Origin of the sequence: Pseudomonas sp. efr-133-TYG-103a (genome assembly GCF_030209235.1) — a bacterium.
GTDB lineage: Bacteria > Pseudomonadota > Gammaproteobacteria > Pseudomonadales > Pseudomonadaceae > Aquipseudomonas.
Genome location: NZ_JARVSK010000008.1, coordinates 1 through 57,671, shown reverse-complemented (window position 1 = coordinate 57,671; position 57,671 = coordinate 1). Strand labels below are relative to the sequence as shown.

Here is a 57,671-nt window from a genome sequence, read left to right as displayed (position 1 = left end):
TCCACGATATGGAAGCTGAACAATACGCGTCAGACGCTGAAATCCGGCGAATCACCTGACCTTTCCGGCCATGCGACACCAAACGCCAGGCACCCCGTCGACACGATTCGAGCGTCTGTCAGAGCATTCCTACGGCAAACGCTCAATTCATACGCCCGTTTGATTTGGGTGCGCCTACCTTCAGCCATATTCCAACAATTGTCAATTCGGCAGACAGCGGGCAAAACCGGCAAATCGCAGGTAAAAGACACCTGTGATCAGGCGCCATTCAGCGCAGTGATCAGCACAGGGACTCGGCACGCCTGACTAAAACAGTGGAAGTTACGGCTGAAGGTATAAACGTCAAAAATAATTGGATCCGCAGCAGACAAATGCACCAATAAGGTCTACATTCAGCGCACTGCGCATCAAGACGGGTCGTTTTCGGAAATGCCGTGAAACGAATTTGCACGTCTTTTGCGGCGTTGCACCGCAAAGCGTCACGAATTATCGGCCTGCCTGGCCAACCCCGGCCCGATGTTGCTATCGGGCTTTTTAATGCCCGCGATTTGCCGAGCTCCTGCGCGACCTCACGCCAGCGCCTTGAGCACCGCAGCGATTCTCTCCAGCACCTGGGTTTCGCCCTTCTCGGCCCAGTACAGCGCGATCAACTGCTTGCCCGCTTCGACCTTATAGACGTCCGCCGGCAACGTTTCGAATTGCGCCTGCAAACGCGCATCGGCGCAAGGCTCACGCCACTGATTGACCCATGTTCCGGGCGCCATCTGCCAGTACACCCAGACGTCCGGATCACGTCCCGCGCGCGGCCTATGGTATTGGGCGCACGGGCTCGGTGGCTCGGTCGGCAGCCAATGGGGCCATTCCTGCGGAATCAACTGCATCGCCAGCCCCATGCGCCGCGCCTCCATGCGCATGGCCATTCTTCCGCTCTGCGAACGCGACGGGCGCAGCCAAACCAGGGGGCTCAACACCACGGCAATGATTGACAGCACTATCCACACCGTCATATGTCTATGCCCCTGCCGCGATATGTGGCAAACAAAGCATAACGGCGTGCCAGGGGCGCGTGAAAAGAGCCATAATCAAAACCATCGCAAACCTCAGAAGGAACATCCCATGTCCTATGAACATATCCTGGTAGCCGTGGACCTCACTGAAGAGTGCGATCCGGTTATCAAAAAGGCCATCAAGCTGGCCGTGGGGACCAACGCCAAGCTGTCGCTGGTACACATTGTCGAACCCATGGCCATGGCCTTTGGCGGCGATGTACCCATGGACCTGTCGCAATTGCAGCAGCAGCAATTCGATCAGGCCAAGGAAAAGCTTGCAGCACTCAAGCTGAAGTACCCGGATGTACACACCGGCGACAGCCATCTGACCTATGGCCAGCCTCGTCAGGAAATCCACAACCTGGCCAAAGAGCATCACGTCGATCTGATCGTCGTGGGCAGCCATGGCCGTCACGGCTTGTCACTGCTGCTGGGCTCCACTGCCAATGACGTGCTGCACGGCGCGCCGTGCGATGTACTGGCCGTGCGTCTGGTCAAACGCGCCGAGTAATTCCTGACGCATCAAAAAGCCCGAACCCTTGATGGGGGTCCGGGCTTTTTTTGTTGCACGACGTTACTGAGTTATTCGTCCAGCTCGGCCCAGCGCTCGACCAGTGCGTCGAGTTCCTTGGTCAGCTGCTCCAGGGACGCCAGCACCTTGGCGGTTTCGGTAGCCGGACGCTGGTAAAAGCCAGGGTCGGCTATTTCTGCCTCGACAGCCGCGATCCGCTGCTCCTTGGCATCGATCTCGCCCGGAAGCGCTTCCAGCTCGCGCTGCAGCTTGTAGCTCAGCTTCTTCTTGGTGGCGGGCGCCGGTTCCTGTACGGGGGCAGGCGCTGCCACAGGCTCGACGATCGCCGAATTCAGTTCGGTCTTGCCGGACTTGCTCTCGGTCACGCCCAACAGCCGCGGCGAGCCACCTTGACGCAGCCAGTCCTGATAGCCACCCACGAATTCGCGCACCTTGCCCTCGCCTTCGAACACCAGCGTGCTGGTGACGACGTTGTCGAGGAATGCCCGGTCGTGGCTGACCATCAGCACGGTGCCCTTGAAAGTCAGCAAGACCTCTTCAAGCAACTCGAGGGTCTCGACGTCCAGGTCGTTGGTCGGTTCGTCCAGCACCAGCAGGTTGGCCGGTTTGCTGAACAGTTTGGCCAGCAGCAGACGCGCGCGCTCACCGCCAGAAAGCGCCTTGACCGGCGTGCGAGCACGCTGCGGGCTGAACAGGAAATCCCCCAGATAGCTGAGAACGTGGCGACTCTGCCCGTCGATGTCGATGAAATCGCGACCTTCGGCGACGTTGTCGATCACGGTTTTTTCCAGATCGAGCTGGTGACGCAACTGGTCGAAATAGGCAACGTCCAGACGCGTACCCACTTCAACCGTGCCGCTGGTGGGCTTGAGGTTATCGAGCATCAGCTTGAGCAAGGTGGTCTTGCCCGTGCCGTTGGCGCCGAGCAGACCGATGCGGTCTTCACGCTGCAGCACCATCGAAAAGTCCTTGATCAGCGTCGGGCCACCCGGGTGGGCGAAGCTGACGTTCTCCAGCACCATCACCTGCTTGCCGGATTTATCGGCGGTGTCGAGCTGAATGTTTGCCTTGCCGGTGCGCTCGCGACGTTCGCTGCGCTCGACGCGCAGCGCCTTGAGCGCACGCACGCGGCCTTCGTTACGGGTCCGCCGCGCCTTGATACCCTGGCGAATCCACACTTCTTCCTGCGCCAGACGCTTGTCGAACAGCGCGTTGGCGGTTTCTTCCGCCGCCAGCATCGCTTCCTTGTGCACCAGGAAGCTGGCGTAGTCGCCGTTCCAGTCGATCAGGCCGCCACGGTCCAGTTCCAGAATGCGCGTAGCGAGGTTTTGCAGGAAAGAACGGTCGTGGGTGATGAACAGCACGGCGCCCTGAAATTCCTTCAACGCTTCTTCGAGCCAGGCGATGGCGCCGATGTCCAGGTGGTTGGTCGGTTCGTCGAGCAGCAGCAGATCAGGCTCGGAGACCAGCGCCTGGGCCAGCAGCACGCGACGGCGCCAGCCACCGGAAAGCTCGGCCAGGGTCTTGTCGGCCGGCAACTGAAGCCGGCTCAGGGTGCTGTCGACCAGTTGCTGCAGGCGCCAGCCGTCACGGGCTTCAAGGTCCGACTGCACGTGCATCAGCTTGTCGAGGTCCTCCGCGGTGACGATGTTCTGGCTCAGGTGATGGTATTCGGCGAGCAGCGCGCCGACACCGTCGAGGCCTTCGGCGACCACGTCGAACACGGTACGGCCATCGGCCACCGGCAGCTCCTGCGGCAACTCGCCGATCTTCAGACCGGGGGCGCGCCAGACGCTGCCGTCGTCAGGCAACTGCACGCCTTTGACCAGCTTCAACATGCTGGATTTGCCTGTGCCGTTGCGGCCGATGATGCAGACCCGCTCACCACGGGCGATCTGCCAGGACACCTTGTCCAACAACGGCATGGCGCCGAACGCAAGGGACACATCGCTGAATTTGAGCAGGGTCATGAGCTTCTCCAAAAACCGGGCGCGCATTCTACCTGAGATACCCGGCCGATGGGGGCTATTCGATGACAGGCGTGTCGATGACAGACGTGATCCGGCTGGAAATGCGGGCGCTCCGTTCAGTCCGGGATAAGCGCCGTGCTGCTCACCCTCATGTGCCCGTCACGACCGGCCCAGCAACGTGCCGACGCGGGCAATCAACTCTTCCAGCGCGAAAGGCTTGGTCAGCACCGTCGTCGATCGGTCCAGCGGTTGCTGATCCGGCACCAGCGGCTGCGCGTAGCCGGTCATGAACAGCACCGGCAGACCCGGCCTGTTGCCCCGTCCTGCTTCAGCCATCTGTCTGCCATCCATCCCACCCGGCAGGCCGATGTCGGTGACGAGCAGATCGATGGGCGCATCCGATTGCAACAGTTGCAAGCCGGCCTGACTGTCGGCGGCTTCAACGACCACGTAGCCCAGATTGCCCAGCGCCTCGCTGACGAACATCCGCACCGTCGGCTCGTCATCCACCACCAGCACGGTCTCGCCCGACGCAACCGTCAGGGGCAGAGACTCAGCGTCGACCTCGGCGCCTGCCGCGACCTCGGCCGGGTGATACGGCAGTTGCAGGCAGACGGTCGTGCCACGGCCTTCGTCCGACTGAATGCTGACCTGCCCACCCGACTGGCGGACGAAGCCGTACACCATGGACAGCCCCAGCCCGGTTCCCGCCCCCACCGGTTTGGTGGTGAAGAACGGTTCGAACGCCTTGGCCAGCGTGTCAGGGCTCATGCCCGCGCCATTATCCGCGACCGAGATCGTCAGGTAGGTGCCCGGCGGCAGTTCCGGGTCGAGCCCAAGCCCCGCCTCCAATTCATGATTGCAGGTGCGGATGGAGATTTTGCCGCCTGCAGGCAGCGCATCGCGGGAATTGATGCACAAGTTGAGTAAGGAGTTTTCCACCTGCGCCGGGTCCACCAGGCATGTGCTCGATTGCGCCATGAGTTCGACATCCAGCTCAATGGTCGGCCCGACGGTACGCCGGATCAACTCCTCCATTTCCGCAATCAGGACATGCACATCGGTGTGCACCGGAAGCAGGGTCTGTCGACGGGAGAACGCCAGCAGCCGATGGGTCAGCGCCGCAGCACGCTGGGCGGCGCCGTACGCCACCGACACATAACGCTCGACATCTGCGCTGCGGCCCTGATGCAGGCGCAACTTGATCAAATCCAGGCTGCCGGTGATGCCCGCCAACAGGTTGTTGAAGTCGTGGGCGATGCCGCCGGTGAGCTGGCCGATGGCTTCCATTTTCTGTGACTGACGCAATGCGGCTTCTGCCGCTTCGCGCTCGGCCACGGCCTGGGCAATGCGTGCCTCCAGCGTGCGATTGAGATCACGCAGCGCCGTTTCGGCGGATTTTCGTGCGGTCACGTCGATCGACGACCCGATCAGACCGATGACCTCGCCTGCCGCGTCGAGCAACGGAGCCTTGGCCGACAGCCATATCGTGGCTGAGCCATCGGGCATGTCGACGCGCTCCTCGATCTGCTCGGCTTTGCCGCTGCGCATGATGCGTTGGTCTGTCTCCATGACCTGACGCGCCTGATCTTTATCTTCGAGGAATTCCAGGTCGGTCTTGCCGAGATAAAATTCAGGCGGTTTGCCGATCAGCTCGGTCGTGCCATGGTTGGCAACCAGCATGCGCCCCTCAAGATCCTTGGCGTAGACCACGCCCGGCACCGCGGCGGTAAAGGTGCGCAGCAACGCCGACATTCGGTCTCGCTCGGCTTCCGCGGCGCGACGCGACTCGATGTCCATCAGCACGCCCGGGAAGCGCACGGGTTGTCCCTGGGCGTTCAGTTCCGCCCGGCCATTGGCTTCGACCCAGCGATAACGGCCGTCTTCCTGGCGCACGCGATACTCACAACGGTACGCCCCGCCGCGCCCCATCGCTTCCTGGATGTCGGCCGCCACGCGCGTCACGTCGTCAGGGTGGATCGAGGAAAAGGCCTCGGCGATGGGAATGCCGGCCTTGCAGCTTTCGGCGGACAAGCCGAAGGACCGGGAAAATCGTTCGTCGGCGGTCACGCAATCACGGGTGATGTCCCACACCCAGGTGCCAATGATCGCACCGGCGTCCAGCGCAAGCTGCAGACGCTCCGAGGTGTCGGTCGGAAATTCGTGAGCCTGGGGCTGCAAGGAGGAAACCACCTGTTGGGCAGGTCGTTCATTGTTACCCTGATCCATTTACACCCTCAGCAACCGCTTGGCAGACAAACGCCGAGCATACCCGGCCACGAGGACGAGGCGAAGTGTCACCGAGCAACGGCGTCGCCCGGCATGGGTGACCATGTCACAACCGGTCATTGCCGAAGACTGGCGAGGCGGTACAGCAATCTGCCGGGCGCCGTGACGCCGAAACGTTTTCTGTGCCGCGGCTTGCCTCTTCAACTGCTTCATCACGGGCTGATACGATCCAGTCCCGGCTTATCTCGAGGCATCATCATGGACAAAAACCAGACTGAATTCGAAGGCTCCTGTCACTGCGGCGCCGTGCAGTTCCGGGTCACGCTCAGCGGTGGTCTGGCGACTGCGCGCCGTTGCGATTGCTCTTATTGCCGTATGCGAGGAGCGGTCGTCGTCACGGCGACTCAAGATGATTTTCGCCTCGTCGCGGGTGAGCACGCCCTCACGCTCTATCAATTCAATACCCACACCGCCAAGCACTATTTCTGCGGCACGTGCGGGATTTACACGCATCACCGGCGGCGCTCCAATCCCGATCAGCTCGGCGTCAATGCAGCGTGCCTGGCCGGAGTCAGCCCTTTCGACTTTGCCGAAGTTCCAGTGAACGATGGCGTCAATCACCCTTCAGACAGAAAAGGAACAGCGGGTAATCCGCTCTCTGGCGTGCTGCGATTTATTCCCTCCACGGATGCCTGAACGCGCTGATCACCCAGGCGCGGCGGGAGAAATGGCGGGTTCGCCGGGGCGCTGCCCCACTCAGACTGTCCGATCAATGGCAGAATTGCCTCCACTGACTGTCTACGGACTACGGAAATCCCCATGCTTCGCATCTTTGAACGATGGCTCGACCCTTTCCCGCCTGATGAGGTTCCGCCGCCCCCGGACGGGCTGGCACGGTTTCTCTGGGCCTGCACACGAGGGGCGCGGCGCTACATTCTCGCCCTTGCGCTGCTTAGCGCTGCAGTGTCGATCTACGAAGCGTGGCTGTTTTCCTTCCTCGGCCAGGTGGTCGATCTGCTCTCGGTCTGGAAGGCAGGCGGCGAAGCAGCCGGACAGGAAAGCCGCGTGTTGTGGGGCATCGGCATCGTGCTGATCACCAGCATCGGCCTGGTGGCGCTGCGCACGATGGTGCAGCACCAAGTGCTGGCTATCAATCTGCCCCTTCGTTTGCGCTGGGATTTTCATCGGCTGATGTTGCGACAAAGCCTGTCGTTCTTTTCCGATGAATTCTCCGGCCGGGTGACCACCAAAGTGATGCAGACCGCGCTGGCGGTGCGCGAGGTGCTGTTCACCATTATCGAAATCGCGCCGGGGATCGGCGTGTACTTCATCGCGATCATTGCGCTGGCGGGTGGCTTCGCGCTGAAGCTCATGCTGCCGTTCATTGCCTGGATCGTGCTGTTCGGATTAGCCATGGGGTACTTCGTGCCGCGCCTGGGAAAGGTCGGACAGGAGCAAGCCCACGCACGATCGTCGATGACCGGTCGCATCTCCGATGCTTACACCAACATCACCACGGTGAAACTGTTCTCCCACTCCAGACGGGAAGCGCATTTTGCGCGGGCCGCGATGGAGGATTTCAAACAGACCGGTTTTCGCCAGATGCGTCTGGTCAGCCAGTTCGAAATCGTCAATCAGGCGCTGGTGGTCGGGCTGATCATGGCGGCGGGCGGCTATGCACTGTGGTTGTGGCATCAGGACGAAGTGGGAACCGGTGCGGTGGCGGCGACCACGGCCATGGCGCTGCGTATCAATGGGATGTCGCACTGGATCATGTGGCAGATGACCTCGCTGTTCGAGAACATCGGCACCGTTCAGGACGGCATGGCAACGCTGACCAAAGGCCCCAAGGTGCAGGATGCCGCCGATGCCCGCGTGCTGGTGCCCGCAGGCGGCGCGGTGACCTTCGACAACGTGAGTTTCAACTACAACGGCGAGCGCCAGGTGCTCGACGGGCTGAGCCTGTCGATCCGGCCGGGTGAAAAAATCGGGCTGGTGGGTCGCTCGGGCGCCGGCAAGTCCACGCTGATCAATCTGCTGCTGCGCTTCTACGATGTGGACGGTGGCAGGATCAGCATCGACGGCCAGGACATTGCCAAGGTGACGCAGGACAGCCTGCGCAGCGCCATCGGCATGGTCACACAGGACACGTCCCTGCTGCACCGCTCGATCCGCGACAACATTGCCTACGGTCGCCCCGACGCCACCGATGCACAGATCCGCCGCGCCGCGGCCAACGCGCAGGCCGATGGCTTCATCAGTCAGCTCAGCGACCGCCAGGGGCATTCCGGCTACGACACGCTGGTGGGCGAGCGTGGAATCAAACTTTCCGGCGGCCAGCGTCAACGTGTCGCGATCGCCCGGGTGATGCTCAAGAACGCGCCGATCCTGTTGCTGGACGAAGCCACCAGCGCGCTGGATTCGGAAGTCGAAGTCGCCATTCAGGAAAGCCTCGACGAAATGATGCAGGGCAAGACGGTCATCGCCATCGCCCATCGGCTGTCGACCATCGCGGCGATGGACCGGCTCATCGTCATGGAGAACGGGCGCATCATCGAGCAAGGCACCCATGCTCAATTGCTCGGCAGGAACGGCACCTACGCACGGCTGTGGCAACACCAGAGCGGCGGCTTTCTGGGTGAAGATCAAGGCGTGGTCGAGGCGCAGGAGTAAACATATGTAACCGCCCACGCGCCAGCGCTTCAACCAGCGCTGGCAACAGGCTAAGCTAGCGACACTTTTCACGGTTCATCTGCACGGAAGTCTCATGCGCAGTCGTTTGTTCAGCCTTTTGTCCTGCCTGCTTCTGTCGGCCACCGCTGCCCAGTCCGTCCAAGCGGTCGATATCACCACCCAACGTCAATATTACGATCAGGCCAAACGCGCGCTGGCCAAGGGCGACGCCGGGCCGTATCGCACCTACGCCAGTGCGCTGGCCGATTACCCGCTCGAACCTTACCTGGCGTACGACGAACTCACCGCTCGCCTGAACAGCGCGAGCGATCAGGAAGTCGAGAAATTCCTCGCCGAACATGGCGATCTGCCTCAAGCCAATTTCATGAAGCTGCGCTGGTTGCGCCTGCTGGCATCACGAGGCGACTGGCAGCCGTTCGTCCAGTATTACGACCCCAAGCTCAATTTCGTCGAGCTCGACTGCCTGTATGGCCAGTATCAGCTGAGCCATAACCTGCGCTCGGAAGGCTACGCGAACGCCGAAAAAACCTGGATGACCGGCAAGACCTTGCCTCCGGCCTGCGATGCGTTTTTCACGCAGTGGGCGGTCGAAGGCCAGTTGACCGAACAGAAACGCTGGCAGCGCGCCAAGCTGGCGGCTCAGGCGCGCAACTATGCGCTGGCCAATCAGCTGGTCAACAGCATGACCACCCTCGCGGCGCAAGGTCGTCTGCTCATCGCCGTTGCGCAGAAGCCGGAAATGGTCAGCAACCAAGGGCAGTTCATGCCCGCGGACGAGGCCATGTCCGATGTCGTCGGACTGGGCTTGCGGCGCCTCGCCAAACAGGACCCGCAACGGGCGATGGAGCTTCTGGACAGTTATTCGCCGATGCTGCATTTCTCCCACGAGGAGCAAGTCCAGATCGCCAAGGAAATCGGCCTGACGCTGGCTCGCAGCTATGACGGCCGTGCGCTGGAAGTGATGACCCGTTACGATCCGGACCTGCGCGACGACACCGTGACCGAGTGGCGCCTGCGCCTGCTGCTGCGTCTGGGCCGCTGGAACGACGCCTACGAACTGACCCGCCGTCTGCCGCAGACGCTGGCGACGACCAACCGCTGGCGTTACTGGCAGGCGCGTTCGCTGGAGTTGGCGCAACCCAACAGCCCACTGCTGGCCAACCTGTACCGGACCGTTTCCAAGGAACGGGACTTCTACGGCTTCCTCGCCGCCGACCGCATCCAGACGCCGTACATGCTGAACAACAAGCCGCTGCCGCTGAGCCAGGCGACGATGAACAAGGTGCGCAACACACCGGGTGTGCAGCGTGCGCTGGAGTTCTACGAGCGTGGCGAGGTGGTCAACGGACGCCGCGAGTGGTATCACGTGACCCGCCGCTTCACCCGCGACGAGATGGTCGCCCAGGCGAAGCTGGCGTACGACATGCGCTGGTACTTCCCGGCGATCCGGACCATCAGCCAGGCGCAGTACTGGGACGATCTGGACATCCGCTTCCCGATGGCTCACCGCGACACACTGGTGCGCGAGGCACAGATCCGCGGGCTGCATTCCAGCTGGGTGTTCGCGATCACGCGTCAGGAAAGCGCTTTCATGGACGACGCACGCTCCGGTGTCGGCGCCAGCGGGTTGATGCAGTTGATGCCGGCGACCGCGAAGGAGACCGCACGCAAGTTCAGCATCCCGCTCGCCTCCCCCGCTCAGGTGCTGGATCCGGACAAGAACATTCAGCTGGGTGCGGCGTATCTGAGTCAGGTCCACGCGCAGTTCAATGGCAACCGCGTGCTCGCGTCCGCCGCCTACAACGCCGGTCCAGGCCGCGTGCGGCAGTGGCTGCGCGGCGCAAACCACCTGGCGTTCGATGTGTGGGTCGAGAGCATTCCGTTCGATGAAACCCGCCAGTACGTCCAGAACGTGCTGTCTTATGCGGTGATCTACGGCCAGAAACTCAACGCCCCGCAGCCGCTGGTGGATTGGCACGAACGGTTTTTCGACGACCTGTAACCCATCCGGCCGCGCTGTTGAGCTCTCTTCAGCGCGGCCGCGACGCCGACCTTCCGCTCAGCGCCGCTCATTTCACTCGAGCACTTCAATCGGCATCCCGACCTCAATGACGCCCGGACCGTCGTTGACCATGTTCTGGCCGAACCACACCTCGCCTTCCCGTTCACGATAGGTTTTCAACGTGCTCAGCGGCTCGCGGTCTTCACTGCGCTGGCCGGTCGCCGGATCGATGGTGGTGAGGATGCAGCGCGAACAGGCCTTCAGCAGCCGGAACTCGAGGTCGCCGATGCGGATGCGTTTCCAGCCGTCCTCGGCAAATGCAGGCGCGCCTTCGACGACCAGATTGGGCCGGAAACGCAGCATCTCCTGAGGACGACCGATTTTCTGCGACAGATCGTCCAGCGAAGACTGGCCAATGAGCAGCAGTGGAAAACCGTCGGCGAAACCCACCCGGTCATCCACCGTGCCGTAGCCGGATGGCATGAAGCGGGCCCGCTCCTTGGGCACATGGACCATCCGGGTTGGCTTGCCGATGAACGCGCTGACCCAACGCGCCGCCTCATCGCCAGCGTCCGGCACGCGCAACGTGTCGCGCCAGACCGTCACCCCGCGCAGGTTGTCTTCAACGTTCAGTGGCACTGCGATTTGCACAGGCTCATGCCCGGGCGCCGAAAGGGTCACGCCGTCGTCGGCATGCCACAGCACCGACAGTTGTGACATGTGCGGCAAGGCGCGCTGGGTCAGGAACCGACCGCTGCTTTCATCCACCAGCATCCAGCGTCGATCCCCGGTCATGCCCAACTCGTCGAAGCTGGCCTGCTGAAGCGAGTCCGCCTTGCAGGATTTGAGGGGATACCGATACAGCGCGCTGAGATGAAGCATGTACGCGTCCTTTATGACAGTGTGAAAACGCCACACTTTATACGAGCGCGCCGGATTCGACGCGGTACAGATACAAAAAAGCCCCTCCATACAGCAAGGGGCTCAAACCTGTCAGACCGGGCTGGAACGTCAGTTGTCGAGCATCAGGCGCTCGCGCACGACATCGACCAGTTTGTCGGGCTGGAATTTGGAGAGGAAGTTGTCGCAGCCGACCTTCTTGACCATCGATTCGTTGAAGCTGCCCGACAGCGACGTGTGCAGCACCACGTACAGCCCGCGCAAACGCGGGTCGTGGCGAATCTCGGTGGTCAGGCGGTAGCCGTCCATCTCGGGCATTTCGGCGTCCGTGAAGACCATCAGCAATTTGTCGGTCATGACCTCGCCGGTGTCCGCCCAGCCTTTGAGCATGTTCAGCGCTTTGAGGCCATCACTGGCCACGTGCATCTTCACGCCGAGCTGGCCGAGGGTGTCACGCAGCTGCGAAAGCGCCACGTTGGAGTCGTCCACCAGCAGCACTTCACGGCCACGGGCACGCGCCAGCACCGGATCATCGAGCTTGTCGCGGGAAACCTTGGCGCTGTAAGGCACGATTTCGGCGAGGACCTTCTCCACGTCGATGATTTCCACCAATTGATCGTCGACCTTGCTGATGGCGGTCAGGTAATGCTGGCGGCCGGCGCTGGTCGGTGGTGGCAGGATCGCTTCCCAGTTCATGTTGACGATACGGTCAACGCCGCCGACCAGAAACGCCTGAACGGAGCGGTTGTATTCGGTCACGATGATCGTGCTCGACGCGCCCGGCACCAGCGGGCGCATGCCGATGGCCTGAGACAGATCGATGACCGGCAGGGTCTGGCCACGCAGGTTGACCACGCCACACACGAACGGATGACGTTGCGGCATCAGGGTCAGCTTGGGCAGCTGCAGGACTTCCTGAACCTTGAACACGTTGATCGCGAACAGTTGCCGGCCGGCCAGGCGAAACATGAGGATTTCCAGGCGGTTCTCACCCACCAGCTGTGTACGTTGGTCTACCGTGTCGAGAATGCCAGCCATCTGTTGCTCCTGGAGCAAGGGTTCAAGTAAGTCCGCCTACCTGTTATCGGCAGCGACGGTGCAGACCTTAATGTCGATATAATGCCGCTCAGCATCATTGATATCACATTAACATCATGCTTTACTGGCTGGCATCCGGAAAGCCCGAATATCGGCGTCGTGATGGCTTTTTGCCGATGCGCTGCGCCGGACTCATCCATTCCCCTAGGGGTAATCCCTAACCACAATCAGGGCAAACCTGATATTCCCGGTTTCTATTAGCCATTATTGTGACGCCATTCTCATTGAATGAATGGAGTCAGGTACGTGGTCGTGTTCGCGCAATCTCCCGAATCCCCCGTAACCGCATCGAAGACGGACCGGATCGCCCAGACCATCGCGCGGGGCACTGCTGCACTCCTCCTATCGAGCGCTCGCTCGGCTGTTCGCTTTCGCCAACAATCAGAAATGCCCTACAGACTTCCCGATGCCTTCAACATTAACTTTGGGCCACTCGCCCCACGCGATCTGATATCGCAATCCATCAAGAGTGATCTCACATGCTGAACGGCAATGAATGGCATCAGCTGCACGGTGATTTTCTCAGCGAAACGCAAATCCTCATGTGCCGCGCAGACGAGTGCCTCAGTCATCTGGAACTGATCAGCGACGACCGGGACGCCATCGAATGCCTGCTCACCACGCTGCAGCAACTCGCCGGCAAGGCAGACACCGCGGCCGTCGAGTCGGTCGCCGGCTTCGCCCGACAACTGCGCTATTTGCTGTATTTCGCCAGCGCCGCCGGACGCCTTCAGCCTAAGGCGCTGCTGTCGCTGCGCCAGTGCATCTCGCTGATGTCCTGGCAAATCGAACTCATCGATCCACTTGACGGCTCCCTGCCGCTGGACGATGGCGAACAACGCGACCTGCTCGAGCAGTTCGGCTGCAACTGCGGCATCGGCAAACTCGACAGCGGGCATTCGATCACCGTCGAGTGGTCAGCGCCGATGACCGTCACGCCTACAGAACCCGCCCTGAGCGAACGCCTGGACCGCTCCACCACACTCTGACGCAACGGCCGGCATTGCCCTGCATCGTGTGAAGCCTCAGGCCAGAGCGCACATGCGCCGGCACGGCGCCTGTTCAACGCAAGCAAACCACCGCACGCTCGCGCGGCATTCCCGCGACTTTCAGACGCCTGCCAACTTGCCCACGGCAAACTGAAGTTCGCCTCGAGCAAGTATGGCGATAACAAGTCTGCAACAGATCGACGGCAAACTTGTGGCACTATCGTTCCAGTTATAAATCCTGACTGACCAGACAAATATCTCCTTGATCTTATTCACACTTAACGCTTAATCGACGCGTTATTTAAGGTAAGATTGCCGACCGCGGATACACGCGCGGAAGTTTGCGACAACATTAATCTGGTTGAAAACCGATCTCGGGATTTTGGACACATGTAACAAGTGGGCGGACTCGCGTCCCTCGCTCGACCACCTTAAGTGACCTGACAATGACTGTTCAGGTATCCGCTATAACTATCCGATGGCTTCATCCGCTATGCATGGCAGCAGCAACCTCTTCAAGTTCCAGCGCATGAACTCGAACAGCGCGTTTCGATGGGCCGCACTTTTATGCCTGGCGACGACCGTCGGTAATACCCTCGTATATCTGTTCAATGGCGGCCTGCCCCTGCTATTGACGGTGCTCAACGTCGCCGCATTCCTGAGCATCTGCTACGCCATGACACGACCGGATCAGACCATCCAGTTCCAGCCCCAGGAACTGGCCGACCACATGTTGCAGGTGCAGGAGACCGAGCGTCATCGCCTGAGTCGCGAACTGCATGACGACATCGGGCAGATGCTGACTGCCGCCAAATTGCAAAGCGACTGGCTGCAACGCCGCGCGCCGCAAGAGCTTCAGCCCCACTGCGACATGCTCAACAGCATCCTGGACGAAACCCTGGCGAAGGTCCGCGACGTTTCGGCGATCCTCAATCCCCGTCAGCTGACCAGCCTGGGACTGGAGGCCAGCCTGCGCGCGCACCTGTTGCGCACGCTCGCCGATACGCAGGTGCTGTGGAGCCTGGAATGCCATCAGCGGCTGGCGGGCATCCCCGAGGAAATGGCCGTGGCGGCCTTTCGCATCACTCAGGAAGCGGTGACCAACATGCTCCGCCACGCGCAGGCAAAGAACCTGCTCGTTCGCCTGCAGCGCCAGCCGGAAGGCCTGGCCCTGAGCATTTCCGACGACGGCGCAGGTTTTTCGCCTGCTCAGGATCCTGCTCAGCAAGGTCAGCGCGGCATGGCGGGCATGGCCGAGCGCGCCAGCCTGCTGGGCGGCGAGCTGACCGTCGACAGCGCTCCCGGCAAAGGCACTCACATTCACGCGCTGTTCCCCTGGGCCCCGCGAGCCCGCGGACGCGCTGACATAAGTAAGCACCCATGATCTGCAATCTTCTTCTTGTCGATGACCACGCCCTGATCCGTGCCGGCATTCGTGCGCTGGTTTCGGACATCCCCGGCTACCAGGTCATCGGCGAAGCCTGCGACGGCAATCAGCTGCTGGAAATGACCCTGGCGCTGAAGCCGGACATCATTCTGCTCGACATTTCCATGAAGGACAGCAACGGTCTGGATGCACTCGAGCGGTTGCATCACGCCCTGCCCGACAGCAAGGTGCTGATCCTGTCGATGCACACCGAGCCGCAGATGATCATGCGGGCGCTGGAAGGCGGCGCACACGGCTACCTGCTCAAGGACGCGACCGCGACGGAGATCGAGCAGGCGCTGGAGGCATTGCGCAACGACGAGCGCTACCTGAGCCCGGCCATCGCGCACACGGTGATCAACCAGGCGCTGGTCAGCGCGCAATCGAGCAAGGTCGAAGCGGTCGAGAACCACAACCTCACAGCTCGCCAGCTGGAAATCTTGCGCCTGATCGTGCGAGGCAAGTCCACCCGGGAGATCGCCAACGGCCTGACCTTGAGCGTGAAGACCGTCGAAACCCACCGCTCGCAGATCATGAAACGCCTGCAGATCTATGACGTGGCGGGTCTGGTGCTGTTCTGCGTGCGTGAGCAGATCATCAGTCTGGACGATTGAACCCGATCACGCGCCGCGAGCGAAACGCACGCCACTGACTGCGGCGCCCCCGGACCGACCTGTGTCACAGCCGGTGGGGCGTCTTGCATCAACCCAGGCGCTTTGCCTGCCCAAGCAGCGGCGAATGCGCGGGTAAATGGATGCGCAGCGCACCGGGTCGGGCTTCGAAACGCAGTTGCTCGCCGCTGAGGGGTTCGCCGTCCAGATTGATGTCCAGTCCCTGCGACGACTTGAGTTCGACCCAAGGCAGGCGGGCGCGAATGAACAGATTGTCGATGCCCAGTCCTCCTTCGAGCAGACTCTTGAGCGTGCCGACGATTTCCTGCGGCGCCGGCAGGATGCTGATGTCCAGCAGCCCGTCGTCGGCCAGCGCGTTCGGGCACAGCGGATGCCCGCCTCCGGCCTGTCGACCATTGCCGATGCCCAGCGCCAGCAGATCGCCCTGCCAATGGAAGTCCGGGCCGCTCAACTCGCCGTATGCGGCTTTCAACTCGCTGAAACGCGTCAGACCGGTGAACAGATACGCCGCACCGCCCAGCACTTTCTTGAGGTCTTCGGAGGTGTTCGCCGTGACCTGACTGCCGAAGCCGCCGGTGGCCATGTTGAGGAACAGGTTGCCATCGACCGCGCCCATATCGACGGTACGTGCCGGGACGTCCAGCAGGTCGAGCGCGCGCTCGACCTCCAGCGGGACACCGGCCGAACGCGCGAAATCATTGGCGGTTCCCAGCGGCAAGATGACCAGGCTGGCATCCGACTCCGCCAGCGCAAGCGCTTCGGCGACGTCACGCAAAGTGCCGTCACCCCCGCCTGCGATGATCTGCCGATGGCCCGCTGCCAGCGCCTCCTTGACCAGCCGCTGCGCGTCGCCCCCTTCCCAGGTGAGCCGCACGTCCAGCGTCCAGCCATGTTTGCGCTTGCGCTCCACGGCGTTGCGCACGTCTTCGTTGAGCGCCTGTTTGCCGTGAAGAATCAATAAAGCCCTGCGCTCCGTCATATGTCCTTCCTTATCATCGTGCGATTCGTTTGCGTGAGATGTTGACCTCAGGCAGTACAGAAAAAGCCCCGATCATTATTTTTTTTTACCGATGACGAGAATCCGACCAAAACCCCGCAGCCACGGGATGCCTCCGTGGTAGACCGCGTGGCCTGCGGACTGTTTACAGCGGCTCGATCTGCCTTTTTGAATCCGGCCCGATGACATCGCCAGTTTCATCGGCTTTACTAATGATGGCACTCATTTGAGGGAATCTCTTAACTGCGTTTGGGAGTAGTCCTACAATGATCGGGAAAAAATAGGATTTTTCCTCGTTTGTGGGATTGAAATACAGTGGGATAGAGTGCTTAATCGACAATTAATTGGCTTATTTCGCCGCAGTCCGCAAAAGAGTCATTATATTGACTTTTCCGAGTGCGATTGCCAATCGGGTAGGCCCGTCATGGATTCATGGAACGAAGATGTGAGGACGTTTTATGCGGCTGCACCCGGTTGACAGTCTGTTGCTCACCCGCACCAGTCTGGTTGAATATTTTCTGTTCGCTGTACGGCTGGTTCACGGTCTGACGTCCATTCTTCCAGGCATCCTGATCCTCGCGTATTGGCAGGCTGACGCCTCCGCCGCCCCCGAAAGCTATTTGATGGTGCAGATCTTTTTCGGCATCGTCTGCGTCCTGATGTTTCAGGCACTCGGGGTGTATTCCGAATCGATCTTCAGCAACCGTACACGCTTCAAGATGATCCTGTTCGTGTGGTCGTCGGCTTTTTGCGTCTTGCTGTTCATGCACAAGGCGCTGGACCTGTTCGACTACATCAGCCAGGAACAACTGATGGTCTGGTTCGTCGTCAGTCTGGCGATGTTCTGCGCCGAACGGCTCTTGCTGCTGCTGATTTTCAAACGCCTGATGGCCCGCGGGTTCTTCCTGCAGAACGCCGTGATTCTTGGCGCCACCGAGAACGGCCAGCGCCTGGCCGAGTACCTGCTGGAGAATCAGGACATCCGTTCCGGCGTGTGGGGTTTCATCGATGATCGCATCGGTCGCCTGCCCAAGACCGTGGCCAACCTGCCGATGCTGGGCAACACCCGCGATCTGGAAACCCTGATTCGCGAGGAGAAGGTCACTCAGGTGCTGGTCGCCTTGCCCTGGACCGCCGAGAACCGCATGGATTACATCATCCGCGAGCTGCGACGCCTGCCGGTCAACGTGCTGCTGGTGCCCGACATGGTTGCGTTCAGGCATGCCCATAACCGCATCACCGAAGTCGCCAGCCTGCCGATGTTCAACGCATCGGACGTGCCGTTGCGGGGCTGGTCGCCGCTGTTCAAACGCATTGAAGACATGGTGCTGTCGACGCTTGCGATCGTGTTGCTGTCGCCGTTCATGGCGCTGATCGCCCTTGCCATCAAACTCGATTCACGCGGGCCGGTGCTGTTCTGGCAGAAACGCTACGGCTACAACAACCGCTTGATCACGGTCTGCAAGTTCCGCTCGATGCACACCCACCAGGCCGATGCGACTGCCGAGAAACAGACCGTCAAGAACGATGTCAGGGTCACCCGGGTCGGGCGATTCATCCGCAAGACCAGCCTGGATGAGTTGCCGCAACTGTTCAACGTGTTCGCGGGCAGCATGTCCATGGTGGGGCCGCGCCCACATGCCACGGCCACCAAGGCCGCCGGCATTTTGTTCGAACAAGCTGTCAAGGAGTACACCTCGCGTCATCGGGTCAAGCCAGGCATTACCGGCCTTGCCCAGATCAACGGCTATCGTGGTGAGACAGACACTGTGGAGAAGATCGAAAAGCGCGTCGAGTTCGATCTTGAATACATCGAAAACTGGTCCGTCTGGTTCGATCTATACATCCTTTTGCGCACTGTTCCTGCAGTGCTTTTCTCCCGCGAGGCTTACTGATGGGCACCCTTATTCCCTGCATCATCGCTGGCGGCGCCGGCACCCGGCTCTGGCCGGTATCGCGCGAAGCCATGCCTAAACCTTTCATGCGTCTGCCCGATGGCGAAAGTCTGCTGCAGAAGACTTTCAATCGCGCCAGCACGCTGGACGGCGTTCACAACCTGCTGACGGTGACCAATCGGGAAGTGTATTTCCGCACCGTCGACGATTACCGGCTGCTGAACAAGAACAAGATCCAGCTGGATTTCCTGCTGGAACCGTTCGGCCGTAACACCGCCCCGGCCATTGCCGCAGCGGCGCTGCACGTCCAGGCTCGCCAGGGTGATGACGCGCAGTTGCTGATTCTGCCGGCCGATCATCTGATCAACGACGTGGCCGCTTTCGGCAAAGCCGTTAAAGATGCGCAGAAGCTGGCCGATGAAGGCTGGTTGGTGACATTCGGTCTGATCCCGACGCGCGCGGAAACCGGTTTCGGTTACATCGAAAAAGGTCAGGCGCTCAGCGACAAGGCCTATCAGGTAGCGCGCTTCGTCGAGAAACCCGACGCATCGACTGCGCAGGAATACATCGACGGCGGCCTGCATTTGTGGAACGCCGGCATGTTCTGCATGCGCGTCGACGTTTTGCTGCGTGAGCTGGAAACCCATGCGCCGGACGTGCTCGCCGCAGTGCGGACCTGCCTGGCCCAGTGCAGCAGCAAAGAAGGCAGCAACGAGCTGCAACTGGAACTGGACAGCGAGACGTTCGCCAAGGCGCCGGATATTTCCATCGACTACGCCCTGATGGAGCGCTCGCAGAAGGTCGCCGTGGTGCCGTGCGAACTGGGCTGGAGCGACATTGGCTCGTGGCAGGCGATTCGCGAACTGGCGCCAGCCGATGCCAACGGCAACCAGTACAACGGCCAAGTCGTGCTGCACGACGTGACCAACTGCTACATCGATTCCAAGAAGCGTCTGGTGGGCGCCGTCGGGCTGGACAACCTGATCATCATCGACACGCCGGACGCGCTGCTGATCGCCGACGCCGAACGCAGTCAGGAAGTCAAAGTGATCGCTCAGGAGCTCAAGCGCCAGGGTCATCCGGCGTACCTGTTGCACAACACGGTGACGCGCCCCTGGGGCACGTACACCGTTCTGGAAGAAGGCAAGCGCTTCAAGATCAAGCGCATCGTGGTCAAGCCGCAGGCGTCGCTGTCGCTGCAAATGCATCACCACCGCAGCGAACACTGGATCGTGGTCAGTGGCATGGCTCGGGTCACCAACGGCGAGCGCGAATTCATGCTGGACACCAACGAGTCGACGTTCATCAAGCCGGGGCACACGCACCGTCTGGTCAATCCAGGGGTGATCGATCTGGTGATGATCGAGGTTCAAAGCGGCGAGTACCTTGGCGAAGACGACATCGTGCGCTTCACTGATGTTTATGGCCGAGTACCCGCTGCCAAGGTCTGACAACTGACCGGCCCCTGAAAACGGCCGCGCGCAGCGGCTGATTCGCCCTGCCCCTTCACAGACGGCGGGGCCACGAAGACCAGACTCTGCACCGTTACACCGTTAACATTGGACTTGGCAGTATCGCCGACATGATTGTTTTACCCGCAAGGGAGCCGTATTCATGCATGACAGGAGTTCCGGACCAATGAAAAACACGCTGCTGCTGGCCAGCGTCTTGCTGTTGTGCGCGTGCAATACGCCCGCACGGATCGGCTTGCCCGACTCGCCTGAAATCAAGGCGGCACAGGACGCAGGGCTGGCGCTGGCAGGCAAACCGCTGCCACCGGAACGCATTCATGCAGGCGACACGCTGCGGATTGTGCGCAACACAGGCGAAGCGCCGTCGATTTCCGCGTTCACGGCCAACTCGATCTACGAATTGACCCTCTTCCCGGTGCTCAACGACGGGACCTTTTCCTACCCCTACATTGGCTCGGTCAAAGCGGCCGGCCTGACCGTTCCGCAACTGACCCAAGTGCTGGAAGACAAGCTGGCGCCGGTGTACCGGGAAACCGCGCTGACCATCAACATCAGCCAGGCGCCCAGCAACACAGTCTTCGTCGGCGGCGCGGTGCGCAATCCGAGCAACCTGTCGGTGGCCGTGGTCACCAATCTCGAACAAGCGCTGGTCGGTGCCGGCGGCATCAACCCGGACGCCGACGCACGCCTGGTGGCGCTGTTGCGTCAGGGCGACGATGGCCTCTACAAAACCTATTTCTTCGATTACAGCAAGTTGCTGTATGCCGGCAGTGGCGGGCCTCGGGCGCCCGTGCTGCTACAGCGTGGTGACGTCGTGTTCGTTCCCAAATCTACGGTCGGCAACAAGATCGACGGCGTGAATCTGTACTTCAACCAGCTGATTCCGTTCTCCAAATCGCTGGGCTTCGGCGTGAATTACAACTTGCGCGACAACAATTAATCGGAAGGGACTACCGACATGATAAGCATCCGCTCATTCCGCGATCTCTTGCGCCTGTTTTTCATCTTCCGGCGCGAAGTGCAGATTACCGTGGTGGCGACCTTCGCGATCATCGTGCTGGGGGCTTTCCTGCTGCCCAACCGCTATGAATCCACGGCATTGCTGCTGGTCAAGCCAGGCCGCGACACAAGCACCCTGCCGATCGAGTATGCCGACCGTCCGTCCATCGTCATGCCCAGTGCCTTGCGCGATCCGCTGCTGGACGAAGAACGCATGCTGACCGGCCGGCCCATCACCCGGCTGGTGGCGCAGCAGTATATGGAGGCGCTGTCCAACGCGCCGAAGCCGACCGGTTTCATGGCGTCGGTCAAAGGCGTCATTCGCGCCACGGTCAGTGGCGTGGTCGAGTTCATCCGCGGCTCGCTGGAGCTGATCGGTCTGGTGGAAAAGCGCACGCCTGAAGAGCGTCTGGCCGAGGATCTGGAGAAGAATTTCAAGGTCAGTCACGACCCGGGCTCCTCGGTCATGGAGCTGACGTTCACCTGGAACGACCCGGAAGTCGCGCAGATCGTGCTGAAGAACTGGGTCGAGCAATACGAGAACGAGCGCACCCGCACCCTCGGCCGGGTCAGCCTGTATGCGTTTTACGAGCAGGAGGTCAAGGACACGCAGGCCAACATTCTGTCGCACAAGCAGCAGATTCAGGCGCTGCTCGACCAGGTGGGCAGTACCAGCATCAACCAGCGACTGGCCGACACCGCGCAAGGCTTGAACGACCTGCGCACCGAGCGCAACAACACGGCGCGCTCGATTGCCTCGACCAAGGCCGGGATCGACAAGATCCAGCAGCAAATCAACCAGCAGACGCGGCTCATCAGCTCGGGCAAGGAAATGGCCCTCAACCCGAGTCGTCAGGATCTGGAAAACCGCATCAACAGCAAAGAAGTCGAGCGTCAGGAACTGCTGCGTTCATTCAAGGAAAGCGCGCCACCGGTGCAGGCCCTGGACAACGAAATCAAGAACCTGAAACAGCTCTGGAGCAGCCAGAACCCGACCGTGCAGCGCACCGAAAACATCGCGCCCAACCCGCTGTTCACCCGACTGCAGAACATCCTCAACGACCAGCAGGCCAGCTACACCCGCCTGCTGATTCAACTGCAGCAACTGGACGCTCAGCTGGCCCAGCTGGAAAAGGATCGTCAACAGGCGCTGTCCCTGGAACCGCAGATTTCGCGCTTGCAGAACGAGCTGGACGCCGAGGACAAAAACTACGTTCTCTATACCGACAGCCTGGAAAAAGCGCGCATCGACCGTGAACTGGACAAGAGCCGCATCAGCAACATCGCGATCATCGAACAGGCCACGCTCAATCCGAGCCGGGTCTTCCCCAAAAGCCTGCTGATGTTGCTGCTGGCGGTGCCGCTGAGCCTCGGCGTCGGCATGCTGGCGCTGTACATGTTCTATCTGCTGGACCAGCGCATCCACGACGGCGACAAGATCGAGGCGCAGTTCGGCGTGCCGCTGTGGAGCAGTCTGCAGGACCTGGAAACCGTTCAGCCTCATCGCACCAGCGCGTTCACTGCCAGCCTGTATCGGTTGTACAGCGTGCTGCCGCTCAAACAGGTGGCCGAACGCGGGCTGAGCATCGGTCTGACCTCGGCGCATTCCGGCGAAGGCGTGACGTTTGTCGTCGAGCATCTGCGCAAGCTGCTCGAGGACCACGGCCACACGGTCCGGGTCGGTGACGGCAGGCCCGCCGAGCCGGGCGAAATCCAGCTGATCGACGCCTCCGCGTTCTTCGTCAATCAGCAGGCGTTCGTGCACCTGCGCGACGCCGACCTGATCGTGCTGGTGGTGCAGGCCGAAACCTCCACCGTGCCAAAACTGCAGAACGCCCTGGCCACGCTGACCACCGCCTTCAAGCGGGTTGACGGGATCATCCTCAACCGTCGTCGCTTCGAAATTCCCGAGCGGGTTCTGAATTGGCTCTCGCGCGTGCGGAGCCCTCACTGATATGCAGATTGCTCTCCTCGCGCCACTGCCGCCGGAGCAGAATGGCATCGCTGACTACGCAGGCCACCTCAAGCGGGCGCTGGAAGAACTGGGCGTACGTGTGCGAACGCCCTTGGAGGGCATCGGCAACGATCCGATCGCTGCTCGCCAGCGTGTGGCCCACGCCGACTGGCAAGGCATCGATCTGGTGCATGCAGAAATCGGCGGCGGGCGTCTGGCCGAGTTTCACGCGCTCCGAGCGCTGCGTGAGCGGTTTCCACGACTGCCGCTGACGGCAACGGTGCACGACCCCGAACGTCTGGTCTGGCGTCGACACAAGCTGCCGTGGCCCTTGTCGATGGCAGCGTCGTTGCGCTCGCCCCTGCCGGAGATCGCAACAGTGCTCGCCGACCCGCTGTGCCTGCACGAGGAACGGCAACTGGCGCGCCAGATGACCCGTCTGGTGACACTGACCGAGGCGGGCAATCGTTGCCTGCAACAGCGCATGGGCTTGCGTCAGGAACAGATGGCCGTGATCGCTCACGGCAACCTGCCGATCCCGCCGATGCCCCTGCCCGCCCTGCAACCGCTGAAGCTGCTCTATTTCGGTTTCATTTACCGCGGCAAAGGCATCGAAGATTTGCTCGATGCGCTGGCCCGCCTGCTCGCCGACGCACCTGAACTGCGCACCCGCGTGCGCCTGACGCTGGCCGGCGGCAGCGAGCCGGAAATGGCCTTCGGCCCCTCCGGCAGTTATCTGGAGCAATTGCGTCAGCGCATTCGCGAGCTGGGCCTGAACGACTTGATCAACTGGCATCTTGACCTGCCGGCGTCTGACATTCCCCACGTGATTCAGGCTCATCACGTGATGGTTCTGCCGTATCGCGAGTCGAGCAAACTGAAGATTCTCGGCACGTTGCGCGGCACCAGCGGCGCGTTGTCCTGGGCGACCGCCTGCGGCCGCGGCGTGATCACTTCCGATGCCCGTTCGTTCGCCGAGGAAGTCTCCCACGGCAACGGTGAGATCTATCCGCAAGGCAATGTTCAGGCCTTGACCGACGCCCTGGCGCGGCTCTGCGAGCAACCGCAGAAGGCCGAAGCATGGGCCGAACAGGCACAGATACTGGGACGCCAAAGGGTCTGGAGTCAGACCGCCGAACGTTTTCACTCACTGTTCCAGCATGCATGCGAGGTGCGCTGATGAAGGGCAAGACGCTGTTGGCCATGACTTTACTCAGCGCGATGGGCCTGAGCAGTGCCGCCTGGTCGGCAACGCTGCTCAAGGCACCGAGGTCGGTGACATGGCGGGATTTCCTCGGGGTCAACGTGCAGTTTCATTACTTCGAGCCGCAGGCCTACCAGAAGCAGATGACGCGTCTGGATGCGCTGGGTCTGGGCTGGATTCGCTGGACATTGCACTGGCCCATCCTGGAACCAGCGCAGGGACAGTACAACCTCGCCGCGCTGGACGCGGCGATGCAGACCGCCAGCGCTCATCATTACGACACCGTCGCCTACCTGGTGGGTTCGGCGGCATTCGACAGCACCGCGCCGCAAGGCGCCAGCAACACCGATCAATACCCGCCGCGCGACAACAGCATCTTCGCTCAGCGCATGACGGCACTGGCTCAGCGCTATCCGCAGGTCAGCCATTGGCAGGTGTGGAACGAGCCCAACATCATCTGGCTGCCGCAGGCCGATCCGGTCGCCTATTACAAGCTGCTGACCACCACCGCCGACGCCATCCGCAGCGCGCTGCCGGGCAAGCCGATCGTCACCGCCGGGGTGGCTTATTACGGGCAGATGCGCGGCTCGACCGGCTACATGCTGCAATCGATGGTCGATCAGGGTCTGGCGAGCAAGGACATCGTCGCCGCCTATCACCCGTATTCCGAATACCCGGAAGGCGACTCGATTCCCGACCGGGACTTTCTGGTGCGCGCCAATGCGATGAACAAGAGCCTGCATGACGCGGGCGTGAAACAGGTCTGGGCCACCGAGTGGGGCTGGTCGAGCTACAGCGGCCCGGTGGAGATGCAGCGCATCATCGGCGTCAACGGCCAGGCCGACTACACCCTGCGTCGTCTGGCCTTGATGAGCGCACTGGATTATCAGCGTATCTTCCTGTTCAACCTCAGCGACCTGGACGAACGCGCCAGCCCCAGAGATCGCGGCTACGGCCTGGTCGACCTGAACGGCGAGCCGAAGCCGGTGTACACCGCGCTGCAGAATTTCCTCAAGGTAACCGGCCCGAGCCTGCAACCCGCCGATCCGCCGCCCGCCTCTTCGGTGCCCAATGACCTGTACGCCATTGCCTGGAATCGTCCGGACGGCTCGCACTTGCTGATGGCCTGGAGCGCCAGCGGTGCGCAGATGAAGTTTCCCAGTATCAAGAGCGCCACGCTGTATGACCCGCTCACCGGCAACCAGCGCGAGCTGACCGGCGCGCAAGGCGTTGATGTGGCGTTAACCCCTACCCTGCAAATTCTGGTGTGGAAGCCGTAGCCATGCGCATCCTCTGGACATTGCCCTATCTGCCATGGCCGACCACGAGCGGCGGCAAGACCCGGCAGTTTCACCTGCTGCGCAACCTCGCCGCGCGCGGGCACCGGATCACCTTGCTGGTGCAGTCCAAAACCGAACTGGACGACGACACTCGTGCGGCCCTGGAACCGTGGCTGGAGCGGCTGATCGTCATCCCGCGACGTTCGCTGCGCAGCCTGCGTACCTTGCTGGCGGTCGCGTTCGCACGACCGCCGATGCTCGCCACGGTCAACGGTTTCGCGCCGCAACTGCAGCAGCAGTTCGAGGCGCTGTTGCGCGAGGAATGGGACGTCATCCAGATCGAACACAGCTACAGTTTCCAGCCGTTCGAAGCGCCGCTCAAACGGGCCGGCAAGCCTTTCATCATGACCGAACACAACGTCGAATCGGGGCTGGGTGCCGCCAGTTATCACCACTTCCCGGAATGGGCGCGACCGTTTACCCGGTTCGATCAATGGCGCTATCGGCAATGGGAAGCGCGTGTGTTCGGCCAGACCCGCGAGCTGATCGCAGTCACCGAAGAAGACGCCAAGGGCCTGGCGCGCCTGACCTCGCGGGCCACCGCCGTGGTGGTCAACGGCGTGGACTGCGACTACTACGCGCAGGTCGTTCCGGATCGCTACAGCCGTCGGCTGCTGTTCATCGGCAATTACGAATACGGGCCGAATCTGGATGCCATGGAATGGGCGCTGGAGCACATCATGCCCAAGGTCTGGCACCTGGACCCGATGGTGCGCCTGACCATCGGCGGCTACGCCCTCCCCGACCACTGGCGCGAGCGCTGGGCCGATCCGCGCATCGACTGGCTGGGGTTCGTCCCGGACTTGCGCACGGTGCAGAGAGAAGCGGCGATTTTCTTCGCTCCATTGCGTGAAGGCGGAGGCTCCAAACTCAAGGTGCTCGAAGCCATGGCTGCGGGCCTGGCCGTGGTAACCACCGAACAAGGCAGCTCAGGACTGAACGTGGTCAACGGCACGCATTACCTGGGCTGCGAAGACGCCGACGGTCTGGCGAAATTGCTCGCCGAGGCCATCGAACAGCCTCATCTGCTGACCGCCATCGGCGAGGCGGGCCGCGCCTACGTGCGCGAGCACCACGACTGGTCCGTGTCGGCGGCACAGCTGGAAGGCATCTATTCCCGGGTTCACCGTCAGGAGGAAACCCACGCATGCGTGTAGGACTGGACTATCGCCCCGCCACGGGCTTTCCCAACAGCGGCATCGGCCGTCAGAACATTGCGCTGGAAGAAGCGTTTCGCGCAGCCCCGGACGTGCAATTGCAGCTGTTCAGCGTGGCGCCGCAGGATCATCCGGTGCGCCGCATCGCCCACTGCCCGCGCCGGCTCACGCCCCTGAACGGAATCCATCGGCTGCCCGAACGGCTGCGGTTCGAGGCGCAGTTTCTGCCCCAGGCCCTGCGCGACGCGGAGGTCGAGGTGTACCTGGCCAATCTCAACATGGGCCTGCCGATCGGTCGCAAGCCGCCGGGTCTGCGTTACATCCTGCAGCTTCATGACCTGTTTCAGCTGACCATGACCAACGCCCATGGCTCGAAGCTCAAGGCGATGATTTATCGCCAGACCGACAACCTCTCGATCGGGTATTCCGTGCGGATGGCCGACCGGATCTGGACGCCGTCGCAATTCACCGCCGACGAAACCGTGCGCCTGTTTCCGCAGGCGCGGGACAAAGTGCGCGTGCTGCCCAACCTGGTCGAGGGGTTCAGCAGTGAGCCCGCCGAACTCGACTCGCCGTTGCCCGAGCGTTACTGGCTGTGCGTCGGCACCCGCGAGCCGCGCAAGAACATTCCGTGGTTCGTCGAGGCCTGGCAGATCGCGCGTCGGCAATTCCCGAAAACCCCCGATCTGGTGCTGGTGGGCGGCAGTGAAGGACTGAGCAGCGCTCAGCGCGAAACGCCGGGGCTGCACATCGTCAGCGGCATCAGCGACGGTCAGTTGCATCACGTCTATCGGCAAGCCGAACGACTCTGGCACCCCTCGTACGGCGAAGGCTTCGGCCTGCCGGTTATCGAGGCATTGGGCGTGGGCACACCGGTGGCCGTGGCGAGCGGTTCATCGCTGGATGAAGTCACACCGCCCGACAGCCCGCGCTTCTCGCCCCAGGATCTGCCAGCGCTGGTGCGCCTGATGGGCGTGCTCTCGACGGCCGAGCGCGAGGAGCCCGCGCCGCTGCAAGCCTGGGCGCAGCGGTACGGCGTCGACGCGTACCGCCAGCGTTTCAACGAGTTGCTGGAGGAGCTGCGCTGATGCCACTGGCGATGCCCGTAGGCGCGATCATTGCGGTGCTGTTCGGTCTGCTGGTCTGGCTGCTGCCGGCGCTGAAAGTGACGGCCGCGCTGATCGGCGTCGCGAGCTTGCTGGCGGTCATTCGCCGGCCGTTGCGCGGCTTGCTGCTGTTCGGCGTGCTGGCGACCTTTCTGCCTTACGCCACGGTGCAGATCGGTATCCGCACCACGGTGTCCGAAGCGCTGCTGATGCTGGTCTGGGCCAGCCTGATGGCGCATCGGGTGTTCGCGTTGTACAACCGCCCGCTGATCCTGCTGCGCACCGAGCGCTGGATGCTTGCGCTGATGCTGTTCAGCGCGCTGCCGTTCGTGGTCGGTCAATTGACCGTCAACGCCGAGGGCAACGGGCCGATCAACTGGGTGCGCTGGCTGTTCAACCTGTCGCCGCTGTTTCTGGTGCCGCGCCTGCTGGCCGACGAGAAGTCCCGTGAGCAAATGACCGTGGCGCTGTTGCTGGGGACGTTGGCCTTGCTGCTGCTGTCGATTCCGGTGTACCTGAAGAACGGCAATTCCACGGCGATCATCTCGATCATCGGCAGCCTGGGTTACAGCAATCTGGACAGCCTCAACGAAGGCCTGGCCGGCTTTTCGACGCGGATGTCGACGCCCTGGACGCACCCGAACATATCCGGCGGCGCAATGGCCATGTTGCTGCCGCTGGCGTTCTGCATCGCCGTCACTCGCCAGGGCCTGGTGCGTTTGCTCGGCATCGCCGTGGCGGTGCTGGCGCTGGCCGGTCTGTTGTTCACGGGCTCGCGCGGGGCGCTGGTAAGCCTGGTGCTGGTGATGTGCTGGATGGCGCGCAAGCGCGTGCCGTATGTGGGGCGAATGTTGATGGCCGGCGTGTTCGTCGGTGCCCTGCTGCTGATGTTCTATCCGCCGCTGCAGGACCGTCTGCTCGGACTGTTTTCAAGCCACGACGCCAGTACTGCGGTGCGGTTCGACGAGTATTCACACTTCCCGGATGCGATGAAAATGTTCCCGCTGGGCATCGGCTTCAAGGTCGACCCGCCCGTTCCGGGCACCGGCCTGTGGGGCATTTCCAACCTGTGGCTGAACTACATCTACAAACTGGGCCTGCCGGGCATGCTGTTGTTCGTTGCCGTGACGGTCAGTTGGTGGAAAGAAGCGCGCCTGCCGCGCAACATCGTCATCCTCAACCGCGACACCGCGCTGTGGCTGGGTGCTCGTACCGGCGTGATGGCCGCGCTGCTGAGCGGCTTCTTTGACCACTATTTCAGTTTTACCACCGTGCTGATTGCGCTGTTCTGGCTGCTGCTGGGACTCAGTCTGCATGAAGCCCGGCGCCTGCGATTGAAGGCGCAGGTCACGACTTTGGATTCGGGGGAACGAACATGAAACACCGCATGATGCACTCGCACAATCTGCGGCAGGCGCTGCCTGAATATGCACGCAAGATGGGGGTCAGCACCGAGGAGCTGGAGAGCGCGTACGACTGGATGCTGGCGAACGAGGTGTGCTTCGAAACCCAGATCAAAGACAAGACACTGTGCTTCATCAGTTACCTGAACATCGAGCCGCGCATCGAGCAGCCGCTGGCCCGGCGCTTCTACCGGCTGCTGGCCAACGAGACGCCCGGCGCGCTGATTCCCCTGTACGGCATCAATTGGCCGACGCTGCGCGACCGCATGCTGCGCACCTGGGAGCAAGCCTACAACATCCTCATCTGCAAGATTCCAAGCCATACCCTGAGGCTGTTCTGGCTGCGCATGGGCGGCGCAAAGATCGGCAAGGGTTCCTCGGTGTGGCGAAACACGGAAGTGCTCGGCGTCGACGGGCTGACCATCGGCGACGACAGTACCGTCGGCTGGCATTGCCAGCTGGACGCACGCGGCGGGCTGATCATCGGCGATCACGTGACCATCGCCTCGCATGTACTGATCATTGCCGGTGGACACGATCTCAGGGCGCCGGAATTCTGGGCCGTGGGCGGACCGATCTACATTCACGACTACGCCTGGATCGCCAGCCGCGCCCTGCTCTCTTTCGGCGCGGACATCGGCGAAGGCGCCGTGGTCGGCGGCGGTTCGGTGGTTTCAAAACCGGTGCCGCCTTACGCCATCGTCGGCGGACCGAACGCCGAGATCAAAGGCGAACGGGTTCGCGGCCTCAACTACAAAGTGGGCGGCAAAGGCCTGTTCACTTTGTTCCACTGAGGCGGCTGCGTGTTCGGCTCAACGCTCTGGCTGACGCTGGCCACACTCACGGGGCTGGCCGCAGGTTTCGCCCGAGAGTGGCTGCTGGTGGCGGCCTGGGGCGCGGGCGGACGCAGCGACGCTTTTCTGGTCTCGCTGTTTCTGCCCGAAGCGTTGCGCATGGCGCTGGCGGCGGGCCTGCTCAGCGCCGCGGCATTGCCGCTGTATCAACAACGTTCGGCGCTGCAACAGCAGCAATGGCTCGGTGCACTGGCGCCGCGCCTGCTGCTGTGCGGGCTGGGGTTGAGCCTGTTGCTGAGTCTGGGCGCGCCACTTTGGGTGCGCCTGATCGGGCCGGGGCTGGACGATCAAGGCTACGCGCTGGCGGCCGGCTCGCTGCAATGGCTGGCGTGGTCGGCGCCCGGTTTTCTGTTGCACGGCCTGCTGTGCGTGCCGCTGCAAGCCCGTTCGCGATTCGTGCTGGCGGGCCTGGGTTCACTGCTGTTCAACCTGCCGCCCGTGCTTTACCTGGCGCTATTGCGTCAGCAGGCGACGCCGACGGGTCTGGCGTGCGCCTGTCTGCTGGGCAGCGTGTTGATGCCCGCCGCGCTGTTGCCGGGTCTGCTGCGCGATGGCTGGAAACCCTGGCGTCTGGGCCGGGAGCCCGGCGCGGGACGGGAGTTGCTGCAACGCATCGGCCCGCTGTTGAGCAGCAATCTGGCCAGCCAGGGCCTGGCGCTGCTGGAGCGCATGGTCGCTTCCTTGCTGGGGGAAGGCGCCGTCACCTGGGTCAATCTGGCGCGCAAACTGATCAACTTGCCACTGATCGCCCTGATGAGTCTGAATCAGGTGCTGCTGGGCCTGATGAGCGGGACCGAGGGCGATCAGCGCAAAAGCCTGCTGCGCAAGGGCCTGAGCAGCGCAACCCTGTTAACGGTACCGGCGGTGGCCGGGTTGATCGGCGCAGCCGGCGCGCTGGTGGCGCTGCTGCTGCCCAATCAGGCAGCGGACGGCCCGCTGCCCGGCCTGCTGGCGTGGTTCGCGGTGCCTCTGATGTTCGGCGCGTGGAATGCCCTGCTCGCCCGCTTTGCCTACGCCGCCGGCGACACGCGCCTGCCATTGCGATGCGAGCTGGCCGGCAGCCTGCTCAACGCGGTGCTGCTGGCTGTGCTGCCGTTTTTCTTCGGGCTGATCGGCATTGCCATGGCCGCCGTGTGTGGCGCCATCCTCACCGGCCTGCTGTTGATGCGCAGACAGGACTTGTTGAACCAGTTGCCGTGGCGTCAGCAATGGCTGCTCGGCGCCGCCATCATGCTGTTGGCCGCGACCGTGTTGCACCCGCTGAGCAACATCTGGCTGCAACTGGGCCTGAGCTGCGCGTACGGCGCGATGCTGCTGGTTGCCCTGGCGTTGTGGCTCAAACCGTGGCGTGGCGCCCGAGATTGACCGCGCCTTCTCGCAGCATCGTGCTGAGCTGAGCTGAACTGAGCTGAGCTGGGCTGAACTGGGCGAACGCGACGATCAGGCCGGTTCGGCAATCTCGATCAGGTTGAGGTCCGGGTCACGGACGTACACCGAACGAATCGGTCCAGTCGCGCCAGTGCGTGCGACCGGGCCCTCGATGATCGGCCATTGCGCCTCGTTCAATCGGGCAATCACCTGCTCCAGCGGAATCGACGCGATGAAGCACAGGTCCAGCGCGCCAGGCGCCGGCACATGCGCCTTGGGCTCGAACTCATGCCCCCGCACGTGCAGGTTGATCTTCTGATCGCCGAACCTGAACGCCCTGCGCCCCGCGCCGAACGTCTCCAGTTGCATGCCCAGTACGCGGGTGTAGAAATCCACCGTGGCGTCGGCATCGACAGCGGTCAGTACCAGATGGTCGAGGTGATCGATCATGAAAAAAAGACTCCGGGAGGCTGCGGGCTGGTTGGGGGCATGAACAGGATTCGCTGCGCCAGCTTACACCTGACGCAGCAATGGACACCGCAGACACGTGCGTTTGCCTTTTTCAAAGCACGCTGAATGACTGGGCGTGGCGAGCGATGGCATGGCAGCCGCATGCCAGACGATGACCCTGCATGACGACGCGTAACCCGTTCATGATGTTTTTTGAATCGCCTTCGATGAAAGCAAAGACACCCCCGTGCAGCGGGCATGTGGCCTTGTCCCCTACGACCGCAAAGGTCTGCCCCTCAACGACGGAAGGGCCGCTCAGTTGACACTCGATCACTTCGCCGCCGCTGCTGGTGGCGTCTCCCAGGCATATAGGATGATTCATGAGCCACCTCCAGGCGCGCCGAATTTGAAAGGGTCGGCCCAGCGGGTCTTGGCGTTTTTCGCCTTTGTCGCCTCGCTGGGCGGGCGGATCATCTGGATGGAGACGCTGCCGTCGGCGCCGGAATAAACCACGGCACTGACGCCGCCTTCGAAGTAGCTGGCGATGGTTGCGAGGTTGATTTCCACCAGCGCGCTGCTGACGCCGGTGTTGCCCAAACGGCGGCCGATGTCGTAGCCCTCGTCGACATTGCCCACCTCAATGCCGGTGCCATCGACATTCAGGCCGTGCAGTGCCTGGGTCAGGGTGATTTCGCCTTCGACATTGTCGGTGCTGTCATAGAACACGCGGACCGGTTTCTCCCCATTTGGCAGCGTGTTCAGCGCCGCTTGCCAGCCCGTTTGCAGGGCCTTGGCGCGAAGAGCGGGCTTCATCGGCGTGTCGTTTTCGTCGGTCATCGAAACTTTGACAGGCCGGTGCAGATAGCCGAGCGTCGGCGTCTCGTCGTACTCGTCGATCTGGTGCTGCGCCCAGCGTATCGGCAGCCATTTGGTCGGGCGGAAATCGCCTGGGCCACGGTTAGTGATGGTTTTCCAGAGTTCGGGGAGTTGGGCATGCCAGTAGGTGCTGGACATGGTGCCGGGGGCATCTGGATCGATAGCGCCTTCCGCCCTCTTGGTCGCTTCGTAGACTTTCCGAAACTCGGGGGAATGTTTCCAATAGAAGAACCAAAGCTTGCTCAAGTCAGTGGATTTATTTTGGTTGTCTTCCTGCTGTCGAACAGCGTAAGGGCGCAAATAGCGATCCACACGATCAGTTCGGGCCACGAGCAGTCCGGTCATGCTTTCGAAAACGGTGGGCACGTAGTAGCCGTTTGGTAACCCGCGAGTACCACGGACGCGATACCCGCTCCGCGTTTGGTCGCCGTCGCGGCTGAGGACCAATGCTTCCGGCACTTCGGAATTCTCATCGAAGAACTGGAACAGCTTTTCGATCATGCGTTGACTGTGGGTTGTGTTCTCTGCGTCCTGCCAAAGAAAGAGCGTGACCCCAAGCGTTGCGGCATTGCGCGCGGAGATGATGCTTCCCGCCGCGCGATCATCCGTGTCATCTGGCTGTTTGGGAGGGGCTATCGCGAAGGTAGGCAGAGGCCAGTAAGCGACAGCGTCACGGGCAGAATGTCTGGCAGCAGCCCGTATATTGATACTTGCACCGTTGAATCTGCTATCAGCAGTCGCCGGATAGTCTATGGGGTTGTTGGAATGAATAGACTCGAAGTTGCTGTTTTTCTTTCTGATCATCTTCCAGATCGTTGACTGTTGATTCTCGTCGATTGCTAACCCTGCAGCCTTGATCTCCAGTGAGAACGTCTGATGAGCCTTATCTTGCTCGGCTGACAGAAGGGCGTTTATATGCTGCGCCTGCGTCTGCTTTTCAGCGCGATCTTGCGCCATGGCTTTCCCCGCCCAATGAACGCTCATCACCATCAGGACGAGGGCCATAATGGCTGTGCCTACCTGCCGAGCTTGCTGTGTCATGAGGCACCTCCGGGCGCGCCGAATTTGAAGGGGTCGGCCCAGCGGGTCTTGGCGTTTTTCGCCTTGGTTGCCTCGCTGGGTGGGCGGATCATCTGGATCGAGACGCTGCCATCGGTGCCGGAATAAACCACGGCACTGACGCCGCCCTCAAAGTAGCTGGCGATGGTTGCGAGGTTGACTTCCACCAGTGCGCTGCTGACGCCGGTGTTGCCCAGACGGCGGCCGATGTCGTAGCCCTCGTCGACATTGCCCACCTCAATGCCGGTGCCGTCGACATTCAGGGCGTGCAGTGCCTGGGTCAGGGTGATTTCGCCTTCGACATTGTCGGTGCTGTCATAGAACACGCGGACCGGTTTCTCACCATTTGGCAGCGTGTTCAGCGCCGCTTGCCAGCCCGTTTGCAGGGCCTTGGCGCGAAGAGCGGGCTTCATCGGCGTGTCGTTTTCGTCGGTCATCGAAACTTTGACAGGCCGATGCAGATAGCCGAGCGTCGGCGTCTCGTCGTACTCATCGATCTGGTGCTGCGCTCAGCGTATCGGCAGCCATTTGGTCGGACGGAAATCGCCCGGGCCGCGGTTGGTGATGGTTTTCCAGAGTTCGGGGAGCTGGGCGTGCCAGTAGGTGCTGGACATGGTGCCGGGACTGATGGGGTGAGGTACGCCTTCGGCTTTTTTCGCCTGAACGTAGACTTCATCAAATTTACGATCGCGATCCCAATAGAAAAACCACAGCTTGCTCAGGTCGGTCGACCTGTTTTGATTGTCTTCCCGCTGTTTAACAGCATAAGGGCGCAAGTACCGATCCACTCGGTCAGTTCGCGCCACGAGTAACCCAGTCATGCTCTCGAAGACGGTGGGTACGTAATAGCCGTTGGGGAGTCCGCGTGTGCCTGGGACACGATAACCAGTACGTGTTTGATCGCCATCGCGGCTGAGCATCAGAGCTTCGGGGACTTCGGAGTTGTCGTCAAAAAACTGAAAGAGCTTTTCGATCATGTGCTGGCTATGGGTCGTATTCTCTGAGTCTTGCCAGAGAAAAAGCGTGACGCCAAGGGTCGCCGCATTTCGCGCCGAAAGAATGTCTCCTCCCGCACCTTCGTCCTTGTCATCCGGTTGCCTCGGGGGCGCTATTGCGAAGGTAGGCAGAGGCCAGTAAGCGACAGCGTCACGGGCAGAATGCCGAGCCGCGGCACGTACATTAATCCTAGCTCCGTTATATCTGCTATCAGCGGTGGCCGGATAGTCTTGGGGATTATTTGAGTGAAAGGACTCAAAGTTATTATTTTTCTTTCTGATCATTTTCCAGATCGTTGATTGTTGATTCTCGTCGATCGCCAGTCCTGCGGCTTTGATTTCCAATGAGAAGGCTTGATGAGCCTTATTTTGCTGCGCTGCTAGCAAGCCATTTGTGTACTCCTGCTCTGCCTGCTTTTCAGCGCGATCTTGAGCGATGGCTTTTCCTGCCCAATGGACGATGAAAGCCAGCACTATGAAGGCGACGATCCCTGTTACCCCTTGGCGTATTCCCTGTGCCATATCCGTTATCTCCATGCCATCGGCGATTGATTGTCCATAGACGTGCCACACAAACCCCAGCCAGAGCGCGATAAGCAGGAGCAGGCACAAGAGGTAGGCTTTGATATTAGGAAGCGAACTTTTGAGCGTTCTCATCAGCGCTTGTCCTCCTGTCGCTGGCAATGGACCAGCGCCGGAGGTTTCATGGGGATCAGTTCCTCACATGGAAACTGACCTTTGTCGTAATAGATGTACGTAGCCTCTGCCAGCGCCCGGGCAGCCGGACTAAGCTTTTGCCAGCCAGGCATCTTTAACAGTGTTTCTTTGTAGAATTCTTTTTCGATCCGCCAATCCGCAATCGCAATCAGCACCTCGCGCATATCCCGATCATCCAGACACCTGGCCTGTCCGATCGCCACATCCATGGCCGTGACCCAACGATGGTTCTCCGGGCTGCGCAGGATCGCAGAGTGGTAACTGTTGTTATCCCATTCCGGATTGGCTTCGCCGTCCTGCCACCGGGACATCCGCGCCCGAATTTCGTTGGGCGTTTCTTCGCGCTCGATCATGTAATACGCCACGCGATTGTCATGAATGTCCCTCACCGCCCGTTGGCGCAGCTCGCGGGTCTGATCGTCCGGCTCCTTGCCGCTGTTCCAGGCGTCGCGGGCGGCGAGCAGATTGACCTGCACGCTGCGTTTGTCGACGTATCGCCACTCGAAGCGAGCGCGGGATTTACCGAGCGCGGTGTTCTGCGCCACGGCGTCGGGTTTGTCTTTGCCGGGCGTGTCGGGTGTACCGGTGACCGCTTCGCCGCCGAACATGTCGGGGGCGTGGCGCGGTGCCAGCGCCTCGGCATTGATCAAGCGCAGCTCACCTTTGTCCATGCCCGCTTCGGTGGCGAGCGAAATGGCGGCGTTGTGACCGGCACTGCGGCGTTCCTGGGCGGTGCGCAGCTCAACGTTGCCAGGCTCATCGCCGACCCAGACCGGCTGGTCGTCACGCAGCCGTTTGCTCCACAGGCGCTGATGGAAGCGCAGGGTTTTGAGGCGGTCCATGGCAGGCGTGCCGTCGGGCAAGGTGTCGGGCACACCGAAGGTGCCGATGCCGCTGACATCGCGCAGCGCCACAGTGGTGTCATCGTGACTGAAATACAGGTAGACCTTGCCGCGGTTGTCACGCTCGGGGAATACCACGGTGGACTGGTCAGGCCCCAGCCGCTGGCCTTGCTCCGCCGTCCATTTCGCGCCCGTGCGACCGCCATAACCGGGAGCCGTGGCCTGAATGTCGCCGAGCGGCGGCTGGGCATGGGGTTGGGCTGTGACGGCGGTGACGATATTGATCAGCGTGTCGAGGGTCTTCGAGTGCTTGGGTGTTTTGTCCGGCAGCAGCGAATACGGCGACGCGACCATGATCGCGCAGTCGGCACAGCGCTCGCCGCGATCCACCAGCAGTGCCTGAGCCAGAAGCGTGATTAACGTGCCCTGACTGTGGCCCATGACGGTGACGGTTTCATCCGGCGAGACGCGGCGAATTTCACTGATGAGCATCGCCAGACGATGGGCCGCCAGCACGAAATAACGACGGTGCGGGCTTTTGCCCATGTACAGCGTATTAGGCAATGCCAAGTTCGCAGCATGCCGTACGCCCTTGTCAAAGCCTGGGTCGTACATCTCGGGCAGGCTGTTGGTGGCGTTGTCGAAGAAGCCGCCACCCTTACCGAAATGCCGGTCCAGCCGATTGCCAAAAACGTCCTGATACTGGGTGCGCAGTTTGGTGGGCTCGCCATTTTTATCGCGCTGGATCTCTTCTGGCGCGGCCCTGTAGCCCCAGTAGAAAGGGATGAATACGCTTCGTGGTTTTTCTCCCCCGGTGCTGCGCTTGTAGAGGTAGGTATCAGGATCGTCGCAATAGTCTCTCTGCTGTTCGCTGCGATCTTTGGCTAGCGTCTCATTGGCCTTGGCATAATCAACGCCATACGGCTCCGCCGCCATATCGGGTCGGCTCAATCGCTCGTTAAGGCCCTGACACAACCCCTTCTCCACCGACTCATAGGCCGCGCCGGGATCGTTGACGCCGTGCAGGAAAATCACCACACCCGGCATGTCGCGGGGAATTTCGACCGGAGTGTTGCCCGGACGGTTGGGGATCAGGCGGGTCTGGTGAGTGGCGATCACACCCGGTTCCATGTTGTTCATGAGTTCACTTCCTTTTGAATCGTGTGTCGGCTGATGCCAGCGCGTTGATGTCGCGTCACTCGGCGACATCGCGATGGGCCGACACTTCAACTTTTTGCATGGTCTGTTTTTCGACAACCTGGGTAAGGCCCTCGGCGTCGGTCAGACCGCCGAGCATCGACCCGTCTTCCAGTTTCAGGCGGTAGGCGTTGCCTGCGGCAAGCGCCGGCTCCTGGGCGGAGTGGCCCGGGTAATGGAGCAGCAGGCGCTGGCTTGCGGGGTCCCGCTCGAAAGCCGGAACGTTCATGCTGTCGCTGCTGGCAGGCGCCCAGACTCTCTTACTGCTGTACATGCTCATCGTGCCGGGTGTACCGAGCTCGACGCCGTTGCCGATTTTGATGTAGCTGCCGTCGCTGGCGATCAGGCGAATCGTCGGGGCAGTAAGTACGATTTCGCCCTCGGTGGCTGAGGCGTGGAGGTTGTGCTGGGCGTTGAGGGCGATGTCGTCTTCCTGCGCCTGCACCAGCACCTTGCCCCGGTTGGCAATGGCGGTGATGCCGTCATCCTGGGCGAACGCGGAAATGCCTTTGCCAGCGTGCAGGTGCATGCCCGCGCCGCTGGTGAGGTGCAGATGATCCTGCGCGGTCGTGTCGTGATTCGCTCCTGCGTAATGCGCCTGTGACCCCGGTGTGGCGCTGACCAGTCCCGCCTCGCCGGTCAGGGCAATCATCGGTTCACCCTTTGCGTTGCTGTCAGGGGCCGGCCATTGCTCAAGCGCCTGTCGCAAGCCGTCTAGCCCGCTTTGATCAAGGGGCTGGGCGCCCCGCGCGCTCGCGGTTTGCCCCAGTGAAGCAAAAAGCCCGGCGCACTCGGTGAGCAGTTTGAGCAGGTCGTCGCGCTCGAGCTGGTTGTCTTTGGCGCGATGTTTTGCATTGGCCGTGAGCAACAGTCCCTGCGCAGCACGCACGGCAATCGCGGCATCGGTGCGCAGTTCCGCGCCATTGCCCAACGGCTGTGCCTTGCCGTTTTCACGCGGCGTGACAAGTCGCCCCAGGTTCAACGCACTGGCCTGATGCGAGGTGGCAAGCCGGGCGCGGGGCGAGCCGCTGGTGTCATCGAGCAGCAGCTCGTTGTGACCGACGCCTTTGTGTTCACGGGTCTTGATACCGGACAGCGCCTTGTTGCCCGGCAACCCGTGCACCGCGCTGAAGCTTGGCGTCGGCTGAACGGCGTTATACAAGACGCCGGTCACCACCGGGCGGTCAACGTCGCCACCCATGTGCTGAACCATGACTTCCTGACCGATGCGCGGCAGGAACTGATGCCCAAAGCCCTCGCCCGCGCTGGGCATCGCCACACGCAACCAAGTGGTGTCCTGCGCATCCGTCCGGGGACTCGCCGAACGGCCATCATCGCGGCGCTGCCAGTGAAAGCGCACCTGGATGCGGCCCATTTCATCGGTGAAGATTTCTTCGCCTTCGGGGCCTACCACGATGGCGGTCAATGGACCTGCAATGGTCGGTCGGGCAATCGTTCGCTCAGGCGTGAACACCACTTTGCTGCGAACGCAGGTAAAGGTATTGGCGTAATCGGAGGGTTTGTCGGAGCGGTAGTTATTGCAGCCCTGATGCTCGACCCTCAGCAGCAGAAACTGGCGATCCTCCAGCGACCCATGGTCGTGATCAAAGTGTTGCGTAAGCTCGAAGGTGTACCCCGGCAGCATGCTCCGACAATGACTGGCGCCGGTGAACACCTTGCCTTGCAGCTCGATGTTTTCCACGCGGCGACGCAGCAGCGCCTCGCCTTGGTCGTAGTCGCGATGCGAGTACGCATCGGTGTGCACGTACACCTCATAAGCAGGCGCGTCGCCCTGCTCGTTCAGGTTAGTCATGCTGACGATCAGCGGATTGGCAGGTTGCTTGTAATCGAAGGTCTGAATGGCAACGGCGCCAGGCTGAAAGTGGCGATGGGCGCTCCATTGGGTGATTGCGTCAGCCGTTTCGGTGACAGCGGCGCTGTGATACCGAATGCGCGGTTGGCCAGGCAGGGGCAGCAGGCTGGGAGAGTGATCGCTCACGACCATGCAGTGACCTTGCGCACTGTGCTCGAAGTAGAAAAACAAGCCGTCACCTTCCAGCAGGCGGAGGACGAAATCCAGGTCAGTCTCGAAATACTGGGTGATATAGCTGTGGGTTTTGAGAGGCTTGAACAGCCGGAACTCGAAGCGCGGCACGGCGCCATACCCGGACAGCACCGCGCGCACGATGTCCTCGACCGTCTGATCCTGAAAAATGCGCGAATCCTGACGTCGACTCAGGTGCCATAACCACGGGACAAGCGTGGCCGAATAGCGAGCCAGACCGCCATCGGTGGACTCGAAGCTGAAGCGGCTGATGCAGCCATCAATGAAGCGGGTGCTGCCGTCAGCCAGCTCAATCTGGAGCTGCGCAGGCTGGCCGATCAAAGACTTGAGGGCGATACCTGCGCTCTGGGAAAGCAATCCGAGCTCGAAGCTGAAGAGTTCCGACAGCGCTTCACTGCCCGAGAAGGCGTCGAGCAACAGCGTTTGCTCATTGTTCAGGGCCGTGACGATTTTGATCAATCGGCGATGTTGCGAGGTACACAATGCAGCCAGTTCCATGGGCATGATTCTCCTGTGGCCTGATGAATGTCAGGCCAGACGAAGGTGAATAACGTGCGTCCATGCGGTTTGTTCTGCGGCGGGAGCCAGGTGGGGGAGTGAAACATTTCGTCATCGGGAAAGATGTCGGACCCTTCTCGATTCTGTGTCGGACGCAGGAGGCCGTGGGCCGCCACTTTTCGCACGCAGGACGGTGGCTGTTCCTCGCACAGAACAGGCAATCATCCACCCACAATCTCGCCAGCCCCTTTCAGCAGCAACTGGCGCGCGTGATCCGTTTGCGTTTCAGATCAGTCCCCGGGCGCGCCAGGCGGCGCGTTGTTCGGCGTTGATGCCCAGTTGTTCAAGGACTTCGTCGGTGTGCTGGCCCAATGTCGGTGCGGGACGCTGAACGCCGCCCGGCGTGGTGCCGAGCTTGGGCACGATGCCGGGCAAGGTCACGGGTGTACCGTCATCGAGGTGGCTGTCGAGCAGCATGTCGCGGGCCCGGTAATGCGGGTCGCTGGCGATGTCGGCGGCGTCATAGATCTTGCCTGCCGGGATCCGCGCAGCGGTGAGCCTGGCGAGCACGTCATCGAGGTCAAGGCTGGCGGCCCAGGCGGAAATGGCCGCATCGATCAGCTCGACCTGCCTGACCCGCCCATCGTTGTGGGCCAATGCCGGGTCGTTCGCCAGGTCGGGCCGCTCGATCAGGGCCATCAGGCGCTGGTAAATACTGTCGCCGTTGCCTGCGATCAGCGCGTAGCGGCCGTCGCGGCAGCGATAGGCATTGGAGGGTGCGATGCCAGGCAGGCTGCTGCCGGCCGGTGCCCGCACGGCGCCGAAGACCGAGTGCTCGGGGATCAGGCTCTCCATCATGTTGAACACCGACTCGTAGAGCGCGACGTCGATTTCCTGGCCTTCGCCACCGTTCTGGTCGCGATGACGCAACGCCAGTAACACGCCAATGACGCCGTGCAAGGCCGAGAGCGAGTCACCGATGGAAACCCCCACGCGCACCGGCGTGCGACCGGGCTCGCCAGACAGATGCCGCAGGCCGCCCATTGCCTCGCCGACCACGCCGAAACCCGGACGATCGCGGTACGGGCCGGTCTGGCCGTACCCGGAGACGCGCAGCATCACCAGTCGTGGATTCAATGCATGCAGGTCTTTCCAGCCAAGCCCCCACCCTTCCAGCGTGCCCGGCCGGAAATTTTCCACCAGCACATCGGCGTCGGCGATCAGCTTGCGCACCACCTCCTGAGCATCCGGCTCGCGCAGGTCCAGCGTCACCGAGCGTTTGTTGCGCGAGGACACGGCCCACCACACCGACGTGCCTTCGTGGAGCAGGCGCCATTTGCGCAACGGGTCTCCGGTGCCCGGCGGTTCGATCTTGATCACATCGGCACCGAACTCACCCAGCATCTTGGCCGCAAACGGCCCGGCAATCAGTTGCCCTAGCTCAATGACCCGAATCCCTTGCAGAGGCTTTTGCATGACGCGCCCTTTGTTGTTCGAAAAGTGAGGGCAATTGTCCGCCCTCAAGGCGAGGCTGAAAATCCAAAATTGCCCGACGGGGCATTCTTTTTCATCCAGACGCCCGGGTTTCCCTGACGTGGTCGATGAAGCGAATGACCGCCGGGGCCTTCTCGTAGCGACGGTGGATCAGCGACAGCGAAGACGTGGGCTGGCAGTCATCGATGCGCCGGTACACCACGTTGGGCAGGCGAATGTGATCGACGACCGACTCCGGCACCACCGCCACGCCCTGCCCGAGACTGACCAGCGCAATGACCGACACCAGCCCGCCCGGCTGCGGCCCCAACGTCGGCGCAAAACCGCCCTGCGCTGCCACCTCCAGCGTCCCGGAAATCTGCTCCGGCAGAATGAACGTTTCGTTCTGCAGGTGCGCCGCAGTGATGGACTTGAGCTTGCACAGCCAGGCGCTGTCCGGCAGCGCCAACGCGAACCCTTCGGTCAGCAGTTTGAGCGCAATGACCGAGTCGGGCAGGTTCATGGGCGAGCGGATGAACCCGACATCGAGGCGGCCCTCTTCGACCCTGCGCGGCAAGGTCGGCATCAGGTATTCGTTGATGCTGAATTCGACGTCCGCATAGCGCTGGCGAAACTGGCCAACCTGCTGCTGCAGCACGCCGGAAAACACCGCAGACGCCACGTAACCCAGTTCGATCTTGCCAGCCTCACCGCGCCCGGCGCGTTGCACGTTGTACTGCGCGGTCTCGAATTGCCGTACCGCCAGCTCAGCCTCCACCTGCAGCGCCTTGCCGGCATCGGTCAGCCTGACTTCGCGCTGTTCGCGCACGAACAGCCGTGTGCCGAGGGCACTCTCGAGGTCCTGAATCTGCCGGGTCAGCGTCGGCGGCGCAATCCCCAACTGCTCGGCTGCCCGGGTGAAATGCCGATGCCGGGCCACCGCGAGGAAATAGCGAAAATGTCGGATTTCCATGAGTCGTTACCTGATGGGTAATGAGAATGCTGAGCGCAGGTAACGAAGCATAAGCCATCCCGGAATATTCTGTGCTCAGCCGGCAGCCGAAGCAGCGGCGCGACGTCAGCCGACGCATCGCCTCTGTCCACTGCCAAGCCGCTGGCGACGGATCTCGCACCTGAACCTGCTCATTAGCTGCAACCTAACACCTGACCGGAGTCATCGAATGTCCCAGCCCAGCCCGCGCATGACCCTGCTCACCGCCTCTGGCGTGTGTTCGTTGATCGTGCTCGACACCAACATCGTCGCGGTCACGCTGCCGAGCATCGCCAGGGATCTGGGGGCAGGCTTTGCCGACATCGAATGGGTGGTCAGCGCTTACATGCTCGCTTTTGCAGCGCTGCTGCTGCCCGCCGGCAGTCTGGCCGACCGCTTCGGACGCAAGAAGATGCTGCTGACGGGCCTGGTGCTGTTCATCGCTGCATCGTTGGGCTGTGGCGCCGCGCCGGACATCCTGATGCTCGACATCGCACGTGCCATCAAAGGCGTCGGCGCGGCACTTTTGCTGACTTCGGCGCTGGCGACCATCGGCCACGTCTTCCACGACGAAGCCGAGCGCGCCAAAGCCTGGGCATTCTGGGGTGCGTGCATGGGGGTGGCGATGACGGCGGCGCCGACCGTGGGCGGGCTGATTGCCGAAGGTATCGGCTGGCGCTGGATCTTCTACCTCAACCTGCCCGTGGGGCTGCTGTTGTTGGCCATGGTGGTGCGCAACATCGGCGAATCACGCAACGAACAATCGGCGCGCCTCGATCCCTGGGGCAGTCTGTTTTTCAGTGCCAGTCTGCTGAGCCTGATCTGGGGCCTGATCGAGGCCAACCGGATCGGCTGGGACAACCCGCTGACCTTTGCCCGCCTGACGGGCGGCGGCCTGCTGCTGGTGCTGTTTTTTCTGGTGGAACGCGTGCAGCGCCGGCCGATGGTCGATCTGCAGCTGTTCCGGTCGCCACGTTTCATCGGCGCCTTGCTGGGCATGTTTGCCTATGCCGGCTGCGCCCAGGTGATGATGACGTTGCTGCCGTTTTATCTGCAGAACGGGCTGGGATTCAGCGCCATCGATTCGGGACTGGGCATGTTGCCGTTTGCGATCACCATGCTGCTGTGCCCGCGCCTGGGCCCGACGCTGTCGCGCAGTCTGTCGCCGGCGGCGATGATGGCGCTGGGCCTGAGCCTGGTCGGTATCGGCAATCTGCTGTGCGCCTTAGCGACCGGGGTCGGCGGTTATCCGGCCTTCGCGCTGGCCATGGCGGTCACCGGCGCCGGTGCCGGGCTGCTCAACGGCGACACGCAGAAAAACATCATGGCGTGCGTGCCCCGCGAGCGAACCGGCATGGCATCGGGCATGAGCACCACCATGCGCTTCAGCGCAATCATGCTGGCCGTCGGCGCCTACGGTGCCTTGCTCGCCAGCCACACATTGAGCGCGCTGCAGACGAGTCTCCATCTCGCCGCTCCCTTCTGGCTCGATCAGGCACAGTCCATCGCCTCGCGGGTGGTCGCCGGCGACATGAGCGCCGCGCTGCACCTGCTCGACAGCGACGCCCGGCAAGTGGTGCAGCCGCTGGCACAGCAAGCGTTCGTCAGTGGCTTCGCGACCGTGTTGTGGACCGCCGGATGCACAGGATTGTTCGCGGCAGGCCTGGTGGGCACGCTGATGCGCAAACCGATTCCGGTCATGCAGGTGAAAGCCGCCTGAAGTGCCGTGGCTCGATACCAGCCAGCCCCGCATTAGCTTTGCAGGAGCGCGCTTGCCCGCGAATTGGCCGGTGTGTCCGCCGGAGAGGCTTCGGCTGGAAACAGTCTTCGCGGGCAAGCACGCTCCTACGGGAGTTGGGCGTGCCCGGAGAGTTCGGGAATACCCGGAGATCTTGGGAGTGAGCCGACTGTCGTTAACGCCTCCTTCGATCAGGGGCGAAACACTCGACGCCTTCCCGGCTAAAGCCGGTCCTACAAACATTTGCAGCGCCCGTAGTACTGGCTTCAGCCGGTCCTACGAAAAGCTTGCGGCGTCTGTAGGACCGGCTTCAGCCGGGAAGAGGCTGGTACGGCCATGCCACGGCGTGTTCCAGGCGCTCGGGAATTTAATTTCGTTCCGGCGGGAATAACCCTGGTCGGGCTTCGTCATACGGGCTCAAGAAAGTCATTCCCCCGATATGAAGGAAGCCATTATGAAAACCACACTGATCGCCCTGACCCTGACCGCCCTGAGCAGCTTTGCCCTGACCGCCAACGCCGACATGAAAAACATGCCGCAGGTGCAGGACTACACCTACGGCACCAAGCTGGACATTGCTCAGGTCACCAAGACGCCTAGCCTGAATTTCTGCGGCGTGCGGCCGGTAGACCTCAGCTACGTCGATCACATGGGCAAGGCCCACACCCTGCGCTACGAAACCAACGGTAACAACTGCCTGGGCGACAATTGATCCGTAAACCTCGCCCATGAGAGACAGGCCGCCTGAACCCGCCCGCGCGGGCCAGAATAATAACGGCGGCCTCTCCCCTTTCTCTGCGACACCTCGCTGAACTGACAGGTCAATTACGACCTGCTGTCGGTCTTCCCTGACTGCTCAGACACCGGTTGCGTCTGCACATCTGCTCACGAAGACGCCGGTCATCCGCAACACCAGCAGCGGTTGGAAATCAGCTTTTGCCAGCAAGCTCACGCCTATACGTCTTCGGCGCACTTGTCGGCAACACTCACCGAGCGGATAGCCAATACGTGAATCACTGGCTCGCAGCGGCCTGTTCGATCAGGTGCGCAACGGGCTCCGGATTCGAGACCATCACCACGTGAGAAGCCCCTTTCACCACCTCCACCGCCTTGGCGTGCGCGCGTTCCGCCATGAACGCCATGGCTTGGGCTGGAATGTTCTTGTCCTTGTCGCCATAGATGTACCACGACGGGATGTGCTTCCAGGCCGGAACGCCCGAGGCCTCGTTCAGTGCCGCTTCGGTCACCGGACGTTGCGTGGCGGCCATCAATGCCGCCTCGGCGACCGGAACGTCGGCTGCGAACTGGTCGCGGAATTTATCCTGACGGATGTACAGATCCTTTCCGCCATCGGCCAAGGCTACTGGCGCTGCCAGCGTCGGACCGAGCGTACTGCCGGGGAATTTGCCGGCAAGTCCGGCGACGGTCTCACCGGTATCCGGGGCGAAGGCGCTCACGTAGACCAGCGCCTTGACGTTGACATGGCCGTTGGCGGCGGCGCTGATCACGTTGCCACCGTAGGAATGCCCCACCAGCACGACCGGCGACTGCACGCTGGAGAGGATCGAGGCGACCGAATCGGCGTCGCCTCTGACCCCGCGCAGCGGGTTGGCGGCCGCGATGACACGGTAGCCGTCCTTCTCCAGGATGCCGACCACGCCGTTCCAGCTGGAGGCGTCGGCAAAGGCGCCATGGACCAGCACGACCGTGGGTTTTTCAGTCTGGGCGAAGGCAGTGCCACCCGCCAGAAGACTGGTCGCGAAGGCAATGGAAGCAATGATTTTTTTCATGGAGAACTCCGTTATGGATCGGGTTATGGGGCGTAGCGGGTGAAGACGAAATCGTGGTTCTGGACGCGCGCCTGGTGGCAGGCAAAACAGGTCTCGTGCTGCGCCTGATCAACCGGCTTGCCGTTGACGAAGCGGCCAAAGCCCCAGCCACCGGTCGCTGCGTATTTCTGCGAATCCTTGACCATGACCTGCACGGTGGTGGCGGCACCGGGGATCGAGGCCGACTCGAATTCCGGCGATTGCACGTGCTTCCAGGCGCGCTTCACCAGCACCGTACCGTCAGGGAACGGCAGCGTGCCGTCCTGATAGGCCTTGACCGCGATGTCATTGCCGACCACCGCACGCAGCTCGTTCAGTGGCGCCGCTTCAAGGGCCGGGGCGATGAGCTCCCATTTACGATAACCCTCAGGAAGGTGCACGCCGTAGATCGGTGAAACTTCGTCGACACCGGCACCGGCACCGGCGTCGGCGTCGGCCGCTGCAACGCCGCCGAGGGTGAGCGCAAGCGATGCCAGCGCGCCGGACCACAACGCCAGATGTCTGGGTTTCATGCTGTTTCTCCTGGTCAGCCGCTCAGAGATGATCGGCATCGATTACCGCCTGGGCGAAGGCCTGTGGCGCCTCTTGTGGCAGGTTGTGGCCGATCCCGCCGGTGATCAGACGGTATTGGTATTTACCGGTGAAACGCTTGGCATAGGCCTCGGCCGGAGGGTGCGGCGCACCGTTTGCGTCGCCTTCGAGGGTGATGGTCGGCACACCGATGGAAGGGAACGCCGCGAGTTTCTTCTCGATCGCCTCATATTGCGGTTCGCCCTTGATCAGGTTCAGGCGCCAGCGGTAATTGAAAACCGAAACGGCCACGTGATCCGGGTTCTGCAGCGAAGCGGCGCTGCGGTCGAAGGTTGCGTCGTCGAATGCCCATTGCGGCGAGGCGAGCTTCCAGATCAGTTTGGCGAAATCATGGGTGTTCTTTTCATACCCCAGACGGCCCCGCTCGGTGGCGAAATAGAACTGATACCACCACTGCAACTCCGCAGCAGGTGGCAGCGGCGCCTTACCCGCCTCCTGGCTGCCGATCAGATAGCCGCTCACCGCTACCAGCGCTTTCACCCGCTCTGGCCACAGCGCCGCGACGATGTCGGCCGTACGCGCGCCCCAGTCATAGCCGCCCAGCACGGCCTGTTGAATGTGCAGCGCGTCCATGAAGGCAATCAGGTCGGATGCCAGCGCGGCGGGCTGGCCGTTGCGCAGGGTCTTGGCCGACAGAAAATGCGTGTCGCCATAACCGCGGGCGGACGGGATCAGTACCCGGTAGCCCTTCTGTGCCAGCGCCGGCGCGACATCGGTGTAGCTGTGAATATCGTAGGGCCAGCCGTGCAGCAGGATGACAACGGGGCCATCGGCCGGGCCGAGTTCGGCATAGGAAACATCCAGCACACCGGCCTTGACGTGCTTGAGTTCACCGAAAGAAGTCGTGGTGCCAGGCCTGATGGCGTCGATCGTGCCGGCGGGTACTTCGGCAGCGCTGGCCTGGGCAGTGCCGCCTGCCAGCGCGCCCAGTTGCAGCAGTGCGGCCGCGATCAGTGACGGAACCAGCACCCGACGACGGCGGGATGAGGCGTTAGGGTTCATTGAGGTCATGCTCATGAAAGTTCTCCATAACGAGCCGCCAGTGGCGGCGACGGGCTGAAATCAGATAAAGATGCGTTACTCGGGCGTTCCGGACGCGTCGAGGCGGGTACGAAGCGGACGGAACGCCTCGCGCAGTTCTTCACTGAACAATTGCGGCTGCTCCCAGGAAGCGAAGTGGCCGCCCTTGCTCACCTGGCTGTAATAGGAAAGCGACGGATACGCGCGCTGTGCCCAGCTTTTCGGCGCCTGATAGATCTCGTGAGGGAACACCGTGATGGCCACCGGGACCTTGATGTCCGAGGTTTTCTGGGCGGCAGCACTGAAATTATTGTTGTTGTTCTCCCAGTAGAACCGGGACGAGGACGCGCCGGTGTTGGTCAGCCAGTACAAGCTGATGTCATCGAGCATCTCATCGCGGCTGAGCACCTTCTCAGGCTGACCGTCGCTGTCGGTCCAGGCCGCAAACTTCTCGTACATCCATGCGGCGGTGCCGGTCGGCGAATCGGCCAGCAGATAACCGATGGTCTGCGGGCGGGTCACCATCATTGCGCCGTAGGCGGCGTTGCGACCGAAGAAGCCGCTGAGCGAATCGAACGCCTTGCGCTCCGCGCCATCGAGCCCGGACGGCGCGGCATCGCCGCTGTTGATCGGCCTGACCAGCTCAGGTGGCACGGTGGCCGGCATGTTCAGGTGTATGCCCAACAGACCGGGCGGGTTCAAACGGCCGAGCGCGTCGGAAATGACCGAACCATGATCGCCGCCCTGGGAGACGTAATGGCTGTAACCCAGGCGTTTCATCAGCACGTCCCACGCCTTGGCTACACGGTCGGGGCCCCAGCCGGTTTCGGTCGGTTTGCCGGAAAAACCATGGCCGGGTATCGACGGGATGACCACGTCGAACGAGTCCTCCACCTTGCCGCCGTAGGCCACAGGATCGGTCAGCGGGCCGATGGTCTTGAGGAACTCAAACTGCGAGCCGGGCCAGCCGTGGGTCAGAATCAGCGGCATGGCGTTGGGGTTAGGCGAACGCACGTGAATGAACTGGATGTCCACGCCGTCGATGGTGGTGATGAACTCGGGCAAGGCGTTCAGTTTCGCCTCGGCCTTGCGCCAGTCGTAGCCGTTGCCCCAGTACTTGACCAGCGCCTGGACCTGGGCCAGTTGCACGCCTTGGGACACGTCGCTGACGGTCTCTTTGTCCGGCCAGCGGGTGGCCGCGATGCGTGCACGCAGATCGGTCAGCCGGGCCTCGTCGACGTGAATCCGATAAGGCCGTATCGCCTCGGACGCGTCGGTGGTTGCGGCGGTGGGTGAAGCGTAAGGCGTTGAAGAAGCGGCCCAGGCGGCGTTGCCACCTGCCAGCATGGCGAACCCGAGGACGCCGGCTTTTACGGAAGTTGCCAGGCAGCGCGGCCAGACAGACGTGGGCGAAACTGTACTCATGATGGATGTCCTGTCAGTCGATGAGCGACGGGCGCAAACGGCCCGGGCGGGCGCCGGCGTGCAGCGTGGCTGCCGAACCGGCGAGCGTCGGGATCAGTTGTCCTGTCCGCAGTCCTGATTGATGCTGCGGTAGTCCACGGCGTGAGCCGCACCGGCGGAATCCAGGTAGGTCAGGCGGGATTTGACGATGCCGCAGACGGACGGCGACGCTTCGTTGACCGACAGCACTTTGGCGATGTCCAGGTGCTCGCCGTACATGTAGGTGTGCGCCTTGACGACGTCCTGCGCCTGAGCGGCGGCAGTGCCAAGGGTCAAGAGCGCGAACAGCGAAGCGAGGCTGAGGTTTTTCCAGTTCATGGTGCGATCTCCAGGCGTTCAATGAGTGAGGTGGTTCAAGTGGGGCTGGCCCGTCTCGATGGAGCTCATTAAGCGCTGGCGAGGTATCGCGCATGTGTCGCCGACCCTGCAGAAAAGCAACGTTGTGTATCCCCGCAGAGCCCAGATACAAAACGATACATAAATGCGAAATGACTTCCGGATCTGATTGACGACAGGCCCTGCAAGTCTCTAAAACGTCGAGTGATAACAACAGCCAGAGGTGAGCCCGGTGGAGCACGTAGATCACATTCTCATCGTCGACGATGACCGTGAAATCAGGGAACTGGTGGGCAACTACCTGCAGAAAAACGGTCTGCGCACCACGGTGGTGGCCGATGGGCGTCAAATGCGTGCGTTTCTGGAATCGACGCCGGTGGACCTGATCGTGATGGACATCATGATGCCCGGCGACGACGGGCTGGTGCTGTGCCGCGAACTGCGCGCTGGCAAGCACAAAGCGACGCCGATCCTGATGCTCACTGCGCGCAACGATGACACCGACCGCATCATTGGCCTGGAAATGGGCGCCGACGATTACCTGGTCAAACCGTTCGTGGCGCGCGAACTGCTTGCGCGGATCAATGCTGTGCTGCGGCGCACGCGCATGCTGCCGCCCAACCTGATCGTCAGCGAAGCGGGTCGTCTGCTGGCTTTCGGCAAATGGCGCCTGGACACCACGGCTCGCCACTTGCTCGACAGCGAAGGCACCATCGTCGCGGTAAGCGGCGGAGAATACCGCCTGTTGCGGGTGTTCCTCGATCATCCCCAGCGCGTACTCAGTCGCGACCAACTGCTGAACCTCACCCAGGGTCGCGACGCCGACCTCTTCGACCGATCCATCGACCTGCTGGTCAGCCGCCTGCGGCAGCGACTGCTGGACGACGCCCGCGACCCGGCTTACATCAAGACCGTGCGCAGCGAGGGGTACGTGTTCACCTACCCGGTCGAAATCCTCGGGGACGCGTCATGAAGACGCCCCGCTGGCCGCGCACGCTCGCCGCGCGACTGACGCTCATTTTTCTGGTGAGCCTGGTCGTCGCTCACGGGCTGTCGTTCGGTTTGCAATTCTACGAGCGCTACCAGAGCGCGATGACGATGATGCTGGGCAATCTGGAGCAGGACCTCACGACGTCGGTCGCGGTGCTCGAACGCCTGCCTGCCGATGAGCGGGCCGCCTGGCTGCCACGATTCGAACACCCTAACTATCGCTATCAGCTCGACGAGGGGCAGCCGGGCTCGGCGATGGACATGAGCACGGCGCCGGTGTCGGTGCGCTCGATGCTGGCGACCCTGGGCCGCGACTACGCGCTGACGTTCACCACCATCAAAGACGTGCGCCCTCACTATCAGGCGCATTTGCGCCTGAAGGACGGCAGCCCGCTGACCATCGACGTGCGCCCTTCCATCTCGCCGCTGTCGCCTTGGCTTCCGGCCGTGCTGGTGGCGCAATTGCTGCTGTTGCTGGGCTGCACATGGCTGGCGGTGCGCACGGTGATTCGCCCGCTCACGCGGCTGTCCAACGCGGTAGACGGCCTCGATCCAAACGGTCAGGGAGAACCGCTTGCCGAAGAAGGCCCTGTCGAAGTGGTGTACGCGGCAGTAGCCGTCAACACCTTGCAGGAACGCATCGCTACCCACGTCAAAGAACGCATGCAGTTGCTGGCGGCGATTTCCCACGACCTGCAGACCCCCATCACGCGCATGAAGCTGCGGGTCGAATTCATGGATGACTCGGCGGAAAAGGACAAGCTGTGCAATGACCTGACTGAAATGCAGCATCTGGTTCAGGAAGGCGTGGCCTACGCGCGGAGCATGGCCGGGTCCAGCGAACCGGGCCGGCGCGTGGACATGGACGCGTTTGTGCAAAGCCTGGTCTTCGATTACCTCGATACCGGCAAGCAGGTGCTGTTTACCCCCGGCAGCGGCGCCGCCATCGAAACCCGCCCTCACGCGCTGCGCCGGGTGCTGGTGAACCTTGCGGACAACGCGTTGAAATTCGGTTCGCAGGTGGAAATCCGCGTCGACACCCGACCCGACGGCGGCATGCTCATCCAGGTGCTGGACCGTGGCCCGGGGATCGCAGAGCATCAATTGGCTGAAGTCGTGAAGCCGTTCTATCGCGTGGAAAGCTCGCGAAACCGTGAAACCGGCGGCACAGGACTGGGCCTTGCGATCGCGCAACAACTGGCGCTGACCCTGCAAGGCACGTTGAAGCTGTTCAACCGCGAAGGCGGCGGACTGTGCGCCGAGCTGACGCTGCCGGCCAGGATCACCGGCCCGGTCAGAAAGGTCGTCGGCGACAGTGCTGTCGATCTTCCCGCCCGATAGCGGCCAGGCGCTTCATCTGGCCCAGGCCGCGCACGATCCGGATCGGTGATCGCCGCGCGGCCTTTTTGTATCGCACTGTATCTGCAGCCCCGGCAGACACTTGGCGATTTAATCGGGCCGTTTCGCGACACATCCGCGATACCTCCACGACGTTCAATAGGCTCCATCGAGTGACACACAAGCGCACTCGAACTCACCTCTTGAACGCACTGGAGAACGCCATGAACTGGAAAAATCTTTCGATCGCCACCCTGTTTGCAGCCCTGAGCCTCGGTACCTTGACGGCTCAGGCGCAAGACCTGATCACGCCGCAGACGTACACCTACGGCACTCATCTGGACATCAAGAAAGTCATCGCTTCCAAAGAAACCACCAGCCCGGCCTGCGCCGTGGTCACGTCGCAGCTGACCTACCTGGATTCGATGGATCAGACCCAGGTGCTCAATTACCAGAGCCTCTCCGGCGGCTGTCACGACAATTGATCACGCCCGTCACGGTGTCCTTCCGGGCAGTGCCGTAAACGCCTGCCCTCACTTGATTACAGGTAGCTCCACATGTTGCTGATCGCATTTCTGGGCGGCGTGGTGACGGTGCTCAGCCCGTGCATCCTCCCGGTCGTACCCTTTCTGTTCGCCCGCGCCGACCGTTCGGCGTCGTCGATCTTCCTGACGCTGCTCGGCTTGAGCATCACCTTTGCCGTGGTCTCAAGCCTGGCGGTGGTCAGCAGCGACTGGGTGGTGACGGCCAACGGCATCGGCCGTCACCTCGCGCTGGCGGTGCTGGTGCTGTTCGCCCTGTCACTGCTTTCGGCCAGGGTCGGTCATTGGCTGACGCGCCCGCTGGTCGCGCTCGGCAATCGTCTCGATCCGGCCACCCGACGCATGTCCGGACCTGCCGCGTCGCTGATGATCGGGGTCGCCACCGGGCTGCTCTGGGCGCCGTGTGCCGGGCCGGTGCTGGGGATCATCCTGACTGGTGCGATGCTGCAAGGGCCAAATGCCCAGACCAGCCTGCTACTGCTGGCCTACGGAGTGGGCAGTGCTGTTTCGCTGGGCACGCTGATCTTCGCCGGGCGCGGGCTGGTGTCCAGACTGAAACTGTCGCTGCCGGTCACCGCCTGGCTGCGGCGCGGCACCGGCGTTGTTGCGCTGCTGGTGGCGGGCGTCATTGCCACCGGCTCCGAAAGCCAGTGGCTCGCCGGGACCTCGTCGCAACGTGCCGCGAGCGTGGAGCAGACATTGCTCAGCGGCGTGCCGAAGCTCATCGATTACGTGGTCGACAACGTGAAGGCCGCCACCGTGCCAGACCTCGGCAGCAAGGGTCAGATGCCGTCGCTGTCCGGCGCGGTGCAATGGCTCAACTCACCACCGCTCTCCAATGAGGCGCTGCGCGGCAAGGTGGTGCTGGTGGATTTCTGGACGTTCGACTGCATCAACTGCCAGCGCAGTATTCCTCACGTCAACGAGTGGGCGAAAAAGTACGAAAAGGACGGCCTGGTGGTGATCGGTGTGCACACGCCGGAATACCCCTTCGAGCGGGTCGTCGACAACGTGCGAAAAAACGTGACGAAGCTGGGCCTGAACTACCCGATCGCCATCGACAACGACTATGCGATCTGGAGAGCCTTCGACAATCAGTACTGGCCAGCGCATTACCTCATCGACGCCAACGGCCAGATCCGTTACACCCATTTCGGCGAAGGCAGCTATGACACTCAGGAACAGGTGATCCGGCAGCTCCTCGACGAGGCCAGACAGGACACGCCGGCCTCCCGCTAAGCAATGCCTGCGGGCAGACCGACAGCGTGGCTGCGCAGATTTACCGTGCGGCCAGCGCCCACATCCGCGCCAGATCCCGAGCACGATCGTGCAGCAGGACGGCGGCGTCACGGCAGGCCTGATCCAGGGTCATCGGGCCGCTGGTCAGGGCAAACGCGGCGCTGATGCCGTGCTCGTAAAGGTCGGCGTAGCCATCACCCAGGGTTCCGGCCAGCACGATCACTGGGACGTTGCGCCGTCGGGCGATCTTCGCCACGCCAAACGGCGTCTTGCCTCGCAAGGTCTGCGCATCGAAACGCCCTTCTCCGGTGATGACCAGATCGGCACCTTCGAGGGCCGCTTCCAGCCCGGTCAGGTCCGCCACGACTTCAACGCCCGGACGGAACGATGCGTTCAGGTAGGCCCTGGCCGCGAAGCCCATGCCACCCGCGGCGCCGCTGCCGGGGTATTCGCTCTCGTCCTTGCCCAGCACCTCCTTTGAGCACTCGGCGAAATGTGCCAGCGCAGCGTCCAGCGCCAGCACCTGCTCGGTGGACGCGCCCTTCTGCGGGCCGAAGATATGCGATGCGCCGTGGGGACCGCACAGCGGATTGTTGACGTCGGCGGCCACCTCGAACTGCACGCCTTTAACCCGTGAGTCCAGGCGCTGCAGATCGATGGATGCAACTTGCGCCAGCGCCAGACCACCCGCTGGCAGGGCCTGGTGGTCTCGGTCAAGGAAACGCGCGCCCAGGGCGGCCAGCATGCCGGTGCCCGCATCGTTGGTGGCCGAACCGCCGATCGCCAGGATAATGCGCTGCGCGCCTGCGTCCAGCGCCGCGCTGATCAGCTCGCCGGTGCCGTAGGTGCTGGTCACAGTGGCATCGCGCTCCTCGAGCGCCAACAGCTGCAGTCCGCTGGCCATGGCCATTTCGATGATCGCGGTGCGTGTCTGTGCCAGCCAGCCCCACTGCGCCTGCACCGGCTGGCCCAGCGGCCCGCTGACCTGGCGCGTCATCCACTGGCCATCGCAGGCGGCCAGTACCGCTTCGATGGTGCCTTCGCCGCCGTCCGCCATGGGGCATTCGATAAGACTGGCCTGCGGCCACACTTCTCGCAGCCCGCTGGCGATGGCCTGCGCCACGCCTTGGGCGCTCAGGCTGTCCTTGAAGGAATCCGGGGCGATGACGATTTTCATGTTGTTCTCCTTATCCGATGATCGCGATCTTCTCATTATCTTCGGGACATTCCGCCTGACCTTCGCACAATCGGCGTGTCGGCGCGTTGTTCATCCGAACAAAAAATCCCACGGCTTGCGCGCAGGTGGATAAAGCGCGTGCGCGGACGGGTCGAAGTGGTCGAGGCGATGGACCTGTAATCGCCCTCTCGACGCGGTACGTCTGGCTCAGCGAGGCACCATCTGCATGCCCAGGTACAAGCGCAGCAAGTCGCCGGTGCGATACGGGTCGCAACCACTGACCTCGGCGATCTTCTCCAGGCGATAACGCAAGCTGTTGCGATGGATGCCCAGCGCATCGGCGCAGGCCTGACTTTCGCCGCTGTAGTCGAACCATGCCCGTAACGTTTCGAGCAACTGCACGTTGCCCTGCAGGCGTGCGATCGGTTCGGCGACGCCTTCGGCCAGCCAGTCATGGCGGTTGCGCCAGAACAACACGGCCAGGCGATGACTGGCCAGACGCAGCACTTTAAGCTGCGGCTGAATGTGCCGGGCGTAGTCGAGCAGGTCACGGGCGGCGGCACAGGCGTTGCGCAGTGTGGCCAGATCCGTCGAAGGCTCGACCGTCAGCATGCGTTGCATCGGCCAGCCCTGTTCGTCGAACTGCTCCAGCAGCAACGCATCGTCACGGTCCTTGCCGGCAGCGCGGCACCAGTAGATCAGGCCCGGCTCGCAGGACACGCACCAACTGTTGGCATACCGTCCGTTGAGCCATGCGGCCACTTGACCGGCATGACTGGACTCCGGCGGCAGCTCAAGCAGGACGGCCTGGCGCGGCAGCTGTGGCTGCAGACCCAGTTGCTCGGCTTCGACAATCAGGTGCGCGGCGCTGTCGCCCAGCAACAGGCGCGACAGCAGGTCCTCGCTGCGCTGATGGCGCCATTGCTGATCGGCCTGCTGGCGCCGATGCTCCATGAGCATTTCCGCGGTCATTTTCACCAGCTCCGCGTACACCCGCACCTGGTCCGGTTCGCCGGTGATGCCCAACACGCCCACCAGTTGATGATCGAGCATCAATGGCAGGTTCACCCCCGGTCGCACGCCGTTAAGTTGTCTGGCGGTATGCGAATCGATTTCCACCACGCGGCGGTTGGCCAACACCAGCTGCGCCCCTTCGTGACGCGTATACAGACGCTCCGCCTCACCGCTGCCGATGATGATGCCCAGGTAGTCCATCACGTTGACGTTGCACGGCAGGATCGCCATCGCACGATCGACGATGTCCTGCGCCAGGGCATGATCAAGGGCGAACATGGCGTGCTTCCATTGAAAACAGTGACTGAGCGTTCATACACATCACGCTGTGATTTTTATAAGTCAGCGGAGTCTGCCTGATTTTTGCGTGAAGTTCCTGCCCCGATGGCGAGCCTGCAGATACCCAGCGCACGCCAGCCATGGCACAGTGCCAAATCTTTTTTCGACATGTCGAGCCAGCCGTTCCCTTATGCCAAAGCCCATCGTGCGCGCCCTTCTCTGCCGTTCAGCACTGCTTCTATGCGCCCTGACCTTGCAGGCCTGCGCCTCCGGCGAGGTGCCTCTGGGTCAGGCGAGCTTCGCCGACTACCGCCAGCAGACCATCGCCTGGATGCAGCAGAACCGCACCTTCCAGACCGACGATCATGCTGCCGAGATCGAGTGGAATGCGCCCCACGAATGGCGTCCCGACGCAGCGCCCACGCGCGGCATCTTGCTGGTACATGGTCTGGGCGACTCGCCGTGGTCGTTCAACGATGTCGGCCAGCAGCTCGCCCGACAGGGTTTCCTGGTGCGCACGGTGCTGTTGCCTGGGCACGGCAGCAAGCCGGCCGACATGCTCGACGTCACGCTGGGGCAATGGCAGCAAGTGGTGCGCGAACAGACGCAGATTCTGCAGCGCGAGGTCCCGACGGTGTACCTGGGCGGGTTCTCCACCGGCGCCAATCTGGTGCTCGACTACGCCTATGAACACCCGGAAATCGCCGGGTTGGTGCTGTTTTCTCCTGCGTTCAAACCCGAAAACACCTACGCCTGGCTCACGCAATACATCGGCTGGTTCCGCCCCTGGCTGGCCAAGCCCGACGACGGCGTACGACCCATGCAAACGCCGGTGCGCTACTTGAACGTGCCCACCAACGGCTTCGCGCAGTTCTATCGCAGCGCGCTGCTGGCGCAGAAGCATCTGAAACAGGCGCCTTACGACAAGCCGGTGTTTGTCGCCATCACCCAGCACGACTCGGTGCTCGACACCGCTTTCGTGCTGGACACCTTCAACACACGCTTCAACCATCCCGACAGCCGCCTCATCTGGTACGGCGACAACCCGGCCACGGCGGCGAAAACGCCTCGGGTGTTGGTGCGCGATGACTTCCTGCCGGCGTACCGCATCGCCCAGTTCTCGCACATGGGCCTGATGTTCTCCCCGGACGACCCTCTCTACGGCAAGGACGGCAACCAGAGGATCTGCTGGAACGGCCAGGAAACCGAAGCCATGCGCAAATGCCTGAACGGCGAGCCCGTGTGGTACTCCGACTGGGGCCACCGCGAACCGGGCAAAGTGTTTGCCCGCCTGACCTACAACCCGTATTTCGAATGGCAGACGGGCGTCATGGCTGGGGTTCTGGGGACAGGTCCTGAATAATCCGGCGGATGTACCGGCCTTTTCCCGGCTAAAGCCGGTCCTACCGGCGCGGCAACCTTTCCGTAGGACCGGCTTTAGCCGGGAAGGCGTCGGGTGTGACGCCACTGCTCGAAGGAAGCATTAAAGACCGTTGGCTCAATGCTAGGGGTCTCCGGGCTTCCCGAGCTCTCTGGCCAGACACAAACCCTGTAGGAGCGAGCTTGCTCGCGAAGGCTGATTCGCAGCCACTGCATAGCCGGGGGATGTACCGGCCTCTTCCCGGTTGAAGCCGGTCCTACAGGCGCCGCAACCTTTCCGTAGGACCGGCTTTAGCCGGGA

47 protein-coding genes are annotated in these 57,671 nt (G+C 62.2%); 25 read left to right on the top strand and 22 right to left on the bottom strand.

Going from position 1 to position 57,671, the window contains the following annotated elements; genetic code table 11:
• Positions 1-569: 569 nt before the first annotated feature.
• Positions 570-1,007: a hypothetical protein gene (locus QRN36_RS06940; RefSeq protein WP_285423371.1), complete on the bottom strand. Its 438-nt coding sequence runs from the start codon at positions 1,005-1,007 to the stop codon at positions 570-572.
• Positions 1,008-1,116: 109 nt separating this feature from the next.
• On the opposite strand from QRN36_RS06940, the gene QRN36_RS06935 reads away from it, so the two are divergent.
• Positions 1,117-1,560 carry a universal stress protein gene (locus tag QRN36_RS06935; protein WP_285423370.1) on the top strand — a complete coding sequence of 148 codons (444 nt, stop codon included), beginning with the start codon at positions 1,117-1,119 and terminating at the stop codon, positions 1,558-1,560.
• Positions 1,561-1,631: 71 nt separating this feature from the next.
• Here the strand turns inward: QRN36_RS06935 and QRN36_RS06930 are convergent, their stop codons facing one another.
• Positions 1,632-3,551 carry an ATP-binding cassette domain-containing protein gene (locus tag QRN36_RS06930; protein WP_285423369.1) on the bottom strand — a complete coding sequence of 640 codons (1,920 nt, stop codon included), beginning with the start codon at positions 3,549-3,551 and terminating at the stop codon, positions 1,632-1,634.
• Positions 3,552-3,710: 159 nt separating this feature from the next.
• Positions 3,711-5,780 carry a PAS domain-containing sensor histidine kinase gene (locus QRN36_RS06925; RefSeq protein ID WP_285423368.1) on the bottom strand — a complete coding sequence of 690 codons (2,070 nt, stop codon included), beginning with the start codon at positions 5,778-5,780 and terminating at the stop codon, positions 3,711-3,713.
• 258 nt (positions 5,781-6,038) lie between these two features.
• Between QRN36_RS06925 and QRN36_RS06920 the strand changes: the two genes are divergently transcribed.
• From QRN36_RS06920 to QRN36_RS06910, 3 genes are all read left to right on the top strand, one after another.
• Positions 6,039-6,476, top strand: a complete 438-nt coding sequence (locus tag QRN36_RS06920) for a GFA family protein (protein WP_285423367.1) — start codon at positions 6,039-6,041, stop codon at positions 6,474-6,476.
• Positions 6,477-6,599: 123 nt separating this feature from the next.
• Complete coding sequence (locus QRN36_RS06915; RefSeq protein ID WP_285423366.1) at positions 6,600-8,453, top strand: ABC transporter ATP-binding protein; 1,854 nt, start codon at positions 6,600-6,602, stop codon at positions 8,451-8,453.
• Positions 8,454-8,547: 94 nt separating this feature from the next.
• The gene (locus QRN36_RS06910) at positions 8,548-10,476 is read left to right on the top strand and encodes a transglycosylase SLT domain-containing protein (protein WP_285423365.1); all 1,929 of its coding nucleotides are present in this window, start codon (positions 8,548-8,550) and stop codon (positions 10,474-10,476) included.
• Positions 10,477-10,548: 72 nt separating this feature from the next.
• Here QRN36_RS06910 and QRN36_RS06905 read toward each other — a convergent pair whose 3' ends face one another.
• Complete coding sequence (locus tag QRN36_RS06905) at positions 10,549-11,358, bottom strand: MOSC domain-containing protein (protein WP_285423364.1); 810 nt, start codon at positions 11,356-11,358, stop codon at positions 10,549-10,551.
• 129 nt (positions 11,359-11,487) lie between these two features.
• Positions 11,488-12,414: a chemotaxis protein CheV gene (locus tag QRN36_RS06900; protein ID WP_093467569.1), complete on the bottom strand. Its 927-nt coding sequence runs from the start codon at positions 12,412-12,414 to the stop codon at positions 11,488-11,490.
• A gap of 539 nt (positions 12,415-12,953) precedes the next feature.
• Between QRN36_RS06900 and QRN36_RS06895 the strand changes: the two genes are divergently transcribed.
• From QRN36_RS06895 to QRN36_RS06885, 3 genes are all read left to right on the top strand, one after another.
• On the top strand, positions 12,954-13,463 hold the full coding sequence (locus QRN36_RS06895) for a hypothetical protein (RefSeq protein WP_285423363.1): 510 nt from the start codon (positions 12,954-12,956) through the stop codon (positions 13,461-13,463).
• 493 nt (positions 13,464-13,956) lie between these two features.
• On the top strand, positions 13,957-14,847 hold the full coding sequence (locus QRN36_RS06890; RefSeq protein WP_373568712.1) for a sensor histidine kinase: 891 nt from the start codon (positions 13,957-13,959) through the stop codon (positions 14,845-14,847).
• Positions 14,844-15,503, top strand: coding sequence for a response regulator transcription factor (locus QRN36_RS06885; protein WP_285423361.1), 660 nt, complete (start codon positions 14,844-14,846; stop codon positions 15,501-15,503). The genes QRN36_RS06890 and QRN36_RS06885 overlap by 4 nt, the downstream gene beginning before the upstream one ends.
• Before the next feature lie 88 nt (positions 15,504-15,591).
• Here the strand turns inward: QRN36_RS06885 and yegS are convergent, their stop codons facing one another.
• Entirely contained in the window at positions 15,592-16,500 is a 909-nt protein-coding gene (gene yegS / locus QRN36_RS06880) for a lipid kinase YegS (RefSeq protein ID WP_285423360.1), read from the bottom strand.
• Between the two features lie 476 nt (positions 16,501-16,976).
• On the opposite strand from yegS, the gene QRN36_RS06875 reads away from it, so the two are divergent.
• From QRN36_RS06875 to QRN36_RS06825, 11 genes are all read left to right on the top strand, one after another.
• Positions 16,977-18,413 carry an undecaprenyl-phosphate glucose phosphotransferase gene (locus QRN36_RS06875; RefSeq protein WP_285423359.1) on the top strand — a complete coding sequence of 479 codons (1,437 nt, stop codon included), beginning with the start codon at positions 16,977-16,979 and terminating at the stop codon, positions 18,411-18,413.
• Entirely contained in the window at positions 18,413-19,864 is a 1,452-nt protein-coding gene (locus tag QRN36_RS06870) for a mannose-1-phosphate guanylyltransferase/mannose-6-phosphate isomerase (RefSeq protein WP_285423358.1), read from the top strand. Before QRN36_RS06875 ends, QRN36_RS06870 begins: the two co-directional genes overlap by 1 nt.
• Positions 19,865-20,051: 187 nt before the next feature.
• Positions 20,052-20,825: a polysaccharide biosynthesis/export family protein gene (locus tag QRN36_RS06865; RefSeq protein WP_093467550.1), complete on the top strand. Its 774-nt coding sequence runs from the start codon at positions 20,052-20,054 to the stop codon at positions 20,823-20,825.
• A gap of 18 nt (positions 20,826-20,843) precedes the next feature.
• Complete coding sequence (locus tag QRN36_RS06860) at positions 20,844-22,838, top strand: GumC family protein (protein WP_285423357.1); 1,995 nt, start codon at positions 20,844-20,846, stop codon at positions 22,836-22,838.
• A gap of 1 nt (position 22,839) precedes the next feature.
• Positions 22,840-24,018: a glycosyltransferase gene (locus QRN36_RS06855; RefSeq protein WP_285423356.1), complete on the top strand. Its 1,179-nt coding sequence runs from the start codon at positions 22,840-22,842 to the stop codon at positions 24,016-24,018.
• Positions 24,018-25,322 (top strand): cellulase family glycosylhydrolase, encoded by a 1,305-nt coding sequence (locus tag QRN36_RS06850; protein WP_285423355.1) that lies wholly within the window; start codon positions 24,018-24,020, stop codon positions 25,320-25,322. The genes QRN36_RS06855 and QRN36_RS06850 overlap by 1 nt, the downstream gene beginning before the upstream one ends.
• Before the next feature lie 2 nt (positions 25,323-25,324).
• Complete coding sequence (locus QRN36_RS06845; protein ID WP_285423354.1) at positions 25,325-26,539, top strand: glycosyltransferase family 4 protein; 1,215 nt, start codon at positions 25,325-25,327, stop codon at positions 26,537-26,539.
• Positions 26,530-27,627, top strand: coding sequence for a glycosyltransferase family 1 protein (locus tag QRN36_RS06840; RefSeq protein ID WP_285423353.1), 1,098 nt, complete (start codon positions 26,530-26,532; stop codon positions 27,625-27,627). Before QRN36_RS06845 ends, QRN36_RS06840 begins: the two co-directional genes overlap by 10 nt.
• Entirely contained in the window at positions 27,627-29,024 is a 1,398-nt protein-coding gene (locus tag QRN36_RS06835) for an O-antigen ligase (RefSeq protein ID WP_285423352.1), read from the top strand. Before QRN36_RS06840 ends, QRN36_RS06835 begins: the two co-directional genes overlap by 1 nt.
• Positions 29,021-29,842 carry an acyltransferase gene (locus tag QRN36_RS06830; RefSeq protein WP_093467528.1) on the top strand — a complete coding sequence of 274 codons (822 nt, stop codon included), beginning with the start codon at positions 29,021-29,023 and terminating at the stop codon, positions 29,840-29,842. The genes QRN36_RS06835 and QRN36_RS06830 overlap by 4 nt, the downstream gene beginning before the upstream one ends.
• Positions 29,843-29,851: 9 nt before the next feature.
• Entirely contained in the window at positions 29,852-31,267 is a 1,416-nt protein-coding gene (locus QRN36_RS06825; RefSeq protein ID WP_285423351.1) for a lipid II flippase MurJ, read from the top strand.
• A 75-nt stretch (positions 31,268-31,342) separates the two neighbouring features.
• Here QRN36_RS06825 and QRN36_RS06820 read toward each other — a convergent pair whose 3' ends face one another.
• The 9 genes from QRN36_RS06820 to QRN36_RS06785 all read right to left on the bottom strand — a co-directional run bounded on the left by QRN36_RS06820 (position 31,343) and on the right by QRN36_RS06785 (position 42,415).
• Entirely contained in the window at positions 31,343-31,720 is a 378-nt protein-coding gene (locus QRN36_RS06820; protein ID WP_093467522.1) for a VOC family protein, read from the bottom strand.
• A gap of 112 nt (positions 31,721-31,832) precedes the next feature.
• Positions 31,833-32,102 (bottom strand): PAAR domain-containing protein, encoded by a 270-nt coding sequence (locus QRN36_RS06815; protein ID WP_285423350.1) that lies wholly within the window; start codon positions 32,100-32,102, stop codon positions 31,833-31,835.
• On the bottom strand, positions 32,099-33,637 hold the full coding sequence (locus tag QRN36_RS06810; RefSeq protein ID WP_285423349.1) for a DUF2875 family protein: 1,539 nt from the start codon (positions 33,635-33,637) through the stop codon (positions 32,099-32,101). The genes QRN36_RS06815 and QRN36_RS06810 overlap by 4 nt, the downstream gene beginning before the upstream one ends.
• Positions 33,634-34,116 carry a hypothetical protein gene (locus tag QRN36_RS27535; RefSeq protein ID WP_373568711.1) on the bottom strand — a complete coding sequence of 161 codons (483 nt, stop codon included), beginning with the start codon at positions 34,114-34,116 and terminating at the stop codon, positions 33,634-33,636. The genes QRN36_RS06810 and QRN36_RS27535 overlap by 4 nt, the downstream gene beginning before the upstream one ends.
• A 48-nt stretch (positions 34,117-34,164) precedes the next feature.
• Positions 34,165-35,307: a DUF2875 family protein gene (locus tag QRN36_RS27530; RefSeq protein WP_373568710.1), complete on the bottom strand. Its 1,143-nt coding sequence runs from the start codon at positions 35,305-35,307 to the stop codon at positions 34,165-34,167.
• Complete coding sequence (locus tag QRN36_RS06800) at positions 35,307-37,349, bottom strand: DUF3274 domain-containing protein (RefSeq protein WP_285423348.1); 2,043 nt, start codon at positions 37,347-37,349, stop codon at positions 35,307-35,309. The genes QRN36_RS27530 and QRN36_RS06800 overlap by 1 nt, the downstream gene beginning before the upstream one ends.
• Positions 37,350-37,404: 55 nt before the next feature.
• Complete coding sequence (locus QRN36_RS06795; RefSeq protein WP_285423347.1) at positions 37,405-39,975, bottom strand: type VI secretion system Vgr family protein; 2,571 nt, start codon at positions 39,973-39,975, stop codon at positions 37,405-37,407.
• A 279-nt stretch (positions 39,976-40,254) separates the two neighbouring features.
• The gene (locus QRN36_RS06790) at positions 40,255-41,445 is read right to left on the bottom strand and encodes a CaiB/BaiF CoA-transferase family protein (RefSeq protein ID WP_285423346.1); all 1,191 of its coding nucleotides are present in this window, start codon (positions 41,443-41,445) and stop codon (positions 40,255-40,257) included.
• A 91-nt stretch (positions 41,446-41,536) separates the two neighbouring features.
• The gene (locus tag QRN36_RS06785; protein WP_285423345.1) at positions 41,537-42,415 is read right to left on the bottom strand and encodes a LysR family transcriptional regulator; all 879 of its coding nucleotides are present in this window, start codon (positions 42,413-42,415) and stop codon (positions 41,537-41,539) included.
• Positions 42,416-42,623: 208 nt separating this feature from the next.
• On the opposite strand from QRN36_RS06785, the gene QRN36_RS06780 reads away from it, so the two are divergent.
• Both QRN36_RS06780 and QRN36_RS06775 read left to right on the top strand, forming a co-directional pair.
• Entirely contained in the window at positions 42,624-44,153 is a 1,530-nt protein-coding gene (locus QRN36_RS06780; RefSeq protein WP_285423344.1) for an MFS transporter, read from the top strand.
• Positions 44,154-44,625: 472 nt separating this feature from the next.
• Positions 44,626-44,883 carry a DUF2790 domain-containing protein gene (locus QRN36_RS06775; RefSeq protein WP_093467498.1) on the top strand — a complete coding sequence of 86 codons (258 nt, stop codon included), beginning with the start codon at positions 44,626-44,628 and terminating at the stop codon, positions 44,881-44,883.
• Positions 44,884-45,184: 301 nt separating this feature from the next.
• Here the strand turns inward: QRN36_RS06775 and QRN36_RS06770 are convergent, their stop codons facing one another.
• The 5 genes from QRN36_RS06770 to QRN36_RS06750 all read right to left on the bottom strand — a co-directional run bounded on the left by QRN36_RS06770 (position 45,185) and on the right by QRN36_RS06750 (position 49,393).
• A complete protein-coding gene (locus QRN36_RS06770; protein ID WP_285423343.1) occupies positions 45,185-45,961 on the bottom strand; it encodes an alpha/beta fold hydrolase in 777 nt (258 codons plus the stop codon).
• A gap of 23 nt (positions 45,962-45,984) precedes the next feature.
• Positions 45,985-46,512, bottom strand: coding sequence for a cytochrome P460 family protein (locus tag QRN36_RS06765; protein ID WP_285423342.1), 528 nt, complete (start codon positions 46,510-46,512; stop codon positions 45,985-45,987).
• A gap of 22 nt (positions 46,513-46,534) precedes the next feature.
• Positions 46,535-47,608: an alpha/beta fold hydrolase gene (locus tag QRN36_RS06760; RefSeq protein WP_285423341.1), complete on the bottom strand. Its 1,074-nt coding sequence runs from the start codon at positions 47,606-47,608 to the stop codon at positions 46,535-46,537.
• Between the two features lie 60 nt (positions 47,609-47,668).
• A complete protein-coding gene (locus QRN36_RS06755; RefSeq protein ID WP_285423340.1) occupies positions 47,669-49,036 on the bottom strand; it encodes an epoxide hydrolase family protein in 1,368 nt (455 codons plus the stop codon).
• 93 nt (positions 49,037-49,129) lie between these two features.
• Positions 49,130-49,393: a DUF2790 domain-containing protein gene (locus QRN36_RS06750; protein WP_285423339.1), complete on the bottom strand. Its 264-nt coding sequence runs from the start codon at positions 49,391-49,393 to the stop codon at positions 49,130-49,132.
• A gap of 250 nt (positions 49,394-49,643) precedes the next feature.
• Between QRN36_RS06750 and QRN36_RS06745 the strand changes: the two genes are divergently transcribed.
• From QRN36_RS06745 to QRN36_RS06730, 4 genes are all read left to right on the top strand, one after another.
• Positions 49,644-50,384, top strand: a complete 741-nt coding sequence (locus QRN36_RS06745) for a response regulator (protein WP_093467480.1) — start codon at positions 49,644-49,646, stop codon at positions 50,382-50,384.
• Positions 50,381-51,742 (top strand): HAMP domain-containing sensor histidine kinase, encoded by a 1,362-nt coding sequence (locus tag QRN36_RS06740; protein WP_285423338.1) that lies wholly within the window; start codon positions 50,381-50,383, stop codon positions 51,740-51,742. Before QRN36_RS06745 ends, QRN36_RS06740 begins: the two co-directional genes overlap by 4 nt.
• A 221-nt stretch (positions 51,743-51,963) precedes the next feature.
• Complete coding sequence (locus QRN36_RS06735; protein ID WP_285423337.1) at positions 51,964-52,224, top strand: DUF2790 domain-containing protein; 261 nt, start codon at positions 51,964-51,966, stop codon at positions 52,222-52,224.
• Between the two features lie 72 nt (positions 52,225-52,296).
• On the top strand, positions 52,297-53,520 hold the full coding sequence (locus QRN36_RS06730; protein WP_285423336.1) for a cytochrome c biogenesis protein DipZ: 1,224 nt from the start codon (positions 52,297-52,299) through the stop codon (positions 53,518-53,520).
• Between the two features lie 40 nt (positions 53,521-53,560).
• Here the strand turns inward: QRN36_RS06730 and QRN36_RS06725 are convergent, their stop codons facing one another.
• Both QRN36_RS06725 and QRN36_RS06720 read right to left on the bottom strand, forming a co-directional pair.
• Positions 53,561-54,697, bottom strand: a complete 1,137-nt coding sequence (locus QRN36_RS06725) for a glycerate kinase (protein ID WP_285423335.1) — start codon at positions 54,695-54,697, stop codon at positions 53,561-53,563.
• A 207-nt stretch (positions 54,698-54,904) separates the two neighbouring features.
• On the bottom strand, positions 54,905-55,990 hold the full coding sequence (locus QRN36_RS06720; protein WP_285423334.1) for a sugar diacid recognition domain-containing protein: 1,086 nt from the start codon (positions 55,988-55,990) through the stop codon (positions 54,905-54,907).
• A gap of 190 nt (positions 55,991-56,180) precedes the next feature.
• Between QRN36_RS06720 and QRN36_RS06715 the strand changes: the two genes are divergently transcribed.
• A complete protein-coding gene (locus tag QRN36_RS06715; protein WP_285423333.1) occupies positions 56,181-57,353 on the top strand; it encodes an alpha/beta fold hydrolase in 1,173 nt (390 codons plus the stop codon).
• Positions 57,354-57,671 lie beyond the last annotated feature (318 nt).

What these genes read in the sequence shown, in the direction of transcription:
- QRN36_RS06930 (WP_285423369.1), bottom strand. Translation starts at nt 3,551, where the DNA reads ATGACCCTGCTCAAATTCAGCGATGTGTCCCTTGCGTTCGGCGCCATG.
- QRN36_RS06935 (WP_285423370.1), top strand. Translation starts at nt 1,117, where the DNA reads ATGTCCTATGAACATATCCTGGTAGCCGTGGACCTCACTGAAGAGTGC.
- QRN36_RS06775 (WP_093467498.1), top strand. Translation starts at nt 44,626, where the DNA reads ATGAAAACCACACTGATCGCCCTGACCCTGACCGCCCTGAGCAGCTTT.
- QRN36_RS06735 (WP_285423337.1), top strand. Translation starts at nt 51,964, where the DNA reads ATGAACTGGAAAAATCTTTCGATCGCCACCCTGTTTGCAGCCCTGAGC.
- QRN36_RS06920 (WP_285423367.1), top strand. Translation starts at nt 6,039, where the DNA reads ATGGACAAAAACCAGACTGAATTCGAAGGCTCCTGTCACTGCGGCGCC.
- QRN36_RS06860 (WP_285423357.1), top strand. Translation starts at nt 20,844, where the DNA reads ATGATAAGCATCCGCTCATTCCGCGATCTCTTGCGCCTGTTTTTCATC.
- QRN36_RS06715 (WP_285423333.1), top strand. Translation starts at nt 56,181, where the DNA reads ATGCCAAAGCCCATCGTGCGCGCCCTTCTCTGCCGTTCAGCACTGCTT.
- QRN36_RS06835 (WP_285423352.1), top strand. Translation starts at nt 27,627, where the DNA reads ATGCCACTGGCGATGCCCGTAGGCGCGATCATTGCGGTGCTGTTCGGT.
- QRN36_RS06870 (WP_285423358.1), top strand. Translation starts at nt 18,413, where the DNA reads ATGGGCACCCTTATTCCCTGCATCATCGCTGGCGGCGCCGGCACCCGG.
- QRN36_RS06895 (WP_285423363.1), top strand. Translation starts at nt 12,954, where the DNA reads ATGCTGAACGGCAATGAATGGCATCAGCTGCACGGTGATTTTCTCAGC.
- QRN36_RS06820 (WP_093467522.1), bottom strand. Translation starts at nt 31,720, where the DNA reads ATGATCGATCACCTCGACCATCTGGTACTGACCGCTGTCGATGCCGAC.
- QRN36_RS06750 (WP_285423339.1), bottom strand. Translation starts at nt 49,393, where the DNA reads ATGAACTGGAAAAACCTCAGCCTCGCTTCGCTGTTCGCGCTCTTGACC.
- QRN36_RS06885 (WP_285423361.1), top strand. Translation starts at nt 14,844, where the DNA reads ATGATCTGCAATCTTCTTCTTGTCGATGACCACGCCCTGATCCGTGCC.
- QRN36_RS06780 (WP_285423344.1), top strand. Translation starts at nt 42,624, where the DNA reads ATGTCCCAGCCCAGCCCGCGCATGACCCTGCTCACCGCCTCTGGCGTG.
- QRN36_RS06850 (WP_285423355.1), top strand. Translation starts at nt 24,018, where the DNA reads ATGAAGGGCAAGACGCTGTTGGCCATGACTTTACTCAGCGCGATGGGC.
- QRN36_RS06755 (WP_285423340.1), bottom strand. Translation starts at nt 49,036, where the DNA reads ATGAGTACAGTTTCGCCCACGTCTGTCTGGCCGCGCTGCCTGGCAACT.
- QRN36_RS06730 (WP_285423336.1), top strand. Translation starts at nt 52,297, where the DNA reads ATGTTGCTGATCGCATTTCTGGGCGGCGTGGTGACGGTGCTCAGCCCG.
- QRN36_RS06740 (WP_285423338.1), top strand. Translation starts at nt 50,381, where the DNA reads ATGAAGACGCCCCGCTGGCCGCGCACGCTCGCCGCGCGACTGACGCTC.
- QRN36_RS06940 (WP_285423371.1), bottom strand. Translation starts at nt 1,007, where the DNA reads ATGACGGTGTGGATAGTGCTGTCAATCATTGCCGTGGTGTTGAGCCCC.
- QRN36_RS06900 (WP_093467569.1), bottom strand. Translation starts at nt 12,414, where the DNA reads ATGGCTGGCATTCTCGACACGGTAGACCAACGTACACAGCTGGTGGGT.
- QRN36_RS06800 (WP_285423348.1), bottom strand. Translation starts at nt 37,349, where the DNA reads ATGAACAACATGGAACCGGGTGTGATCGCCACTCACCAGACCCGCCTG.
- yegS (WP_285423360.1), bottom strand. Translation starts at nt 16,500, where the DNA reads ATGACGGAGCGCAGGGCTTTATTGATTCTTCACGGCAAACAGGCGCTC.
- QRN36_RS06830 (WP_093467528.1), top strand. Translation starts at nt 29,021, where the DNA reads ATGAAACACCGCATGATGCACTCGCACAATCTGCGGCAGGCGCTGCCT.
- QRN36_RS06725 (WP_285423335.1), bottom strand. Translation starts at nt 54,697, where the DNA reads ATGAAAATCGTCATCGCCCCGGATTCCTTCAAGGACAGCCTGAGCGCC.
- QRN36_RS06845 (WP_285423354.1), top strand. Translation starts at nt 25,325, where the DNA reads ATGCGCATCCTCTGGACATTGCCCTATCTGCCATGGCCGACCACGAGC.
- QRN36_RS06840 (WP_285423353.1), top strand. Translation starts at nt 26,530, where the DNA reads ATGCGTGTAGGACTGGACTATCGCCCCGCCACGGGCTTTCCCAACAGC.
- QRN36_RS06925 (WP_285423368.1), bottom strand. Translation starts at nt 5,780, where the DNA reads ATGGATCAGGGTAACAATGAACGACCTGCCCAACAGGTGGTTTCCTCC.
- QRN36_RS06760 (WP_285423341.1), bottom strand. Translation starts at nt 47,608, where the DNA reads ATGAGCATGACCTCAATGAACCCTAACGCCTCATCCCGCCGTCGTCGG.
- QRN36_RS06720 (WP_285423334.1), bottom strand. Translation starts at nt 55,990, where the DNA reads ATGTTCGCCCTTGATCATGCCCTGGCGCAGGACATCGTCGATCGTGCG.
- QRN36_RS06810 (WP_285423349.1), bottom strand. Translation starts at nt 33,637, where the DNA reads ATGACACAGCAAGCTCGGCAGGTAGGCACAGCCATTATGGCCCTCGTC.
- QRN36_RS06865 (WP_093467550.1), top strand. Translation starts at nt 20,052, where the DNA reads ATGAAAAACACGCTGCTGCTGGCCAGCGTCTTGCTGTTGTGCGCGTGC.
- QRN36_RS06790 (WP_285423346.1), bottom strand. Translation starts at nt 41,445, where the DNA reads ATGCAAAAGCCTCTGCAAGGGATTCGGGTCATTGAGCTAGGGCAACTG.
- QRN36_RS06910 (WP_285423365.1), top strand. Translation starts at nt 8,548, where the DNA reads ATGCGCAGTCGTTTGTTCAGCCTTTTGTCCTGCCTGCTTCTGTCGGCC.
- QRN36_RS27530 (WP_373568710.1), bottom strand. Translation starts at nt 35,307, where the DNA reads ATGAGAACGCTCAAAAGTTCGCTTCCTAATATCAAAGCCTACCTCTTG.
- QRN36_RS06815 (WP_285423350.1), bottom strand. Translation starts at nt 32,102, where the DNA reads ATGAATCATCCTATATGCCTGGGAGACGCCACCAGCAGCGGCGGCGAA.
- QRN36_RS06765 (WP_285423342.1), bottom strand. Translation starts at nt 46,512, where the DNA reads ATGAAACCCAGACATCTGGCGTTGTGGTCCGGCGCGCTGGCATCGCTT.
- QRN36_RS06855 (WP_285423356.1), top strand. Translation starts at nt 22,840, where the DNA reads ATGCAGATTGCTCTCCTCGCGCCACTGCCGCCGGAGCAGAATGGCATC.
- QRN36_RS06875 (WP_285423359.1), top strand. Translation starts at nt 16,977, where the DNA reads ATGCGGCTGCACCCGGTTGACAGTCTGTTGCTCACCCGCACCAGTCTG.
- QRN36_RS06905 (WP_285423364.1), bottom strand. Translation starts at nt 11,358, where the DNA reads ATGCTTCATCTCAGCGCGCTGTATCGGTATCCCCTCAAATCCTGCAAG.
- QRN36_RS06770 (WP_285423343.1), bottom strand. Translation starts at nt 45,961, where the DNA reads ATGAAAAAAATCATTGCTTCCATTGCCTTCGCGACCAGTCTTCTGGCG.
- QRN36_RS06785 (WP_285423345.1), bottom strand. Translation starts at nt 42,415, where the DNA reads ATGGAAATCCGACATTTTCGCTATTTCCTCGCGGTGGCCCGGCATCGG.
- QRN36_RS06915 (WP_285423366.1), top strand. Translation starts at nt 6,600, where the DNA reads ATGCTTCGCATCTTTGAACGATGGCTCGACCCTTTCCCGCCTGATGAG.
- QRN36_RS06890 (WP_373568712.1), top strand. Translation starts at nt 13,957, where the DNA reads ATGCATGGCAGCAGCAACCTCTTCAAGTTCCAGCGCATGAACTCGAAC.
- QRN36_RS06795 (WP_285423347.1), bottom strand. Translation starts at nt 39,975, where the DNA reads ATGCCCATGGAACTGGCTGCATTGTGTACCTCGCAACATCGCCGATTG.